Here is a 57240-nt window from a genome sequence, read left to right as displayed (position 1 = left end):
GCGCAGGAGTAGCTCTGGGGGTTCCAGCCATATCCGGCGTCCTTGTAGCGGCCCGGGTTCTGGACCATGAACCAGCGCAGGGCCGACTGGTCGGTGGCCGCCGCCGCCGCGCGGCCGGAATTGAGGGCCTGATACATCAGATCGACGCTGTCGTACTGGTCCACCTTGGCCTCGGGAAGGGCGGCATGGACCATGTCCTCGGCGTAGACATTCTGGAGAACGGCGACGGTCACGTCATCCCCGGCGGCCTTCAGTGCCTCGTAATCGGCATAGTCCCCATCGGCCATGAGCAGCAGGCCCACCCCTTCGCGGTAATAGGGGATCGTGAACTCCACCTGCTGGGCGCGCTCGGCGGTGACGGTCATGAACTGACAGGTCAGGTCCACCTTATTCGTCGCCAGATTGGGAATGCGCGCGTCGCCGGACTGTTGGACATATTCGATCTTGTCGGGGTCGCCGAACAGCGCTTTGGCGACCAGACGCCCCATGTCGACGTCGAATCCGGTCAGCTTGTTGTCCTTGTCAATGAAATGCCAGGGCGGATTGGTCGACCCGGTACCCAGGATCAGATGGCCGCGGTCCAGCACTTCCTGAAGCTTGTCGACCGGTTCGGCAAGGGCGGTGCCCGATACCGCCGTGCCGATCGCCATCGCGAGAAGGAAGGATTTGAGAGGGGTCATAAGGGTCTCCACTGTGTCAGGGCGTGACCTGGACGGCCATCGCGTGGTCGATGGGAACGCTCAAGAATCCGTTATAACGGACAATAATCCGTTGTTGCGGATTTAGGCTAGGCATCAAGGGGACGATGTGTCAATACTGTTTCATCGGCGGTGTGCCATGGGGCACCCTGCCCGGATCGGATTGCGTTCAACGAGGACCCCAGGAATGGAAACCCCCCGTCTTGTCGTCGACATGGATGTCGTGGATCGAAATATTGCCCGGTTTCAGGCACTTGCCGAAAAGGTCGGTGTGAAGACACGCCCCCACATCAAGACCCATAAGCTGCCATTTCTGGCGCATCGCCAGATCGCGGCCGGAGCCATCGGCATCACCTGCCAGAAAATCGGCGAGGCCGAGGTGATGGCCGACGCGGGGCTCGACGATATTCTCATCACCTACAACATCCTGGGACAGGAGAAGCTGGATCGGCTGGCGGCGCTGGCGCGTCGGATTCGCCTTTCGGTGACCTGCGACAACGCGCCCGTGGCCCAGGCGTTGTCGGAGCGCTTCTCCGGGGAAGACAAGCCGCTTCGCGTGCTCATCGAATGCGACACGGGGGCAGGGCGGTGCGGTGTCCAGTCCCCCGTCGAGGCCCACGACCTCGCCCGGACCATTGCCCATCTCCCGGGCCTGACCCTTGAGGGGCTGATGACCTATCCGCCCATGGCCGCCAGCGCCGACGCGGAGATCTGGCTTGCCCAGGCTCGCAGGCTCCTCACCGAGTCGGGGCTCTCCTGCCCTGTGGTTTCCAACGGCGGTACGCCCAATCTCGGGGATCTCGGCCTCTTCAAGACGGCAACGGAGCACCGGGCGGGAACCTACATCTACAACGACCGCTCGCTGGTCACGGGCGGGCATTGCACCGTCGCCGACTGCGCCGCCGTGGTCCATGCTACGGTCATCTCCCGCCCCACGGACCGGCGCGCCATCATCGACGCGGGGTCCAAGGCCCTAAGTTCCGATTTGTTGGGGCTGAAAGGCTTCGGCCTCATCCGCGAGGCCCCCGATGCCGACATCGTGGGCCTGTCGGAGGAGCACGGCACGATCGACCTGACGAACACGTCCTGGCGGCCCAGAGTCGGCGATATCATCACCATCATTCCCAACCACGTCTGCGTCGTCTCGAACCTTTTCGATGCGATCACCCTGCGTCACCCGGACGGTCGCCTGGAAGAGGTGAGGGTGTCCGCCAGGGGCAAGGTGGCCTGACTTGGACGGATATCAAGGGTGGGGTGAGGCGAGGCGAGCCCACCCCACCCCACCTTCCCACCCCACTTTGGCATAAAACGTGACGCCAGCTGGAAATCTCGATCCAAGAGATCCCCTTTCCACCCTATAGCCCCATCCAGGCCAGAAGGGCTGAGACCGTGGCCACGGATAACACTGTAGACAGCAGCGTGGCCGAGGATGAAGGCAAGATCCAGCGATCATGTTTCATGGCCAGGACGAACACATTGGCGCCCAGGGGCAGGGCCGTCATCAGTAGCAAAACCCGCGCCCAATCCGAATCCATCCCCGGGAAGAGGGGCAGAAGCAGGAAAGCCAGGGCGGGCAGGGCCAAGAGCTTCAGGGCCACGACGACACTGACCTCGCCCAGGGATGCGGTCAGGGGCTTCCCCACCAGGAACAACCCGATGGCGAACAGGGCGCAGGGTCCCGCCGCGCCACCGACGATTTCGCAGAAGGTGATGAGGGGGGCGGGGAGGGGAATGGCCAAGGCGCCGAAGATCAATCCGGCCGCCGGACCGATCACCAGCGGGTTCCGGGACAGGGATTTCAGCACATGCCCGGCGATGATCCACGGACCCTGTCCGCCCCGGGTGGCCCCCTCTACGAGGGCGGAGACACCGCCGACCACGAGGGCACTATTCATTACGGTGGCGATGATGGCGGGAAGGGCCATGTCTTCGCCGAAGGCGGTGATGGTCAGAGGAATGCCCATATAACCCGTATTGCCAAAAATGCTGCCCATCCCCGCAAGGGCTGCTTCGGCCGTCGTCCGTTTGAACAGCAGGCGGGACAGGAGGGCGGCGATCAGGAACAGGGTCAGCATGCTCAACCCGTAGACGGCGATGAAATCCCAGGCAAAGATCCGGTTCAAATCCGTCTGCGCCATGGCCAGGAACAGAAGAGGCGGTAGGGCGATATAGAAGACAAACAGGTTCAGGGCTTCTGCGGCATGCCCTCCCAGCAGCTTGGCTCGTCCGGCCAGATAGCCAGCCAAGATGATGCCGAAGACCGGTAGGGCCACGTTCAAAAGGGCCGTCATCGCCTTATTTCTCCCTCAGATTCCGTCCATCGGCGCTTCCCCGTCAAATCTGGCCCGTCAAATCTGGCCCGTCAAATCCGGTTTCCCGCCGGGCCGTGACGGGGTAGGGTTATTTCCGCTGGATCCGCCATCAGCCGAGGTTCGGTATGGCACGGTGGAGTCCAGTCGCCAAGGCCGCCATGGGACGGCTGTGTTTTCCCATCACCTTCCAACCACCTCCAAGAGGCTTCGATGATCAACCACCATGCCGCCTTGATTTACGCCATGGTCCTGACCTCCGCCGCGGACAAGGACATGTCCGATCATGAATTGCGGGTTATCGGGGACACCGTGCGAACCCTGCCCGTCTTCCGGGACTTTAATATCGAGGATCTGGCCACCGTGGCTGGGGCTTGCGTCGAACTGCTGGAGGACGGCGAGGATGGTCTGGATAAGGCGATCGCGCTGATCAACCAAAGCCTGCCACCCCAGCTCAAGGAAACGGCCTACGCCATTGCCTGCGACGTGGCGGCTGCGGACGGAACCCTTGGACAGGAAGAACTGCGACTGTTGGAGATGATGCGCCATGGTCTCAAGGTCGACCGTTTGACCGCCGCAGCCATCGAGCGCGGCACCCGCGCCCGGTTCGCCACCGCCTGACCGGCTCCCGGTCGTTCTAATGCTGACCGGCTCCCGGTCGTTCTAATGCTGACCGGCTCCCGGTCGGGCTGATGCTGACCGGCTCCCGGTCGGGCTGATGCTGACCGGGGTCCGGTCGGGTTGATATCAATTCATTCTCCGTCGCCCGGAGCAGGAGGTCCCCATGGCCAACCTTGAAACCACGTCTGCTGATCTCTCCAGTTGGACCATTGGGGTGATCGGCCTTGGGCTCATGGGCTTGCCTATGGCTCGGAATCTCATGGCCGCTGGGGCTCGTGTTGTGGTCCATAGTCGCTCCCCGGCGCCGGTGGAGGCCCTGGTGGCCGAGGGTGCGGAGCGGGCCGACGGGCCGGAGGATCTGGCGGCTCGGGTCGATCTGGTGATCCTGATGCTCACCGACACACCCGCAGTGGACTCCGTTGCCGGAGCCCTGATTGGTGCGGCCCGGTCGGGATTGACGGTTGTTGACATGGGGACAACAGCCTTGGCCGCGACTCAAGGCCTCGCGGCCCGGCTTGGGGAGAGGGGGGGGCACTGGGTGGATGCCCCCGTTTCCGGCGGGCAACTGGGCGCGCAGGAGGGGACCCTGTCCATTATGGTCGGAGCGAGCGAGGCGGATTTCGCTCGGCTGTCGCCGCTGTTTCAGGTGCTGGGCCGGAAGATCACCCATGTGGGGGACCTGGGGGCCGGGCAGGTGGCCAAGGCAGCCAATCAAGTGATCGTCGGTTTGACCATTGGCGCAGTGTCCGAGGCCCTGGCTCTGGCGAAGGCCGCAGGTGTCGATCCGGCCAAGGTCCGGGAGGCCCTGATGGGAGGGTTCGCCACCAGTCGAATCCTGGAGCTGCATGGTCAGCGTATGATCGACGGCGCCTTCACCCCTGGAGGGCGGGCAAGCGTCCAGCGCAAGGATCTACAACAAGCCCTGGATTTGGCGGAGCACCTGGGAGTGGATCTGCCCGCCACGGCCCTCAGTCGGGACCTGTACGATCGGATGATCGCTTTGGGATGGGGGGACTTGGACCATAGTGGCCTGTTCAAGGTTTATGAGAATGGCACTGCGGATCCGAAATGATTTGGTCCGGTTCCGGATTGGGCGTTACTCTGAGGTGAGTAAAATTCGTTTGTCGGGGATCGCCGCGGCTGTGGAAGATCCCTGGCTGTCCTTTCGGTGTTGGTCCCTGTTGCTCTCCTTCCCCCCTCCCAATGGATCACCCCATGTCTGAACAAACGACCGAATCCCCCGTGATCCGGGCGATTCCCGGAGTCTTCGTCCTGCTGTGGAGCACGGGGTTTATTGGTGCCCGGTTGGTCATGCCCCATTCCGAACCCTTTACATTTCTCGGCCTGCGGTTTGGAATGACGGTCGTTCTGCTGGTGCCGATCGCCTTGATTCTGAAAGCGAAATGGCCCCGGGATCTCCGCATGATCGGTCACATCGCCTTTGCCGGTGTGCTGGTCCATGCGGCCTATCTGGGGGGCGTCTTTTCCGCCATTAAACTGGGGATGCCTGCGGGGTTGACGGCGCTGATCGCCGGGTTGCAGCCGATTCTGACCGCTGCCCTGGCCATTCCCGTCTTGGGCGAGCGGGTCTCGCCCCGCCAATGGTTGGGGTTCGTTTTGGGCTTTGTGGGCGTGGTGACGGTGCTTGCTGACAAATTGGCTCCCCAGGCCGATACCCTGTTCCAGGGGTTTGGGTTGGGGGCCGTGGCCTGTGCGGGGGTCGCTGTTCTGGCCATCACTATTTCGACACTCTATCAAAAACGCTATTGCCAGGGGGTGGACCTCACCTCGGCTTCGGCCATTCAATTCGCGGCGGCGACTCTTGCCACTTTGCCCTTCGCCCTGGTTCTGGAAACCAGAGAGATCGAGTGGACGGGCGCCTTCATTACCGGGCTGCTCTGGTTGGTGGTGGTGCTGTCGGTGGGGGCGGTGACCCTGCTGATGATCCTGATTCGACGGGGCGCGGCAGGGCGGGTGGCGAGTCTGTTCTACCTTGTGCCTCCCGTGACAGCCCTGGTGGCCTGGTTGATGTTCGACGAGCGCCTTGGGCCCCTGGCTCTGCTGGGCATGGGCATTGCGGTCAGCGGCGTTGCCTTGGTGGTTCTGCCAAACCGGGCACGGTAAGGAAAAACCGCGTTTTTTTCGTTTCGCCCCCATTGCGGGGAGGCCTCGAACGGCGCTACTGTAAAAGGGACTTCCGGTTTCCCCCACTGGAGCATAGTCAGACTTACACTCCCAGTGTTTTGGCCCAGTGTTTCAGCCCATTTTCTCAGCCCAGTGTTTCAGGCAGGTGTGTGGACTGGATCAGGTCGCGAGCGGTTTCGCTTCCGGGCCGAATTGGGGTTCCTTCACGCCGGGTGGCTCGATCCGCCCGGTGTTCGCGATCCGACGACAGGAGGTCGCGGGTGAGCAAGACGCGGATGAACACGGCAATGACAAGGCGCGCCCTGTTGGCGCGTCTGAGCGGATGGAGTGCGGTCGCGCTCGCCGCAGGGGCGGCTTGGACGGGGGGGCAGGGATTCACTCCGGCCCGTGCCCAGGAGCTGAATTTCCTTCGTATCGGGACCGGACGCACCAGTGGAGCCTATTTCCCCGTTGGCGGCCTGATTGGGACGCTGGTGTCCAACCCACCGGGGTCGCGGCCCTGTGATCGGGGCGGATCTTGCGGCGTACCTGGCGTTATCGCCGTGGCCCAGTCCACGGGCGGGTCGGTGGACAATCTCGCTGGTCTCGGCTCCGGTCAGTTGGACTTGGCGATTTGTCAGGCGGACGTGGCCTATGGCGCCTATCGAGGCGTGGCCGAAGGGGAAGGGGTCGGTGTTCCCGCCTTCGACGGCCTGCGGGCGATTGGAACCCTCTATCGGGAATCCCTGCATTTGGTTGCGCGGGCGGATTCCGGGATTACCGGATTACAGAACATTGCGGGCAAGCGCGTGTCCTTGGGCGATGTCGGCTCGGGAACCCTGGTCAGTACCCGTTTGTTGCTCGAAACCATGGGTTTGGGGGAAGCGGGAGTCCAGGCCAATTATGATCAGCCGAACATTGCCGCCGACAAGGTTGCCAGGGGAGAGTTGGACGCTTTCTTCTTTTTTGGAGGAGCACCGGTCGCTTTGGTCTCCGAACTGCGCCAGCGGGTGGATGTGTCTGTTCTTCCCGTGGAGGGGGAGGGGGTGGAGCGCTTGGCGCAGTCTTCTCCTTACCTGACCATCGGCTTGATCGAGACTGGACTCTACGACAACCCGCTCCCCATTCCGACCCTGCAGGTCGGTGCGGTTCTGGTGACCACCCTGAAGATGGACGACGCCTTGGTGAAGGCTCTGACGGCGGCCCTTTGGGCTCCGCAGAACCGAATCCTGTTCGAACAGGGGCCGCCCCAGACCCGGCTTGCGAACGCCTTGGCCGCGACCCAGGGGCATGCGGTGCCCTTGCATCCGGGCGCCCTGAGGTATTATCGCTCCGTTGGGATCCTGGGTCGTTCCGGCCCCATGACGCCTTAGAGTCGCTATAATGAGAGTGAAACTGGGCCCGCTTGACTCAAGCTGATCCCGTCTCACTCTCGTATGGTATCCTGACGTGACGCCTTGAGTGGATTTTTCTGAGCCCTTCTCTCCCGCCCTGGCCTCTGGGGTTGGGGAGCTTCCTTTGTTCTTCCGGGAGCGATGTCTTTGACCGACCAGACTCAATTCGACCTTCCCCTGGTATCCCAAGCCATGGGCCAATCCAATGGGACGCCGATTCCCCTCCATGCCGTCACCAAACAAGGGAGTCTCGGTTGGCGAGGGGGGCTCGATCCTGCGGGGCGGCGCTGGCTGGATGCCCTGGGGTTTGACGGAAGTGCGGGCAAGGCGGTGGCCCTGCCCGGGCCTGACGGCACCGTCGCCCTGGCTGTGGTCGGTTTGGGCGATGGAGACGATCCCCTGTGCTTTGCCACTGCCGCCGAAAGCCTGCCCGTTGGGGAATACGCCCTGGTGCCCTCCGACCCGATTGAGGGGTGGGAGACGGATATCGCCCTGGCCTGGGCCCTGTCCGCCTATGCTTTTACCCGCTATCGCAAGGCGCCGGAATCGCCCAAGGCCAAGGCTTTGCTGATCTGGCCCGAGGGGGCGGACGAGGCCTATGTGCGCCGTCTGGTGGAGGCCACGTTCCTGATCCGCGATCTGGTGAATACCCCGGCTGAAGACATGGGACCGGCGGAGCTGGCCAATGTCGCCAACGGTCTTGCTCTGCGCCATGGGGCCGGGCTGGAGGTGATCGTGGGGGAAGGGTTGTTACGGGCCAATTATCCGCTCATTCATGCCGTGGGGCGGGCCAGCAATCGAGAACCTCGGCTGATTGACATGACCTGGGGGGATCCCCGCCACCCCATGGTGACCCTGGTCGGGAAGGGGGTTTGTTTCGATTCCGGCGGGTTGGATATCAAGCCCAGCGCGGGTATGCGTTTGATGAAAAAGGATATGGGCGGTGCAGCCCATGTCCTGGGGCTTGCCTCCATGGTCATGGATCAGGGCTTGCCGGTGCGGCTTCGGGTTCTGATTCCTGCGGTGGATAACGCGATCGATGGCTCCGCCTTCCGGCCGGGGGATGTGTTGCGCTCGCGGAAAGGGGTGAGCGTGGAAATCGGCAATACGGATGCGGAGGGGCGTCTGGTCCTGGCCGATGCCTTGACCGAGGCCTGTGCGGAGTCGCCCCAGTTGCTCATCGATTGTGCCACCTTGACCGGTGCGGCTCGGGTTGCCCTGGGTCCGGACATTCCGGCTCTCTTCACCGACGATGACGGCTTGGCCGACCGATTGGCCGCCCAGTCCAAGCGGACACGGGATCCCCTTTGGCGTTTGCCCCTTTGGCCCGCCTACCGGCGGATGATCGATAGCAAGGTTGCCGATATCAATAATGCGGGAGATAGCCCCTTCGCCGGATCCATCACCGCAGCCCTGTTTTTGAAAGATTTCATTTCGCCTGAGGTGTCTTGGGCGCATCTTGATCTGTATGCTTGGCGACCGAGCCCTCGACCCGGTCAAAGCGAAGGCGGGGCAGCCCAGACCCTGCGGGCGCTCCACGGGCTTCTTGTCGAGAAATTTGGAACGGATCGAGAATAAATGGGTGGTATTCGGCTAGGTCTTTTGTCCCTGGTGAGGGAGATAGACCAATTGGTGCGTTTTGCCTTGGCCTCGAGTCTGGGTCAAGCGTATAACCAGAACGGTCAATTCGCTTGCTCGTTCCGAAAAACCCCGTTATGCTCATTTCGTCATCAAAATAAAAAGACGGAACCCAACCCATGCCTGTGACTATGACACCCGTGGAAGCTCTCGACCTATGGCGGGGATCCATTGTTGAGAGTGTGCGCCGTGATGCCCCGGACTTGTCAGCGCGTCAGATGGCGTTGCTGCTCACTGTATATATGACCCAGCCACCCCATACGGTGCGCGGCCTTGCGGGTTTGCTCAACGTTTCCAAACCGGCGATCACTCGGGCGGTGGATCGGCTGAGCGAATATGGGTTGGTCAAACGCAAAACAGATGAAACCGACCGCCGCAGCGTGCTGATTCAGCGCACGGTGAAGGGGAGCGTTTTCCTTCGGGAATTCGGCGATATCATCGTCTCTTCTGGGCGCAACACCAAGGGCGACTAGATCGGGTTCATCCTTGCCGTGCACGCGAGATGGTGCGCTGGGGGCTTCGCCCCAGCCGTGGCCAACGCATAAAGACGCTCTCGTTTTTTGGGCGATTGCCCAAGCCCATTTGGGGGCCAATGCCCCCAAACCCCCATTTTTCTTTTATAAATAAGAGCCCGGGGTCTGGGCCTTTCGGTCCCCCTGTCGTGTGCTGTGTAAAGACGATGGCTGTAGATCCCCCTGGACCTATCTCCCTTTCAGGTTCCTTGTGGCCGATTGGGTGCCGCCTGCATATGTGGGCGCCCTATTCCGATAGCGGATCGGACTCCGGCTTCTTCTTCCCATTCAGAATTAAAAAATTCTCTCAAATATCTGATTCAGTGAAAGAAAATTCGTATTGAGTTTCCGGTCTGCCTCGGCCCAATTCTCGTGCCTTCTGTTCACGACATCGTCCCAACCGGGTAGGTCTGCGCCCGACTGGGCGCGGCGCGTTCGTCCACGCAAGGGGGTGTGAGGCCGACGTCATTGGCGATGGATCACCAATTGGGGAGCAGTGGAAAGCGCGGAGCCTTTGTGAATCGGTCCGGTCAATCCGTTTGGGCGGCCACGGAGCGGACCAATTCTGTCAAAGTCACGCCGATCTTGTCCCCATCGGTGATGATCACCTCACCCCGGGCGATAAGGATGTCGTTGGCGTAGATTTCCACGGGTTCGCTGATTTTCTGTTCCAACTCCACCACGGCGCCACGGCCCAGTTTGAGGAGCTGGTTGACCCGCAAGACGGCTTTTCCCAGCACCACGGAAATTTCCACCGGTACGGTATAGACGGCTTGTTTGGAGATGCGTTTTCCGTCCTGGTCGTCGGCCATAGGGCTTTCTTTCGGAGACTCGCGTTTGGGTGACTCTGGCGCTGTCCGGTCTTCCCATCGAACGACCAGACAAAGCCGTCATAGCATCAAGGTGTTAATTTTTCACCACACCAGTTTCGTCGGCCTTCAAATCAAGGGCGGCAGAGAGGAGCGCTTGGGTATAGGGCGCTTGGGGCGCGGTGAAGACCGCTTCCGCCGGGCCGCTTTCCACCACCTTGCCATTCTTCATGACCAGGATTTGGGTGGCCAATGCCCGCACCACCCGTAAGTCATGGCTGATGAAGAGATAGGCCAGTCCATGGCGAAGCTGTAAATCCCGCAGCAAGTCCACGATTTGCGCCTGGACCGTGACGTCCAGGGCACTGGTGGGTTCGTCGAGCACGATCACTTCGGGTTTTAGCACCAAGGCGCGGGCGATAGCCACCCTTTGGCGCTGCCCACCGGAGAACTCATGGGGATAGCGGTCCTGGGTTTCGGGATCCAGGCCCACCTCCTCCAGCGCCCGGGAGACCAGGGTGCGGCGTTCCGCCCGGTCTTTCGCGATACCATGGACCTCCAAACCCTCGCCGACGATCTCGCCGATGGACAGGCGGGGGGAAAGAGAGCCGTAGGGATCCTGGAACACCACCTGTATGCGGCGCCTCAGGGGGCGAGTCGCGGAGGATGGCAGGCCGTCGATGCGCTGGCCGTCAAACAGGATCGGTCCTTCCGACCCGGTCAGGCGTAGCAAGCCAAGGCCGAGGGTGGTCTTGCCACTGCCGCTTTCACCGACGACGCCAAGGGTTTCTCCGGCCCTGAGGGAAAGCGTCACCCCGTCGACGGCCTTCACATGGTCCACGGTGCGCTTGAACAGGCCCTTTTTGATGGGAAACCAGATCCGGATGTCTTCGCAGGACAGGATCTCCCGGGCATCGGCTGGAACCGGGGCCGCCCGTCCCCTCGGCTGACTGCCCAGCAGCTTTTTCGTATAGGCGTGCTGGGGATCGGTGAAGAGGGCGGCGGTTTCATTGGTCTCGACCACCAGGCCGTTTTGCATGACGGCAACCCGGTCTGCAATGCGGCGGACCACGGACAGGTCATGGGTGATGAACAGGACGGCCATGCCGAATCGCTTTTGCAGGTCGCCGAGCAGGGCCAGAATCTGGGCCTGAATGGTCACATCCAGGGCCGTCGTCGGTTCGTCGGCGATCAGCAGATCGGGTTCGTTGGCCAAGGCCATGGCGATCATGACCCGCTGGCGTTGGCCGCCGGATAGCTCGTGGGGGAGGGCCGCCAATCGTTTGTCCGGGTCGGGAAGACCGACCAGCGAGAGCAGCTCAACCACCCGTGCCCGGCGGGCCTTGCCGTCCAGGCCCTTGTGCAGGGTCAGGATCTCGCCCACCTGCCGCTCGATGGAATGGAGTGGGTTGAGGGAGGTCATGGGCTCCTGAAAGATCATGGCCACCCGGTCGCCCCTCACCTGCCGCAACCGCCGGGGGGGGGCGGTCAGCAGATTCTCTCCCTCCAGGCGGATGGCGCCGCTGGGATGGCTGGCCACGGTCTCGGGCAGCAGGCGGAGTATGGAGAGCGCGGTTACAGACTTGCCCGAGCCGCTCTCGCCCACCAGGGCCAGGGTTTCTCCCCGGTTGATGGTCAGGGAGACGCCGCGCACGGCGTCCACTGCGCCCGGTCCCGTGCCAAAGCGGACGGAGAGACGCTCGATGGAGAGCAGGGGGGCGTCGGAGGGTGTGTCTGTCATCGGGCGCCTCCCTTGCGCGGGTCGAAGGCGTCTCGCACGGCCTCGCCGATGAAGACCAGCAGGGTCAACATGGTGGCGAGCACCAGAAAGCCGGTGATCCCCAACCAGGGCGCCTGGAGGTTCTCCTTACCCAGACGCAGGAGTTCCCCGAGGGACGCGGTCCCCGGCGGCATGCCCAGGCCCAGGAAGTCAAGGGAGGTCAAGGCGGTGACCGAGCCGGACAGGATGAAGGGCGCGAAGGTCAGGGTGGCCACCATGGCGTTGGGCAGGACATGTTTGACCATGACCTTGGCGTCGGACATGCCCAGCGCTTTGGCTGCCCGGACATAGTCGAAGTTTCGGGCCCGCAGGAACTCGGCCCGCACCACGCCGACCAGGGAGGTCCAGGAAAAAAGCAACAGGATCAACAGCAGGGTCCAGAATCCGGGTTGGATGACGCTGGCAACGATGATCAGCACGAAAAGCTGGGGCAGGCCCCCCCAGATCTCGAGGAAGCGTTGGGCGAACAGGTCGAGCAACCCGCCGAAATAGCCTTGCACGGCTCCCGCAGCGACACCGACCACCGAGGAAAATACCGTCAGCATCAGCCCAAAAAGCACCGAAAGCCGGAAGCCGTAGAGGGTCCGGGCCAGGACGTCCCGCCCCTGGTCGTCGGTGCCCAAGGGGTTCACCCAGGTGGGGGCCGAGGGGGCCGGTTCTTCCAGGTTCTTGTTCACCGTGTCGTAGGAAAAGCGCACCGGCGGCCAGAGGATCCACCCCTTTTCTTCGATGGCCTCGGAGACGAAGGGATCCCGGTAGTCTGCGGCTGTGGGGAAGAATCCACCGAAGGTGGTTTCCGGATAATCCTTCACCACGGGAAAATAGAGGCCGCCGTCGTAGGAGACCAGAAGGGGGCGGTCGTTGCAGATCAACTCGGCCACCAGACTGAGCCCGAAGAGGACAAGGAAAATCCACAGGGACCAGAAGCCCCGTCGGTTGGCGCGGAATCCGGCCAGACGGCGTTGGTTCAGGGGAGACAGGGGAAAGCGGCGCGCCATGGGTTCAGGTCTCCCGCTTGTCGAAGTCGATCCGCGGATCGATCAACGTATAGGTGACGTCACTGATCAGCGTCAGCAACAGGCCGATCAGGCCGAAGACGTAGAGGGTGCCAAACATCATCGGATAATCCCGCCGCAGGGTGCTTTCGAAGCCGAGAAGACCCAGGCCGTCCAAGCTGAAAATCACCTCGATCAGCACGGAGCCGGTGAACAGCATGGAGACCAGTGCCGCAGGAAATCCGGCGACCACCAGCAGCATGGCATTGCGGAAGACATGGCCGTAGAGGACCCGGCCTTCCGTCAGGCCCTTGGCTCGTGCCGTGACCACATATTGCTTGTTGATCTCTTCAAGGAAGCTGTTCTTGGTCAGCATGGTCAGGCTGGCGAACCCGCCGATGACCAGGGTGGTGACCGGCAAGGTCATATGCCAGATGTAATCGAGGATCCGGTCAGGCCAGGACAGGCTTGACCAATTGGCCGAGACAATGCCCTGGAGGGGGAACCAATCCAGGTAACGTCCTCCGGCGAAAACGACGATCAACAGAATTGCGAAGAGAAATCCGGGCACGGCATAGCCGATGATGATCGCCCAACTGGTCGCGACGTCAAAGCGGGAGCCATCCCGCACCGCTTTGCCCACGCCCAATGGAATCGAGATCAGGTAGATGATCAAGGTACTCCAGACCCCAAGGGAAATGGAGACAGGCATTTTTTCCAGGATGACATCCACCACGGGACGGCCGCGGAAAAAGGACTCTCCCAGGTCAAAGGTCGCGTATTTCTTCATCATCAACCAGAAGCGCTCATAGGCGGGCTTGTCGAAGTTGAACTGCTTCTCCAGGCTGGCGATGTAGTCCGGGTCCAAGCCCCGGGCGCCCCGATAGGTGGACCCCGAGTCGGTCGGATTGGCGCGATTTCCCGCCCCCAAGGTCTCGCCTTGGCCACTCCCGGATATCCGGGAGGTGGCGGAGGATCCAATCCCTTGGAGATCGCCCAAGAGTTGCTCAATCGGTCCCCCCGGTGCGATCTGCACAATGATGAAATTCAGCAGAATTATGCCGAAGAGGGTGACGGGGATCAGCAGCAGTCGGCGGAGAATATAGGCGCCCATGGGGTCGGCTCCCTTTCCGGTGCGGCGGTCTTCAGAGCAGAATGAAGAAAACAGGGCACCGGTTTTCCGTCCTCATTCCGCTCTAACTATATGATCTAGATCACGTTTATGAAATCAGGTCGGACAGACCTGATTTCATCGTGATCTAGCGCGCCGACCGGCCCGTGAGGGACGCAGCTTTTTCCGGATCGATCCACCAGGTCATGAGCTGCACCCCCTTGCTCGGAGTGGGCGGGTGACCGAAAATGTCCCAGTGGGCGATGAAATCGGCACCGAAGTAGAATTGGGGGATCACAAGGAAAGACCACTGCAGGATCCGGTCCAGGGCATGGACCCGGGTGACAAGATCCTCGCGGCTGGGCGAGGCGATGAGTTGGTCGATCACCTTGTCCAGTGCCGGATTCTTGATGCCCGCCAGATTCCGGCTACCCGGGGTATCTGCGGCTGCGGAAGACCAGAAATCCCGCTGTTCATTGCCCGGACTTTCCGTTTGGCCCCAGCTTCCAACGATCATGTCGTAGTCGAATTGGGTCAGTCGGTTGATATATTGGGCGGTGTCCACGGTGCGGATCGATACGTCGATTCCCAGGCGTTCCAGATTCTTGGCCATGGGGAGGATGATTTTTTCAAATTCGGGCTGCACCAAGAGTATTTCGAAGGAAAAGGGTTTTCCCTCGCCATTGACGAGTTTGCCATCCTTGACGCTCCAGCCCGCTTCGCGGAGCAGGTCCAGGGCCTTTTTCAGGTTGGCCCGCAGCCCACCGGGGGGGGCGGTGGAGGGTGGATTGTACTCTTCGGTGAAAACCCGCTTCGGAATGTCGTCGCGCAAAGGCTCCAGAATTGCCAGTTCCGCCTCCGAAGGCAGGCCCGTCGCCGCGAGGTCCGAATTGTCGAAGTAACTGCGATGGTGTTTTAGTTCGCCGGACGAGAGGGTTTGATTGGTCCATTCGAAGTCAAAAGCGTTTGCCAGTGCCTCGCGCACCTTGGGGTCTGCGAAGAGCGGATTACGCATATTGTAGACAAATCCCTGCATGCCCTCGACACGGTGGTGGTCCAGGGTTTCCTTGATGACGCGTCCATCCTCGGCGGCGGGAAAGTCATATTTGGTTGCCCAGGCCTTGGCCGACATTTCCTGGCGGAAGTCGATGGCTCCGGCCTTGAAGGCTTCGAACATCACCGTGGAATCCCGGTAATAGTCATATCGAATGGTATCGAAATTGTTTTTGCCCCGGTTCACCGGCAGGTCCTTGGCCCAGTAGTCGTCCCGCCGTTCGAGGGTGATGTACCGTCCCGGCTCGAAATCCTTCACGGCATAGGGGCCACTGGTCACAGGGATGTCCAGGGTGACCGCCGTGAAATCCCGATCCTTCCAATAGTGTTTGGGCAGAATGGGGAGTTCGCTGACGATGAGCGGCAATTCCCGGTTTTCGCCCTCCTCGAAATCGAAACGAACGGTTCTCTCGTCCTCCACTTCCACGTTCGTTACGCTGGAGTAGTAGGCGTTGTAGAGAGGGAGCCCCTTGGTGCGCAGGGTCTCCATGCTGAAGGCCACGTCTTCTGCGGTGATGGGCTCACCGTCGCTCCATTTGGCTTCGGGGCGGAGGGTGAAGCGGACCCAGGATCGATCCTTGGGCACTTCCACGCTTTCCGCGATCAGACCATATTTGGTGAAAGCCTCATCCGCCGAGGACACCATGAGGGTGTCGTAGGTCAGGCCGAGCCCGGCGGCGCTGTCCCCTTTGATGACATAGGGGTTCAGGCTGTCGAAGCCGCCGATGGTTGCCAGCCGGATGTCTCCCCCTTTGGGGGCGTCTGGGTTCACATAGTCGAAATGGGTGAAGTCCGCCGGATATTTGGGCGTTCCGTACATGGCCAAGCCGTGGGCCGGAGCCGGAGTGTCCTCGGCCCGGCCAAGGTTCGGAAGGGCGAAGCTGGCGGACAGGACAGCGGCGGACAGAGCGGCGGCGGTCAGGGCGGCGACTGGTCGCATCGAAAGCTCCTGGACGGGTGCGGAAGGAACAGCACGGTGTGGAGGACCTGTGGGCTTGCTTTTGATCTATATGCGAAATGAGGCCGTCTCGCGGCGGGATCAAGGGGGTTTCGTGCCTAACCTTTGAGCAGGGCCAGGGCCTGGGCATGGGTTTCCGGATCGCCCGACGCCAAAACCCGGTCCCCGGAGGTGATGGAGAGGGGGGCGCCCTGCCAATCGGTCATGAGCCCACCGGCGGCGGTGACCACGGGGGCGAGGGCGGCATAATCGTAGATTTTCAGCCCTGCCTCGCAGACCACATCGGCGAAGCCCAGGGCCACCAGCCCATAGGCGTAACAGTCGCAGCCGTAGCGCCGCAGCTTGGCCTTGGCCCGCAGGCGTTCGAAGGCGGCGGCGTCCTCGGGCCGGGAGAAGAGTTCCACGGCTGTGGTGTAGAGCGCCGCCTTGTCCAGGGTGGGGCAGGGGCGGCAGTGGACGGACGCACCATTGAAGGTCGTCGGCAGACCCAGGCCACCAATCCAGCGCTCGTTGATTACCGGTTGATTGATGAGCCCCAGGATCGGCTTTCCCTTCCGGCACAGGCCGATCAGGGTGCCGAAGGAGGGTTTGCCGGTGATGAAGGCCCCCGTTCCGTCAATGGGATCGAGGACCCAGACATAGTCCGCGTCCTCATTCTCCCGTCCGTATTCCTCGCCAATGATGCCATGGTCGGGGAAGGTCCGGCCGATCAGGGCACGCATGGCGGCCTCGGCGCCCCGGTCGGCTTCCGTCACCGGCGAGGCATCGGCCTTGTCGTCCACGGCGATGGGCTTGCGGAACAGGGGGCGAATGACCGCAGCGGAGACCTCCGCCAAGTCGTGGGCCAATTGGATGAAGGCGGGATCCATGGGGGGCTCGGCGGACGCAAGGGACACGGGGAGGGCACTCCGGCGGTGACGAGGTGGGTTTGAACCTTTGGAAGGTACCCGTCTCTGGGGCGGGAGGAAAGGGCGCAAGAGAGGGGCTGCTTGCTCCGTCCCTCTGGATGTCCGCTTCTTGACCCCTTGCCGCGCCCGTGTTTGCTATTTGGTCTCTGGGTTTTCAGATAACTTGGCTTCAGGTCTTCCAGACAAGGAGAGTGGGTGATGGCAATCGGTTCCATGGGGTGGGCGGCGTGGGCTGCCCTCTCCGCTTTTTTCGCGGCCTTGACGGCCATTTTGGCCAAGGTGGGCGTGAACTCCATTGATCCGGATTTGGCAACTTTTCTTCGCACGGTGGTGATTCTGCTGCTGCTGGGCGGAATCCTGCTGGTGGGCGGCCAATGGCGCGAGGCGGCAGCGATCCCGGGGAAGAGCATGCTCTTCCTGGTGCTTTCCGGTTTGGCCACGGGGGCGTCCTGGCTTTGCTATTTTCGCGCGCTGAAACTCGGTGACGCCTCCCGCGTGGCGCCCGTCGACAAGATGAGCGTTGTTCTCGTGGCCGTCTTCGGGGTGGCCTTTCTGGGGGAAAAGCTGGCGCGGATTCATTGGCTCGGGTTGGGGTTCGTCGCTCTTGGTGTCGTTCTGCTGACACGAAAGGGCTGAAAGGCCGCCTCGGGAGGAGAGGCGGCCTTGGGTTAATATCCCAGGGCGTAGGCACCGTAGGCCATGGCCACTGCGGGGGCTGCGGAATAGGCCGTGGCCAGGGCGGCGGACCGGGGAGCCAGGGCGATGGCCGGGAAGAGCGCATCCCCATCATTGGACAGGGCATTGCCCAACAGCGCCGAGAAGGGCACCAATCCGTTCAGGTACAGGGCCGTGACGATGATCTGTGGTCCACAGCCCGGCAACAGGCCCACGGCCACCCCCACCAGGGGCATCACGGGGGCGGCGGTTTCGAACCAGGCGGCCAGATCCACGCCGGTCAAAGTCACGGTCATTTCGTAGGCCATGAAGCCGCCGATCACCCAGACGCTGACGAAGTTGGTATCCGCCATCACCGACGCCGTGGCGCTTCTGCACGGCGACTGGGAGGGGGAGGAGGCCGGTCCGGGGACGACGGCGGGACCTCCCCTGACGGACTTCAAAGACCACATGGCCAGGATGACCAGCGATCCGGTCACGCCCAGGGACTTGGTGACACTCAGGTTGGACAGCGGTCCCATGAACGAGTCCGGATTGATTTGAAACGCCAACAGCACCGAGAAGACGCCACCTGGAACCAAAAGGGCCAACCAGATCCGCTCGGTCCACAGGGTCCAGGACGGGCGGGAACCGGATTCGGAGATGGGGGCTTGAGGTTGGGCGGACGGGCTGCCGGTCCGCGACCCCGGAAGGGGGGAGGTGCGCGCCGAGAGGTCGGGGTGCAGGGTGTCAACCAGATATCCCATGGCCGTTCCCGACAGAAGACCCAAACCAATGACCAGCAGGGCGGTTGTGGGCTCGCGGGCCAGCAAAAGGAAGGCCGCGTCGCCCATGGTCGCGGTCAATGTGGCAACCAACGCGCCCAGACTCGACCGTCCCAGGGTGAACTGGGTGGTGACGATGATGGCACCCCCACATCCGGGGAAGGCGCCGAGAAGGGCCGCAATGGGGACCGCCCAGGCCCGGCGGCGGGTCATCAGCTCTCCCAGGTCGATGCCGAGCCCCCGTTCCATCCAATGGACCAGGAACAGCGTGCCTGCAACGAAGGTGGCGACGGACAAATAGGCGTCGGACAGGGCGGTGCGCGCCGCTTCTCCCGCTGGCGTGTCAGACAGGGCAAGGGCAACGACCAGCGCCAGAACGGCCGGACGCCAGGGGATTCGCACGGTTTTTGCGGCCGATTGCGCCGATTTCCAGGACTGAAGCACCAATGTTGTCATCGTCTCATCTCCTCTACCCGGTTGGATTGCATCCCCGGGCTCTTTGACAATATAATAATGCGACTTATTCGCAATCATGACGAGGAAATTGTTTTTGCTTAATCAATCGATTCAATCGATCGGTGTTCTGCGCCTGGACTTGCGCCTGGAATCGTTACGGTGTTCCGTGCATGATCCCTCAGCTCGTGATCCCGAGCTGCGTCCCCCGTGCCTGGAGTCCCTAACCGATGTCCTCCCCGATTGTTGTCATTCCCGCTCGCATGGCCTCCACCCGTTTGCCGGGCAAGCCCCTTGCCGATATTGGTGGCGTCCCCATGATTGTTCAGGTCTGGCGCCGCGCCATGGAAGCGGATGTCGGCCCGGTTCTTGTGGCTGTGGCCGAAGAGGAGATCGCCGCAGCGGTGCGGGACCATGGGGGGGAAGCGATTCTGACCAACCCGGATCTGCCGTCCGGCTCCGACCGGGTGATGCGGGCCGTTCGCGCCTATGATCCGAACCGCCGCTACGATGTGGTGGTGAATGTTCAAGGGGACCTGCCCACCCTGGATCCCAAGTTGATCCACGCGGCCTTGGAGTGCCTGGACAGTGATCCCTCTATCCACCTGTCCACCCTGATTTGCGAGATCACCCGGCCGGAGGAGAGGGAGAACCCGAATGTGGTCAAGGCCATTGTCGGTCTGGCGCCCGGTCAGACCATGGGCCGCGCCCTCTATTTCACCCGGGCCATGGCGCCGACGGGAGAGGGACCACTGTACCACCATATCGGTCTTTATGCCTTCCGCCGGACCGCGTTGAGGGCTTTCATCTCCCTGCCACCCGCCGTGTTGGAGCAGCGCGAGAAGCTGGAGCAGTTGCGCGCGTTGGAGAACCACATGCGGGTTGAGGCTGCCCTCGTTGACACCGTTCCGCTGGGTGTCGATACTCCCGCAGATCTTGAGCGGGCGCGGACCCTGTTGGCCTGACCGCACCCATCCGGGTCATTCCCGGATTGATCCTGATCCGGAATTGTCTTTCGCCTTCAGGCCTATTCATCTGGGGTATTCATGTCCGATCCGAAGAACACCGTGGCCTTCCAGGGCCTGCCCGGCGCCTATTCTCATATGGCCGCGACCAAGCTGTTCCCCTCAATGGAGGTGCTGCCCTGCGCGGCCTTTGAGGATGCTTTTGCTGCGGTGCGCGAGGGACACGCCCTCTATGCGGTGTTGCCCATCGAGAATTCCGTGGCGGGGCGGGTGGCCGATATTCACCACCTGATGCCCGATTCCGGCCTGCATATCATTGATGAATTCTTTCTGAAGGTCAGCCACCACTTCCTTGTGGCGCCAGGGACCAAGCTGGAGGATGTGAAGATCGTTCGCAGCCATGTCCATGCCCTGGGACAATGCCGGAAGTTCATCAAGGAGTACGGCCTCAAGGCGATCGTTCACGCCGACACGGCGGGGGCGGCATCGGAGCTGGCCGAGCACAAGAGCCCGACGGAGGCGGCCATCGCCAGCGAACTGGCCGGGAAGATCTATGGCCTCGACTCCCTGAAGGCCAATATCGAGGACGAAGACCACAACACCACCCGCTTCCTGGTCATGGCCCGGGAAGCCGTGGTGCCCAACCGGGCGGTGGAGACGGTCACGACCTTTGTCTTTCGGGTAAAGAATGTGCCCGCAGCCCTGTACAAGGCCCTGGGCGGCTTCGCCACCAACGGCGTAAACATGACCAAGCTGGAAAGCTATCAGGTGGCAGGTACCTTCGTGGCGGCGCGCTTCTACGCTGATGTGGAAGGCCGTCCAGAAGACGAAGCCCTTGGCCGGGCTTTGGATGAACTGGCTCATTTCACCCACGAACTGAAGATTATGGGAACCTATCCGGCCCATCCCTACCGCTTTGCGGCCCGGCGGGATTTGAAGCGGGATTAAATTAGATCGACCTTATGTGACCTTGTCACGGTGACGCGCTCTCAAGGGGCGTAGGCTCTTTCCATTCGAACGCATGTCCGGTGGCCTCGCTTGGCGAGGTCGGCGGGCGGAACCCTGACTGGAAAGAGAGAGCGTCATGAACAGGAACGTTGGAGGGATCGATCGGATCCTGCGCGCCGTCGTCGGTATTGCCCTGATCGCCCTGGCGGCGACCGGCACGGTGGGGATGTGGGGATACATTGGCGTGGTGCCGTTGGTGACGGCAGCCCTGGGCTGGTGCCCGGCCTATTTGCCCTTCGGCATCAAGACCTGCAAGACCTCCTGATCCCGCCTCAGGCGAGACGGACAAGCCCGGCCCGGAGATTATCCGTGGCCGGGCTTTTTTGTTGGAAAGCGGATCGGAGGGGGATCAATAGGTGGGAATCAAGCGCTTCAGATAGTCCCGTTCCGGCTGGATCCGGGCCGGATCATTGGCCCTGCGTCGCAGTTCGTCCAGAATCTCCCGGGCCCGCTGGGCTTCCGGACCACCGGGAAGCTTGACCCGACCGTTGTTCATGTTCCCCCGCCCCAAGGGGTCCTGGTTCGATTGGGGCTGGCTGCCGGATTGGTTGCCGGGCAGGGGGATCATCATGGGCATGCCCGCCCCCATGGACTGCATCATCGAGCGCATGGCAGATCGGTTGCCCTTGGACAACAGGTCCAGAGCCTGCCCCTGTGCGTTCAGTGCACCGGGAAGGTTCCCCTGTTGCAGCGCATTTCGGGCCTCATCCATGGCCAGGGCGGCGTCCCCCAGATCCTGGGGAATCTGGTTGGTTTTTTCTCCCAATTCCGCAAGCAGAGATTCAAGGCGTTTGGTCAACGCCTCTTGCTGGCGGCTCAGGGCTTCGCTTTCCCCCCCCACCATGGGGGGAGGGGCAGGCAGGGGCAGGCCCAAAAAGTTGGCTCCCTGGTCGCCGGGCATGGGGATGTTGCCCTGTTCGGCCCGGTGTTCCTGATCGCGCTTGAAGGTTTGGTCCATCAGGTCGGACTGATCCTGGCGCAGGGCGTTCAAGGCCTCAGAGAGGGCGCGCATCTCCTCCATGGCCTTGGCCATTTCCGGGGACATGTTCATGGACCGCAGGGAGCGCATCTGGTTCACCATCTGCTCCAACTGGGCGAGCATCTCCTTGACGGCGTCCTTGGCGCCCAGGCGATTCATCTGCTCCATGTCGCGCAGCAATTGGTCCATGGCTCCGGGGTCAAGGGAGGGGGGCATCTCGCCCATCATCGGGGGCATGGGGCCGGTCATCTGGGGAAGGGAGTTCGCCAGCGCCCGGAGCATGGCCGTCATGGCCTCTCGCGCATCGCGTAGCAGGCGGGCTACCTCCTCCTGGCTGGGGTCGCCGGAAAGGGCTTCCTTCAGGCGTTCGTTCAGGCGGTCCAGGTCGGCGGTGGCCCGGGACAGGGTCCCTTCCTCCAGTCGCAGGGCGGCGGACCAGAGCAGGGCGCGCACCCGCTCCACGTCGCTGTCCTCGCGGTATCGGGCCAGATGGAACCGGGCGGTGCGCAGGGCGAGGAAGACGGACAGATTGCCATCCAGGACCTCGGGGCGAATGGTCAGCCCGTCCAAAGCCCTCAGGACGCGCCAATAGGCGTTGGGGTGATCCGTGTAGAGCTTGCGTTGGGCGATGATGGCCTTTGCGATCGGATGGGTGAAGACTCGCTCGGGCAGGGTGAACACCTCCGGATCCCCCTGGGTGACGGTGCCCCGGACATCTTCGGCGAGGGGGAACAGCCCCACGGTCCGTCCGGCCCAGCGGTGGGCAGCCAGATCCGGAGTCACCCGGACGGTCAAAGGCCCCTTGGCTCCGGCCCGCACCGGCAGGTCGATGGTCAGGACTTGGTCCTGGTCATCGGGCAAGGGGTCGACGGGGCGGATTTCCACCTTGGCCGAGGCCAACCCATGGTCGTCGGACAGGGTGAGGGACAAGTGGGTCCGTCCCCGGTCATCGCCTCTGGGCGGCTCGGTAAAGGCAATGGTCGGGGGGGCATCGGGGATGATCTCCAGGGCGCGGTCGAGAAGGGTCTCGCCGTCCAGCGTCAGGGTCAGACGTCCGCTTTTGGTCAGCGTTCCTTCGGCCCGCAAGGTGCTGTCATCCAGGGGGGAAAGGGGGAGGCTCTCCGTGCCAAGGAGGATCCTGGCCGTGTTCGCGTCGTCCAGGTTCCGCCCATGAACCATGGCCAGGACGGTTGTCCCTTCCGGTAGGCGCAGGGGGCCCGGGGTATCGTGTCCAGCGGTGTCTCCAGCGCTGGTTTCTTCTGCCGGATCCTGGGCTCGATCCTGGGCTTGGTCCAAGGCTGTGTCGATGCGGGTCGGCGCCTGTCCCGTGTACTCAGGTGGCGTCAGCCAAAGGCGGGCTACGGGAGCGACCCGCTCCGGCAGGACATCGGGGGACAGGAAAGCCGCCAAACGCAGACCGGGATCCCGATATCCGGCGGCGAGACCGACCACCAGGAATAACAGGGGCAAGACCCGCAGACCGCAGGGGTCGCGTTCGGGGATGCGGGGGCGGGGCCAACGGGGCCGCAAGGACCGGGCAGAGCGGGCCATGGATCGGCGATGGGCGCGCCACAACAGGGCCCCGAAGGGGTCGCTGCCCCCAAGGGCAAGGCTGTCTGTGGCTGCGGTCAGGGGGCGATGGTGGGTGTCCTCTCCCGTTTCCAGGAGGTGCCAGGCTTCCTCCCGTCGGGGCCAGCGGAACTGGCGGAGGCCGAAGCCCAGGGCCGCGAGACTTGCCCCAAGGAACAGCAGCAGGAGGGCGAGGTGAACCCAGGGGGGAAGGGCTTCGGTCAACCCGGTGAGTCCGACAGCCAGGGCCGTGCCCAGGATGCAAACCAGACTCCAGAAGGCCCGCCAGAGCCGTTCCCAGACGAGCACAAGCCGACAGGCCGCCAGCCAGCCCCAAGAGACGGGCAGGGACAGAGCGGGGCGGGATGGATGTGCCTGGGTGTCGGCGCGCCCCGGGTGTGTCCCATTGGGGTGGCGCAGGCGGTGATCCCCGGTCTTCTGGGCCATGGGCCTCCCTTTTCTACTTCGCTAAAAAGATGGGGTAAGACACGGGGGGACGGCAAGTCCCAGGATGCCTTTTTCCCGTCCGGCGAGAGGGACTGTTTTTCCGACCTTTGGACAGCGGGGCGGGGCTTTCGTTGACAGGGGGGCTCCCCCGCTCTATCTCTTCGCCGAAGTCCGTCCGGCTCCGCGCCGGAGGTTTGTCCTGCCTGCACCCAACCACGAGCCTCGAGGTACATATGTTCGGCGCCATCGCCCGGCGGATTTTCGGAACCGCGAATGATCGAGTTGTTAAAGGCCTCATGAAGACCGTGGAGGCGATCAACGCGAAGGAGCCGGAGGTTGAAGGCCTGTCCGACGCCGATCTGGTTGCCCGAACGGATTGGTTAAAGGGGCGGCTGGCCAAGGGGGAAACCCTCGACGACATCCTGGTTGACGCCTTCACCACCGTGCGAGAGGCCGCCAAGAGGGCTCTGGGACAGCGCCATTACGATGTGCAGTTGATGGGCGGTTTGGTGCTGCATCAAGGGCGCATCTCCGAAATGCGCACCGGTGAGGGCAAGACCCTGGTGGCGACCCTGCCCGTCTACCTGAACGCCTTGTCGGGCAAGGGTGTGCATGTGGTGACGGTCAATGATTACCTCGCCAGTCGTGACGCCGAATGGATGGCCCAGGTCTACCGCTTCCTGGGTCTGACCGTGGGCGTCATTGTCCATGACCTGGACGATGCCGAGCGCCGCAAGGCCTACGCCTGCGACGTGACCTACGGCACGAACAACGAGCTGGGCTTCGACTATCTGCGCGATAACATGAAATACCGGCTGGAGGACATGGTCCAACGGCCCTTCAACTTTGCCATTGTCGACGAGGTGGACTCCATCCTGATCGACGAGGCGCGGACGCCGCTGATTATCTCCGGTCCCGCAGAAGATGGCTCTGCCATGTACCGGGCCGTTGACATGCTGATCCCCAAATTGGTGGAGTCCGATTACGAGAAGGACGAGAAGGCCCGCTCCGTCACCTTCACCGAGGAGGGCTCCGAGCATGTCGAGGAGTTGCTGCGTGAGGCGGGATTGCTGGAGGAGGGCAACCTCTATGACTCGCGCAACGTGACCGCCTTGCACCATGCCACCCAGGGACTGCGCGCCCACAAGCTGTTTGACCGGGATGTCCATTACATGGTCCGGGCGGGCAAGGTGGTGATCATCGACGAGTTCACCGGTCGGGCCATGGATGGACGCCGCTTCTCGGAAGGGTTGCATCAGGCCCTGGAGGCCAAGGAGGGGGTGGAGATCAAGCCGGAAAACCAGACTCTGGCGTCGATCACCTTCCAGAACTTCTTCCGCATGTATCCCAAGCTGGCGGGCATGACCGGTACGGCCCTGACCGAGGCAGGAGAATTCGCCGAGATCTACGGGCTGGAGGTCGTGGATATTCCGACCAACCGGAATTTGGCGCGCAAGGATTACGATGATGAGGTCTACCGCTCCGCCAAGGAAAAGTATGACGCCATCGTTGAGTTGATTGCCGAATGTCAGGCGCGGAAGCAGCCTGTTCTGGTGGGGACAACGTCCATCGAGAAGTCCGAATATCTCGCCGAATTGCTGCGTAAAGCCAAGAAGATCGAACCCCAGGTGCTGAACGCCCGGTACCACGAGCAGGAAGCCTTCATCGTTTCCCAGGCCGGTGTGCCTGGTGCCGTGACCATCGCCACCAACATGGCTGGTCGCGGCACGGATATCCAATTGGGCGGCAACTTGGATATGCGCCTGTTACACGAACTGCCCGAGGGAGCCTCCGAGGAGGAGCGCGCCGCCAAGATCGAGGACCTCACCAAGGATATCGCAGCCAAGAAGGCTCAGGCCCTGGAGGCCGGTGGCCTCTATGTGATCGGTACGGAACGCCATGAAAGCCGCCGCATTGACAACCAGTTGCGGGGCCGCTCCGGTCGCCAGGGGGATCCGGGGGCGTCCAAGTTCTTCCTGTCCTTGGAAGACGATCTGATGCGCATTTTCGGGTCAGACCGGATGGAAGGCATGCTGCGCAAACTGGGCCTGGAAGAGGGGGAGGCCATCGTCCACCCCTGGATCAACAAAGCCCTGGAAAAGGCCCAGCAGAAGGTCGAAGCCCGCAACTTCGACATTCGGAAAAACCTGCTGAAGTTCGACGACGTGATGAACGACCAGCGTAAGGTGGTCTACGAACAGCGGCGTGAACTGATGGACGCCAAGGATGTCCAGGAAACCGTGGCCGATATGCGCCATGAGATTGTTGAGAATAAGGTGACCGCCCACATGCCTCCGAAGGCCATGCCCGAGGAGTGGGACGCCAAGGGACTGCATGACGAATTGGGTCGTCTGCTGGGGTTGGATCTGCCCATCGTCGATTGGGCCGAGGAGGAAGGGATCGCCAACGAGGAAATCCTGGAGCGGGTGATTAAGGCCAGCGACGAGAAAATGGCGGCCAAAGCGGCCGAATACGGCCCAGAAGTCCTGCGTATGGTGGAAAAAAGCCTGCTTCTCCAGATCCTCGACTCCATGTGGAAGGAGCATCTTCTTCACCTGGAGCAGTTGCGGCAGAGCATCGGTCTGCGGTCCTATGCCCAACGGGATCCGTTGAACGAGTACAAATCCGAATCCTTTGAAATGTTCCAGACAATGCTGTCTGACCTGCGGGAGCGGGTGACAGGCGTTCTTTGCAACATTCAGCTTCGCATGGAAGAGCCCCCGCCCCCGCCCCCGCCGGAACCTCAGGGCCAGTTGGTGCATGAGGAGCCTGAGGCTCAGGTGGGGGGAGGTGGCGTTCCCGGTGTGGCCGCGCCGATGTCGGCCCGCGCCAATACATCGCCGGAAGATCGTGATCCCAACCGACCCGAAACATGGGGTAAGGTATCCCGGAACGAGGCCTGCCCCTGTGGGTCGGGCAAAAAGTACAAACATTGCCATGGACTGATCTAACCTGGGGCGGCTCTTGGCCATCTGATAGGCTGGTGAGGGACGCCGTGGTTGGACAAGGGAAGAGCGCGGATGACGGATCAGGGGGCCGATGATCAGGATGACGGAAGCCGTTTCTCTGCCTTGGTGGGGGAGCAGGTCAATTTCTGGGAAATCATCGACCTATCCGACAAGCATCATATCGATCGCGTTGTGGCTTTGGCGGTGTCTGCCTACCAGGGCAAATTGGTGGATGCGCGCCCGGGCATGTTGCTGGACTTCCTGACCCATGCGGTTCCGCTGGTCCGGAAGTCCTCGTCCCAGCTGATGCAGGATATTTTTGCCAGCTTTGCCGTCGGGGACCGCGCCCCTTTGACGTTCTTGGAATTCGGTGCGTCCGATGGCGTGTATATGTCAAATAGCCTGATGCTTGACCGGGACATGGGCTGGACTGGCGTGTTGTCTGAACCGAGCATCTACTGGCATGAGGCGTTGCGGGGCAATCGGCCCAAAGCGCGGATTCTCACGGAATGCGTTTGGCGGGCCACGGGAGAACAGCTGGAGTTCTTCGAGTCTGAATGCGCTCCCCTGTCTACCCTGGCTAACTATCGCTATTCCGACGCAGGATATTTACCGGGTAATTCAAAGGAACGGAACACGTCGGGCCGGAGTATCCAAGTGGAAAGCTTGTCCTTGAATGATCTCGTGGATCGCGAGTTCGGCGGGGAAGCCCCCAGCTATATCTCCCTTGATACCGAAGGGAGTGAATACGAAATTCTGAAGGCCTTCGATTTTGGTCGCTTTCGGCCTATTGTCCTGACCGTCGAGCATAATTTCACGGACGAACAGAGGTTAATCGACGGTTTAATGGAAGGGGCGGGATACCTGCGGGTATTCCGGAATCTGACGGCCTTTGATGCGTGGTACATGCGTGCAGACCTGAATGTCTGGGCGGAGGAGAAGTAAAGGGGGCCTCCAACATGGGGACGCGCCGGTTCATGATCATGGAAAGAGTCCTACCAGGTACTGGGAATTCTTGTGTCGTCCATGCCGACAGCGTTAGACTCCTGATACACCCGTGAACAAAGGGATCGGTCATGGAAGCCAGTACAGCGTCGACCTTACAAAGTGCTGCCGCCTTGATGCAGGCACAAAGCAGCATGTTGAAGCAGGGAATCGCGGCGGAGCAAAATGCAGTCGTCCTGCTTGACCGGGGTGTCGCAAACACTCAGGCCGTATCGGAAGGCGCAAGCCAACCACCAGCCGGTCCGGGCAAAGGGCAAGTGGTGGATATCAATGCCTGATGGCGGCATTCGCTCGGATGGTGTGGTTTTCTTATTTTGGACGTGATGGGATGTGATCGGGAATGGCGAAGGACCCAACGGGTATTGGTGGCGATTTTCGGCGCCCGTCCTCCGTTCCTGGCCCAGGCTCCCGAGCTGGACGCACACAAGGGACCGTGCGCCCAACCGATGCTGCCGGACGGACAAGGGCACGGTCACCCGTAGATGCGGTGGAGCCTCGCCGGATCACATCTGTTCCCGAAAAAACGATGCGCCCTCGGCCCAAGCGGCTTGATGGGGGCGATTTCGTCAGCCGTTTCGTGGTGGCCGATGGTGTGCGCTATGATCTTGATGCGCCGCGCGGAACCTATGTCAACGTCCTGATCTGACGGGGGAAGCCGTGAGTTCGTTCGTTTCCCCAGAAGAGGAAGATCAGACATTCAGCCTTCGCGTGCCCGACGGCGACGACAGGGAGCGCTTGGTTTGCGACACCTGCGGCTTCGTTCGCTACGACAATCCCAAGATCATCGTCGGTGCCGTTTGCACTTGGGAAGACCGCTTTTTGTTGGTGCGTCGGGCGATTGAACCCCGGGTCGGCTATTGGGCCATGCCTGCCGGGTATATGGAATTGGGTGAGACGACCCAGGACGGTGCCGCCCGGGAGGTCTGGGAGGAGGCAAAGGCTCGTATCCGTGTGGGGCCTCTGCTGGCGATCTATAATTTGGCCCGAATCAGTCAGGTCCAATTGATCTATCGGGCAGAGATGCTGTCCCCCGACCACGCCCCAGGGATCGAAAGTCAGGAGACAATTCTGGTGCCCTGGAACGATATTCCCTGGAACCATCTGGCCTATCCTACTGTGGATTGGGCCTTGCGGCAGTATCGGGACACGGCGCATTTGGACGCTTTCCCACCGATGGGGAACCTGGAAGCCCGGTAGGATCGATTTTCCGGTTTATGGAAATAAGGTTGATGTTCCGATTTCCGGAACAAGGGTGATTTCCACCCGTTCCTTCCCCCCGCCGATGTTTTTCCGCTTCAAGCGAATCCGCCCGATTTCTCCGGTTCGACGGAGGTGGGTACCGCCACAGGGGACCTGGGCGAATCCCTCTATGCTCCAAAAGCGGCGGAGGGCGGATTCGTCGGAAAAGGTGCTGGTGATGGGGGCATCGGCATCCACAAGGGCGTCGAACCGGGCAAGAATGTCTGGAAAAGTGGGGGCTATGCTTCCCTCGAACAGGAAATCAATGCGTGCCTTGGTTTCAGCGATATGGGCGCCGATCTTTTCCAAGCCTGGAAAGGCTTTATAATACAGTTCCAGAACGATTTCCGCTGCGAAATGGAGGCGCATCAGCGCGTAGCGTCGGGGCCAGTCGATGAGGGTGGTGACCAGATCACCTGCGGCAAAGGGAGGAGGTTCGGCGAGCGTATAGACGATGTCAGGCCCCAGGATTTCGGCATGGATCACGGGAAACCCATCGATGCTGCCCCGATCTGATTCCTGCCCTCCGGATTCGGCGAAAAGGATGGTGGCCTCCAGCATGACCTCTGATCCGGTGACGCTGACGACTCGACTGTCCAGCCGGGTTTGATAGGGATCCGTCCAAAACACGCGGTCCATGGATTTTCGCTCCTGTTATCGATCGACTGGCGGCATGGTTTTCAGGCTCCCAAGAACTGCGGTTTCGAAGGGATCGGGGTCGCGTTGCTCGCTGGCCTTGACGGTGGTGAGATAGGCGTTCACGTCTTTTTCCAGGATCGCCATGGTATTGCCTTTCTCCCACCCTTCGTTGGCCCAGGAGATCCGCTCATAATTGGTTCCGAACCATGTGCCGCCGCTGCTGGTTTCCATGACGGCACGCAGGGTGCGCCAGTCCATGCCCAAGCTGTCCGCCGCTGCGAAGGCTCGGCGGACGGCCACCACGGTGCTGGCGGCGACGAAGTTGTTCAACACCTTCACGGTCATACCCGCACCAAGCGGGCCGAGGTGATGGATTGCCTGAGCAAGCGGGGTGAATATGGGCATCAGGGTCTTCGTTGTGGCTTCTGGGCCCCCCATCATGACGGTCAGGGTCCCTTCTTGTGCCGCGATGGGGGCGCCGGAAATGGCGGCATCTATGGCGATCGCGTCCGGTGGGAGACCTGCGGCGATTTCAAGGACATCGACTGGTGCCAGGGTGGAGCAAATGATGAAGACTCGGGGATAGGGAGACGTCGTAAACAGTCCGCCTTCTCCGAAGCAAAGGGTTTCTGTTTCTGCCCGATCTCGCACGACGGATAGAATCACCGGACAGTGCGCGGCCATTTCCCGGGGGGAGGGGAGCATGCGGGATGCAAAATCACCGAATTGATCTAAGGGTTTAATGTCCAATCCCCAGACGTCGAGACCAGCGCTTGCCAAGCGGCAGGCCATGGGCAGGCCCATGGCGCCACATCCGGCGATACCGATACTGGCGGTTGGTATTTGATTCTCCAAAAGTCTACTCCTTGCATGGTATTCTTGGCGAGACAGTCGATCTTCTATTGGTTAACATGACACTTCTGGTGTTTGGAATGCCAGGATCGGACGGAATGGAACCGCAGGGACTGCACCCTGGGAAGTTCATGGGAATATAGTGGGGGCATGGGCGATTACGACGTCTTTCGCGAAAAGGTTCAGGGTCGGAATATAAACCCCGAAACACTACTTGCGACCGACTATCTCAATCATTTCAATGAAGTTATCATGCTCCTCGAAATGGTGCCGGATATGCCCGACATTCTCGAGGATTGTAAGGAATGGCGCCCGAAGTCCTACCAGGCCCATTTTCGCGACAGTAGCTTTTCCGACAAGGACTTGGCTATTGAGGGGTATGAACACGCCCCGGCCCAATACAAGATTCCCTTCGAAGAAACTCTTGAGCAGATGAATTTCATCGCCGTCCAATCCATTGCCCGCGTTGAGCAAGCTTTGGCGGAAGGCAATATGGACGTGGGCTCGGAACGGGCGCGGGCCGCCAGCCGCAACCTGCAGAAGCTCATGGATGTGGCGAGTTCCATCATCCACGGTGCCCAGAAGACGATGCATCAGTCTGAAATCGACGCTATGTTGGATTTGTAGCGTTCGATTGACGGGAAAGGGAGCCTTTCTCTCTCCGACTACCCTACCTCGGGTGGATTGGCGTCATCGCCTGTGAAGGAGGTGTAACTTGGCGAGTCAAAATCTCGATGTTTCTAAATTCTCATAGAACCTGATGCGAGCTGGCGGAGGCGTTATCGTTGGAGCACTCATTTGGTGGGTGTTTGCCGCAAATATGGCTGTGAGTGCCGATTCCAAGAACTGGGACTATAAAGCTTATACCAAGGTGCGGTGAGTTTGACTCACCGCACCTTGGTATAAGGCCTCTTCCTGGCTTCCCTCAAGGGCGCATGATGGCATCGGCGAGAAAGTCCGTGCTCTTTCTGGCGGCGGCTTTCACGGGATCATTCGCCAAATGGGCAACCCGAGCCGTGGTTTGGATCTGCGTGTGCCCCAAGAGTTTGCCGATCATCGGCAGTCCTTCGCCCAGCGCGAGAGCGCCGCTGGCGTAGGAGTGGCACAAGTCGTGGATCCGAACATCGGGGAGCCTGGCCTGCTCCCGAATGCGCAGCCACGGATGTTGGAGATCTGTCAGGCGCGCCCCGTCCTTTCGGTCCGTGATGATCCAGGGATTGCCGTTGACGACGAAGACCTTTCGCCCATTGGGATAGATTCGCAGGCCGAAACCTCGGAGTTCGTCGTCCCAGATGACCTTTGTGCGATCCGAGATCTCGGTGTGGTCGACGGTGCGCTTGGTGAGCTTTGCCATACTTTTCCGGGGGTGATCAGCTTCAAGCCGATTTCAACGCCTGGATGGGCAAGTACAATGAGGCTCGGCCTTACCGGGGGGCTGGTGTTTGGGGCCCTTCGCACAATAGTATACCAAGATCGACACAAGGGTTACCTTTCCTGCCAACGCTCCATCATCATCGTGTAAAAGCGCTCTGCTGATGGGGACAAAGTTGCCCCTACGCGTCGAACGACGCCAACCGTTCTGGTGACGACCGGATCCACCAACGGCCTGCTTGCAATTGTTGGGTGGTCTCCAGATGGCAGGGACATGCGTGGCAATGCTGCAATTCCAAGTCCGGCCTCGACCAGACCCAACGAAGTGGACAGGTGCTGGACCTCGTAGAACCATTTCGGCCTGAGACCGGCGCGGCCGAGGGCGAGGTCGATGATGAGGCGGTTTCCGCTCGAACGTCCGACCGTGATGAAGCGGTGATTGGCCAGGTCTCGCCAGGCGACTGACGGGCATATCGAAAGTTCATGGTCTTTCCGGCAGGCCAGCACGAAGGGTTCTTCCACCAAAGGCGCGAACATGACATCGGGGTCATCGGAGCCGAGCAAGGTGATGCCGAAATCGACCTCGCGGTTCAACACGGCCTGTAGCACTTCGTTGGCACCGTCGTCGACGATGCGAATGCGAATGGCCGGATAGGCCTCGTTAAAGGCCCGTACGACATCGGGTAGGAAGTAATATGCGGCTGTGGGGATGCAGGCAATGCTGACGAGCCCCGACCGCCGCTCGGCGATTTCCCGCACAGACAGAAGAGAGGACTCGAAGTCGTCCAACAGCCGCCGCGCTCGCCCAAGAAAATCGCGCCCGACAGCAGTAAGCTCAACCCGGCGGGTGGTTCGCTCGAGAAGTGTGACCCCAAGCGCGGCCTCCAGTTTCTGTATGCGGCGCGTCAGCGCCGGCTGCGAGAGGTGGATGCTCTCGGCCGCTACCCCGAAATTACGCATCTCTGCCGTTGCGACGAAGGCGCTAAGGTCTTCTAGATCAATGTTCATGTTCTAAACACATTAATGGGTGTGAAAAATGCATTTCACACAATAACGCCAGGATGGCAAGACCTTTCCTCACAGTTGGCACCCGGTCAACGGGAGGAGAAACACTCAATGACCAAGATCCCTTGCGTTCTGATGCGCGGCGGCACGTCTCGTGGCCCGTTCTTCCTTGCCACCGACCTTCCGGCCGACCCCGCCGCGCGCGACGCAATCCTGATTTCCGCACTCGGCTCCGGACATCCTCTGCAGGTTGACGGCATTGGTGGCGGCAATCCCCTGACCAGCAAGGTGGCGATCGTCGGCCCGGGCTCGGTGCAGGGTGCCGATGTCGATTATCTGTTTGCCCAGGTGAACGTGGAGCGGGCGTTGGTTGATACGGCGCCGAATTGCGGCAACATGCTCGCCGCCGTTGGTCCTTTTGCAATCGAGAGTGGCTTGATCGCCGCTGGTGATCCAAGGACATCGCTCGTCATCCACAATGTCAACACGGGCAAGCTGATCGAGGCCACGGTCGAGACCCCGAACGGACGGGTGAATTATGAGGGGGCAATAGCGATCGCCGGTGTGCCGGGCACCGCAGCCCCCATCCGGCTCGTCTTTCTCGATGCCGCCGGGTCTAAGACGGGAAAATTCCTACCCAGCGGCCAGACCCATGATGTGCTCGACGGCCAGCAGGTGAGCCTGATCGACATGGCGGTGGCCGCGATGCTGGCAGATGCGCGGAGCTTTGGGAAGACCGGTGGAGAAACACCGGCCGAACTCGACGCAGATCGAGACTTCATGGCGCGGCTTGAGCGGGTCAGACGCTTGGCTGGCGAGGTCATGGGTCTTGGCGATGTTTCGGACCTCGTGGTGCCCAAACCGATCCTGCTCTCTCCAGCGGAATATGGAGGAACGATCCGGGCACGATATTTCGTGCCGCATGCTTGCCACATGGCGGTCGCGGTGACCGGTGCCGTTTGCATCGCCGCAGCCTGTTGTACCCCCGGCACGGTCGCCTATGCCGTGGCCGATTTGCCTGCACCCGATGCGGCCGGCCGTCGGCTGCTTCAAATCGAACACCCCTCGGGCGCGACGCCCGTCGAGGTCGAACAGGACCCTGCAACCGGAGAGATTGTTCGGGTCTCGTTAATCCGTACTGCAAGGCGGATTTTTGAAGGTATCGTGCATGTGCGCGACGCCGCTGCCTGACTCAGGCTTACAGAGGAAAAGAAAAACCGTGAGTATCCAGGGAGGAAAAAAATCATGAAAATCCAGAAGAAATCAACACTTGGCGCCGCGCTTGCCTGCGTCGTCGCGTTCAGTACCTTAGCGGCGCCCGCATCGGCGCAGGACTTCAGCGGCAAGACGATCGAATGGACCATTCCGTTCGGTGTGGGAGGCGGAACCGACGTATGGGCGCGTTTCTTTGCGCCGCAGTTCAGCGACGCCCTTCCGGGCAAGCCCAATGTCGTGGTGCTGAACGTACCCGGCGGCGGCTCGATTACGGGTGCGAACCAGTTCGCGGCGCGAGCTGGATCCGATGGGCTGGAGATCCTTGGCACATCGGCATCGACCCAGTTTCCCGCGATCCTTGGCGATCCGCGCGTGCGCTACGATTATGCGAATTGGACGGCTGTCCTCGCCTCGCCAACCGGCGGTGTCGTTTATCTGTCACCTGAGTATGGCGTGAGCAGCGCGGCGGACATCGAGGCTTTAAGAAAACCCGAGATCCGGTTCGCGGCACAGAGCGCAACAGGGCTCGAGATGCCAGTTCTTCTTGCTTTTGAGATGTTGGACCTGAAGGTCCGACCGGTCTTCGGTATGAAGAGCCGCGGCGAGGGACGCCTCGCATTCGAACGGGGCGAAGCGGGAATCGGCTTCCAGACCACGGCAGCTTACCTTAACAGTGTGGTTCCGCTGGTAAAGGAGGGTAAGGCCGTGCCGCTCTTTTCCCTTGGTGTCGTCAACGCCGATGGCAGCGTTTCACGCGACCCGTCCTTCCCGGATTTGCCGACTTTCGTGGAATTCTTTGAGCAAGCGACCGGTAGCGCGCCGAAGGGGCCTGCCTATGAAGCATGGCGGTCGCTGATGTTGGCAGGTTTCTCGCTGCAGAAAATGGTGGTTCTGCCCAAGGACGCTCCGGCAGACGTGATTGCAAGCTACGGCGATGCCGCTCACGCTATCGTCAATGCACCGGATTTCAGTGCGCGGGCGGGTGAAGAAATTGGCATATACCAACAGCTCGCCGGTCCGAAAGCCGATGCCGCATTGAAGCAGGCCCTGAAAATTGACCCTGCCGTCCGGGACTACCTGATCACCTGGTTGAAAGACAAGTTCAACGTCGCACTCTGACAATTGCCCGGCAGGGCCTCAGGGAGCCCTGTCGGTATTCATAATAATTGCCCGGCGGGGCCTCAGGCGGCTCCGTCGGTACGAATAATAAATGCCCGGCAGGGCCTTGGATGGTCGCGCCGGTAAATAATTAGGGAGGAAAAAACATGCTTGACGCGGCAATTCTCGCGCTAGGCCACGTCTTCACAGGCGATCATATCGGGTTTCTTTTGATCGGCGTCCTTGTCGGCCTCGTTGTGGGGATCCTCCCCGGACTTGGCGGGATCGCCGGCATGTCGATCCTCTTGCCGTTTCTCTACGGCATGGATACGACCTCGGCGCTTGGAATGCTGATCGGCATGGTCGCGGTCATCCCGACGGGTGATACCTTCACCTCGGTCATGATGGGTATTCCCGGTTCGAGCGCAAGTCAGGCGACGGTGCTCGACGGATTTCCGCTGGCCAAGAAGGGAGAGGCCGCTCGGGCACTCTCCGCGGCTTTCGCAAGCTCCCTTTTTGGCGGGGTGATCGGTGCGCTGATGCTGACCGTTGCCATCGTCATAGCGCGACCCCTTGTCCTCTCGTTTTCCTCGGCCGAGCTTTTTATGCTGACGCTCTTCGGCCTGTCCATGGTCGCGGTGCTGTCGGGCCGCAGTCTTGCGAAAGGTGTCGCTGCCGCTGGGCTCGGTCTGATCATCGGTATCATCGGAACCGCGCCAGCAACAGGGGAGCCGCGCCTGACATTCGGCATCGACTATCTCTATGACGGCATTCCTCTCGTTGCCGTGGCAATGGGGCTTTTCGCCATTCCCGAGATTATCGACCTTTTGAAGCGCGGCACGGCCATTTCCGAGAACACCGGCCTTGGTGGCGGCTGGGGAAAGGGGCTGCGCGACGTGCTGCGGCACCCTTGGCTCGTCGGTCGCTGCGCGTCTCTTGGTTGTATTATCGGTGCATTGCCGGGTTTGGGTGGGGCTGTGGTCGACTGGATTGCCTATAGCCACGTCGTTCAGACGAGCCGTGATAAAACCCAGTTCGGACGGGGGGACATTCGCGGCGTGATCGCGCCTGAATCGGCGAACAACGCCTGCCAAGGCGGAGCGCTGATCCCAACGCTGCTGTTCGGTGTGCCTGGGTCCGGCTCCATGGCTGTTTTCCTCGGCGGGATGGTCCTTCTCGGCATCCAGCCTGGCATCACAATGGTCGAAACGCGTCTCGACCTCACTTACTCTATCATCTGGTCTCTGGCGCTTGCCAACGTCTTCGGCGCGGGTCTCTGCGTGCTGCTGGCACGTTATGTCGCCCGGTTGACACAGGTGCCCTTCGTCTATCTCGCGCCCCTTATGATCATGATCACCATGTTTGCAGCCTATCAGGCGACGCGGTCGATTGCCGATCTGGTTGCGCTGATTGTGATGGGAGGCGTCGGTCTCTATATGCGTCGCTTTGGCTGGCCGCGTCCAGCTTTGCTGATCGGCTTTGTTCTGGCGCCCGGGGCGGAAGGATATCTCTACCAGGCGGTTCAGTTCTATGATTGGGCCTGGGTCTGGCGGCCGGGCGTTCTGATCATCGGTGCCATCACCATTGTTTCGGTCGTGCTCGGACTGCGCTATGGCTCAGCGGTTTCGAGCGAAGGCGAGACCGACCCGACCGCCACGGAAACCCGTCCCCGCCAGTTCGCCTTCGCGGCGTTGTTTTTGGTGGCAGCTTGCGTATGTATCGCCATGTCGCGCGACCTTAGCTTTCTTGGCAAGATCTTTCCGCTCGCTGTCGGGTTCCTGGCGGCGGGGGGCGCGCTCTGGGTGCTGACCCATCTTTACGGATCCCATGCCTCCGCCTTGCATGACGACGATGCGGGGTTCGCCCTCCGAGGGCGTTGGTCCGGACGGGAACTTTACCTCGGCGTCTGCGTCGTCGTGGTCTTGGGAATCTGGCTGATCGGCTTTCTCGGCGCGATGGCACTGTTTCTGCCAGCCTTCCTGATCGTTGCCGGAAACGCCCGGCCGCTCCGCGCGGGGCTCATTACCGCCTCGGCGTTGGCATTCATTTACGTCGTCACGACTGCCATGTCCCTCCGCCTGCCCGAGGGTCTGATCCAGACCACCTTGGGCTGGACCGCTTGAAGGAAAGGAGTCTCAAACAGCGAGAACGGGCCCCAGATTTCGGACAGGTGTTAAGTTGTCCAACTAAAAGGGGGCAACGTCTCATGTTTTCGTAAACAAAATAGGCCCGCTAAGCCAGAAATTTAAAGTGAAATGGGATCAACTTGAGTCAAGTTGATCCCATTTCACTTTCATTCCACAAGTCTTAGAGTGTCTTCGCGACCGAATTTGGCCTCGAAGATACTCTAGCGGGATTTTTCGTGTTTGGCTCAAGCAGACCTAAATCCCGGGAAAATCACGTCGCTTTTTCGGAGGGTCCATCGGCTCGATTTTCCTCTCTCACTTCTGGTTTTTCGGAGCGGTGTTTCTGGCCCGGAAGGGGAGGCTTACGGCAGGGTCCACGACAGGAGCTGTTTTCCCGTCACGGGGCTTTACCCCGTCCCCCACTGGGGCCGAAAGGCCCCAGACCCCGGGCTAAAAAAAGGGGGGGGTGGGGGCAAGTCCGGATTACGTCTACCGGGGGGGCTGGATGGAATTGGCGACCTCGATGATCGCCAGGGCGTATTCGGCGCGGACCCGTTCCTCGCTCATCTTCAGGCTGGAGGTGGAGCATTGAACGGCGGCAACAGGTCGACCGCTGCGGTCGTAGATGGGCGCCGCGACAGCGATTTCATTCATCAGATTCTGGCTTTCAGTGATGGCATATCCATCTCCGGCGGCCCGTTCCAGTGCTTCGGCCAGGACCGTCCGATCCGTAATGGTGCGCGAGGTGGCGCAGACGATGGGCCATGTCTCTGCAGCGATGCGTCGTTCTTCCAGCGGTAATGCAGAGACAATGGCGCGTCCGCTGGCCGTGTTCAAAGCCGGAAGGCGTCGCCCCAAGACCGTCGCACCGAAATTGGTCATCTGCGTGGGAATGCGCGTGATGTAAACGATGTCCTCGCCCACCAGTCGCGCGCAATTGACCCGCTCGCCCAACTCGTGACTCAGTTCGATGAGTTTGGGGAGCGCCAATTGGACTAAGGGATCTGCCCACAGGTAGGCCGACCCCAGTTCCAGATAGCGGATGGTCGGCCTGTAGCGCCGAGTCTCCGGATCCTTGCTGAGGTAGCCCAGCTTGTGGAGTGTATTGGCAAAGCGTTGGCAGGCGCTTTTATCGAGGCCCGACAGAGTCGCGATCTCATGGAGCCCCAGTTCCGTGTGATCCTCGCCAAAGACAGCCATGACCCGCAATCCCTTTTCCAGGGAGGCGACGAACAGGGTGTCCTGCTTTTCCTTCTTTTTCATGACCATAAAGTGGGCGTCCTTCGCAGGTGCACAAAAAGTAATCGGATCGCTTGACAGGCGCGACATCGAAACAATAAGCTAAAGAATAATACGGTATCAAGTATCATAATGTAATTCAACGGCATGACGCGAAGGAACACTGACCCATGGTCCATCTCCCCGTATCCTCGAAGTCCCGTTTCCTCGGCGCCGTCGGTTTGGCCGCCCTGATGGGTGCGACTACCCTGGCCTCGACCGCTGCCCTGGCTGGAAAAGCCGATGACACCTTGAACGTGGCCTTTACCAAAGAACTGGAATCCATCGACGCCTATTTTAATAACGCCCGAGAGGGTGTGATCATGTCCCAACAAGTATGGGACGGATTGGTCTACCTTGACCCGGAGACCAATACCTATAAAGGAAACCTTGCCACCGATTGGACCTGGGTCGACGACAAGACCTTGGATCTGACCCTGCGCGAAGGGGTCACCTTCCACAACGGCGAACCGTTCGACGCCGATGACGTGGTCTATACCGTTAATTTTGTGGCCAATCCGGACAATGGCGCGGTGACCCAGCGGAACGTGAACTGGATGGAAAGCGCCGAAAAACTGGGTCCCTACAAGGTCCGGATCCATCTGAAGGCGCCTTTCCCGGCGGCCTTGGCCTTCCTGTCCAACTCCGTGCCCATGTATCCCAACGAGTACTACGCCAAGGTCGGCCCCCAGGGCATGGCTCTCAAGCCCGTCGGGACGGGGCCCTATGCCGTGGAAAGCGTGGAGCCGGGCAAGCACTTCCTTCTAAAGGCCAACAAGAGCTATTTCGACGGACCGAAGGGCGCGGCGAAGATTGGGACGGTTGATATCCGCACCATTCCAGACATCAACACCCAGATGGCCGAACTGTTCTCCGGCGGTTTGGATTTCATCTGGGGCGTCCCCGCAGATCAGGCGGAAAAGCTTGCGGCGATGGACAAGCTCACTGTTGTCAATGGCGCGACCATGCGCATCGGCTACCTGGAAATGGACGCCGCAGGGCGCAGTGGTGATACCCCGTTCAAGGATGTTCGGGTTCGGAAGGCTATCGCCCATGCCATCGACCGGAAGGCCATCGTGGACAACCTGCTGAAGGGGGCGTCGGAAGTGGTGGACTCCGCCTGCTATCCCAGCCAGTTCGGATGCGAGCAGGACGTCGAAAAATATGACTACGACCCGGAAAAGGCCAAAGCCCTTTTGGCCGAAGCGGGCTATCCCGACGGTTTCGAGATCGACTTGAACGCCTATCGGGATAAGACCTATGCCGAAGCCATCATGTCCTACCTGTCTGCGGTGGGGATCAAGGCCAATCTGAAGATGATGCAGTATTCGGCCCTTCGGGATCTGCGGGACAAGGGGGAATCCTCCATTTCCTTCCAGACCTGGGGATCCTATTCGATCAACGATGTCACCGCTATCACCAGCCAGTTCTTCAAGTTCGGAACCCTGGATTATGCCCGCGACGAAGAGGTGCGCGACTGGCTGGAGGTTGCCGATACCACTGTCGACGAAGCGGCTCGCAAGGAGAACTATTCCAAGGCGCTCAAGAAGATCGCCGCCGAAGTCTATTGGCTGCCGTTGTTCTCCTATAACGCCAATTACGTCTTCAATAAGGACGCCGACTTCACGCCGACCCCCGACGCGTTGGTGCGCTTCTACGACATCTCCTGGAAGTAGGCGCGTGGAGTCCGGAGGGGCCGGGGTTCGGTCCCTCCCATTCCGTTGCGGTCCCCCCGTCGGGGTTCGTCCTTCGGGGTGACTGTGATCCCCGTCCACAACCAATCGGAAGAGAGCGGCCATGTTTGCGTTCACGCTCAAGCGCCTGGGGTTGGCGATCCTCGTGGGTCTCACCGTCTCCGCCCTCAGTTTCAGTCTGCTTTACCTCTCCGGCGATCCGGCTGCGGCCATCGCCGGAGAAAGCGCCAGTGCCGAGGATATCGCTACAGTGCGGGAGCACTACGGATTCGACCGGCCGATGATCGTACAGTATGCCGATTGGTTAGGCGGGGCGTTGCAGGGAGATCTGGGGGACAGCTATTACTTCAAGATGCCCGTGTCGGAGCTGATCGGCGATCGCCTGTCGGTGACCATGACCTTGGGTGTCTGTGCCATTCTCTTTGCCCTGGTCGTCGCCATTCCCTTGGGGGTTGCAGCGGCCTTGCGGCCCAATTCCCTGGTGGATCGACTGGCCCTGTTCCTGTCGGTGATGGGGCAGGCCATGCCGAGCTTCTGGTTTGGCCTGCTGCTGGTCGTCCTGTTCTCCATCAAACTGGGATGGTTGCCCCCATCCGGCTCCGAGCATTGGCAGAATTTCGTCATGCCCACCATCGTTCTTGGGTATTACGCCATGCCCGCGATCATGCGCCTGACCCGGGCGGGCATGCTGGATGTGATGGGGGCAGACTACATCCGGACGGCCCGGGCCAAGGGGGCCTCTCCTGGTCGGGTGGTGTTCAAACATGCCCTGCGCAATGCCGTGGTGCCGGTTGTCAGCCTGTCCGCCGTGCAGATGGGGTTCATGCTGGGGGGCTCCGTCGTGGTGGAGTCCATTTTCGCCCTCCACGGCGCGGGCTATCTGGCCTGGGAATCCATCGGTCGCAATGATCTGCCGACGGTACAGGCCTTGATCCTGATTTTCTCCGGCTTTTACGTCGTCTTCACGTTCCTTTCGGATTTGGTCAATTGCTGGCTGGATCCGCGCATGCGGGTGGGGTGAAACCATGAGCACAACCGAATATATACAGGAGTTACCCCGGGAGACCCGTCTCGCGCAATTCTTCCGTCGGGCTTTGCCCCATCGCGGATTCCTGTTTGGCGCCGGGACCCTTCTGGTGATCGTGGTTTTGGCCATTTTCGCCCCGGTGTTGACCTCACATGATCCCTATACCCAGGATCTGTTTGCCCGGATGAAACCACCCTTTTGGATGGAGGGGACAGATCCCTCCCATTTACTGGGGACCGATCACCTGGGGCGCGATTATCTGGCCCGTCTGCTGTACGGGGCACGGATTTCCCTGATGATCGGTCTGGCTGCGGCGGTTATTTCCGGCCTGATCGGGACGACCTTGGGTGTGGCAGCAGGCTATTTCGGTGGCCGGGTGGACATGGTCGTGTCCTTCCTGATCAACGTGCGCCTGGCCATGCCGGTGGTGCTGGTGGCGCTGGCCGTGGTGGCCCTGCTGGGCGGATCGCTGAATGTCGTCATCGGCGTGTTGGGTCTGCTGCTCTGGGACCGCTTCGCGGTGGTCATGCGAAGTTCCGTCATGCAGGTGCGTGATCTCGAATATGTCAACGCCGCCAAGGCCGTGGGCTGTTCGACCCTGCGCGTTCTGCTATCGGAGATCATGCCCAATGTGGTCAACAATCTGATCGTCGTCCTGACCCTGGAGATGGCCCATGCGATCCTGCTGGAGGCCGCACTGTCCTTCCTGGGGTTGGGTGTGCAACCCCCCACGCCTTCTTGGGGTCTGATGATTTCCGAGGGCAAGAACATGCTGCTGTTCGAACCCTGGTTGATCGCCATTCCTGGGGTCTGCCTGTTCGTTCTGGTCCTGGCGATCAACTTGATGGGTGACGGTCTGCGGGACGTCACAGCACCCGAAAACCGGGGATAGGAGGTGATCATGGACAACCAAGAACCCATCCTGCGCGTCGAGGGGCTGACCATCGACATCCCCATGGCCAAGGGGACGCTGCACGCGGTGCGGGGCATCGACTTCTCCCTGCGGCGCGGAGAGACGCTTTGTATCGTGGGCGAGTCTGGAAGCGGCAAATCCCTCACCTCGCTGGCGGTCATGGGCCTGCTGGGGAAGACCCTGAAGCGCTCGGCCAAGACCCTGTCCTTCGCAGGCATCGACCTGATGGCCCAATCGGAACGGGACATGCGCCACCTGCGCGGCGACCGCATGGCGATGATCTTCCAGGAGCCCATGACCTCCCTGAATCCCGCCTACACCATCGGTGACCAGTTGATCGAGGCGCTCACGCTCCATCGACCGGTGTCGCAGGGGGAGGCGCGGGCGCGAGCCGTCGACCTGCTGGGCAAAGTGGGTATCACCGCTGCGGAAAGCCGCCTGTCCCAATACCCGCACCAACTGTCCGGCGGCCTGCGCCAGCGGGTGATGATCGCCATGGCCCTGATGTGCGAACCCGAGCTGATCATCGCCGATGAGCCGACAACGGCCCTGGACGTGACCATCCAAGCCCAGATTCTGCGCCTGTTGAAGGACCTGCAGCGGGAAATGAACATGGCCCTGATCCTGGTCACCCATGACTTGGGCGTGGTGGCGCGCATTGCTGACCATGTTGCGGTGATGTACGCGGGCGAAGTGGTGGAATGGGGTCCGGCCCGCGCCGTCTTCGACGCACCCAATCACCCCTATACCCGGGGCTTGCTCTCCTGCATCCCCGTGCCGGGTAAGACCCGGCCTGGGGATCACCTGGGCTCCATTCCCGGTATCGTGCCCTCCCTGGTGGGGAAAGTTGAGGGTTGCGCCTTCCGGGGGCGCTGTGCGGAGGCGCAGGAGGCCTGCGCCGGGCCCATTCCCATCCATGATCAGGATGGCCATCACCATAGCTGCGTCCACGCCCAGGCCCAAACCCAAGGCAGGGAGATCCCGGCATGAGCAGGTCCAAATCCGCAGTCCAGCCCATCGTTTTGGAATTGACCGACATCACCAAGACCTATCAGGTCCGTCCGGGCCTGTTCGCCAAACCCAAACCCTTGCATGCTTTGGGGGGGGTGAACCTGCGGGTCCGCAAGAAGGATGTGTTGGGACTGGTGGGCGAGTCCGGATGTGGCAAGTCCACCCTGGCCAAGATTCTGCTGGGCTTGGAAGCACCGACAAGCGGTGCTGTCCTCATTGATGGCAAGGAGGTCGCTCCCGGTGACCGGCGCCAGTTCAGTCGCCGGATCCAACCCATTTTCCAGGACCCCTATTCCTCCCTCAATCCCCGGAAAACGGTGGAGGAAATCGTGTCCCTGCCTCTCGTGGTCCACAAGATTGGGGATCATGCCGAGCGGGCCCGCAAGGTGTCCGAGATGCTCGATCTGGTGGGCCTGCCGGAGCGGGCGCGGCGCAATACGCCGAACCAGATGTCCGGTGGCCAACGTCAGCGGGTGGCCATCGCCCGAGCCCTGGTGATGAAGCCTGAAATCCTGATCTGTGACGAGCCCACCTCCGCGCTGGATGTCTCGGTGCAGAGCCAAATCCTGAACCTGCTGACGGACCTGCGGTCCGAACTGGATCTGACCTACCTGTTCATCAGTCATAACCTGGCCGTGGTGGAGCATCTGGCCACCACCGTGGCGGTCATGTACCTGGGCAAGATCGTCGAGGAGGCGCCTGCGGCCGACCTGTTTGCCGGACCGCGTCACCCCTATACCAAGGCCTTGCTGGAGTCCGTCTTGACGCCGGATCCGTCGATGGGCGTGCCGGACACCCATCTGGGGGCGGCCTATCCCAATCCCATCGATCCGCCCAAGGGGTGCCATTTCCATCCCCGCTGCGCCGAAGTCCGGGACATCTGTTCCAGCGCATGGCCGCCTCGCATCGCCGACCACAAATCCCGTGTCCGCTGCCACCTGTATGGCGACCGGGACATGCCCCTTTATCCGCCAGAGGGAGCGCCTGATCGGGCCATGGTGACTCATGCATAATTTCTCCTCCTCCCAACAGGTCCGTAAGGTGGTCGTCCCTGCGCGTGGAGGGGTGGTTGCCGCCCAGCACCGCCGCGCTGCGGAGGTGGGGGCAGAGGTCCTCGCCGCCGGGGGCGACGCCATTGATGCCGCAGTGGCCACTTCTTTTGCCATTGGGGTTGTGGAACCCTGGATGAGCGGTCCCGCCGGGGGCGGTGCCATGGTCATCTGGCGCGCGGCCGAGCGCCGGGCGGAGACCGTCTTCTTCGGCATGCGCTCCCCCCGAAGCCTCGATCCCGCTGCCTTCCCGCTGGAGGGCTCGGGCCGGGCCTCGGATTTGTTCCCCTGGGCCAGCGTGGTCGAGGATCGCAATGTCTCCGGTCCCCTGTCCATCGCTGTTCCCGGAACCGTCGCGGGCATGGGGCTGGCCCATGGCCGCCATGGCCGACTCCCCTGGGCGGAGCTGTTGGCGCCGGCGGTTTCCCTGGCCCGCGAGGGCCTGCTGGTGGACTGGTACGCCTCCCTTATGATGGCTTCGGCCACCCGGGAGCTGGCGCGGGATCCGGACGCTGCGGCCCTGTTTTTGGAAGACGGATGCTGGCCGACGATTGCCGGATGGACGGCCCTGTCCGCCAAACGCCTGGACCAGTCCCGCCTGGCCGACACCCTGGATCGCTTGGCCCTGGCGGGCCCCGGCGACTTCCAGACCGGCGAGATCGCCCGGGCCATGGTGGCCGATGTCCGAGACAAGGGGGGAGTCCTGTCCCTCGACGACATGGCGGCCTACCGGGCCGAAGTCCTGCCCACCCGCACCGCGTCCTATCGGGGGGGCGTGGTCCATGCGGCGGGCGGGCTGACCGCCGGGCTGGAACTGGTCGACTGCCTGACCATGCTGGAGGGCGCCTTTACCCCTGGTCCGAAACCGGATCCAACCTCCCACGCCGCCCTCGCGCGCGCGCTGAAGGCGGTCTACGCGGCGCGTCTGACAGAGCGCGGCCACGGCGAGGCACCCCATGCCCCGGCCTGCACCACCCATTTCAGCGTGGTGGATCGGCACGGCAATATGGTCGCCGTGACCCAGACCTTGTTGTCTGTCTTCGGGTCCAAGGTGCTTTCGCCCCGCACGGGTCTGCTGATGAACAACGGCGTCATGTGGTTCGATCCGGAGCCGGGCAAGCCCAATTCCCTTGCGCCGGACAAGGGCTGCCTGATGAACGTCTGTCCGGCCATCGGCGAAAAGGACGGGCGGCGCTTTGCCCTGGGCGCCTCGGGGGGGAGGAAGATCCTGCCTGCGGTGCTGCATCTGACGTCCTTCCTCATGGACCATGGCCTGTCCTTGGAAGAGGCCTTCCACCAGCCCCGCGTCGATGTCAGCGGCGGGGAGACCCTGATCGCCGATGAGGCCCTGGAGCCAAAGGTGCTGGATGCCCTGGCTGAGGTGGCCCCCACCGTCACCACAAAGCGGACCGTTTTCCCCTATGCCTTCGCCTGTCCGGCGGGCGTGCTGCGGCAGGGCGGCCTGAACATGGGGTGTACGGAAATCATGTCTCCCTGGGGGGACGCGGTGGCTGAACCTGAGCCCGCCCTGGATTAGGCAGAACAAAAACAAGAAAGGATCGTTTACCCATGACCACCCGAGAGACGGCCCTTGCGGCCATTGATACATACTTCCAGTCCGGCGGTTTCGTTGCCGATCTGTCCCGCCGTGTGGCATTCCAGACCGAAAGCCAGGAGATCGGCCAGCGCGGGGAACTGGTCCGCTACCTGACCGAGGAGATGATCCCGGTTCTGAAGGACCTGGGGTTTACCACGCGCATCCTGCCCAACCCGGTCATGGAGGGGGTCCCCTTCTTGCAGGCGGAACGGATCGAGGATCCGGCCTTGGAAACCGTGTTGATCTACGGTCATGGGGACGTGATCCGGGCCCAGACCGGCAAATGGCGGGAGGGGTTGGCTCCCTTCACCGGGGTTGTCGAAGGAGATCGCTTCTATGGTCGGGGCGTGGCCGATAATAAGGGGCAGCACACCATCAATATCGCTGCCCTCGACAAGGTCATCACCACCCGGGGACGGCTGGGCTTCAACGTTAAGATCATCCTGGAAATGGGTGAGGAAGCGGGATCCCCTGGCCTGTCGGAGCTGTTCGCCGCCCATTCCGAGCTGTTCGCCGCCGATGTGCTGATTGCCTCGGACGGCCCCCGACTGACCCCGGAGCGGCCGACGCTGTTCATGGGCTCTCGGGGGGCGGTGAACTTTACCCTGCGGGTGGACCTGCGCGACGGCGCGCACCATTCGGGCAACTGGGGCGGACTGCTCAAGGATCCGGGCGTGGTTCTCTCCCATGCCATCGCCCGGATCGTTGACCGGCGGGGGCAGATCCAAATCCCCGAATGGCGGCCCACCAGCTTGACCCCCGAGGTCAAGGAGGCCATTGCCGATTGCCCGGTGGAAGGGCGGGGAGGGCCAGCCATCGATACTGATTGGGGGGAGGAAAGTCTGACCCCGGCAGAACGGGTCTTCGGCTGGAACAATTTCGCCGTTTTGGCCCAGACCAGCGGTGTCCCGGAAGCGCCGGTCAATGCCATCGCCCCCAATGCCGTGGCCCATTGCCAGCTCCGCTACGTGGTGGGCACGGATCGGGATGATATTCTCCCCGCCCTGCGCCGCCATTTGGACCGGGAAGGTTTTCCGGAGGTCACCGTGGTTCCCTCCGAACAGGCGGATTTCATTGCCACCCGCCTGGATCCCACCCATCCTTGGGTGGGACGGGTTGCGGCCTCGATCGAGAAGACCACGGGCAAGCGTCCCGCCCTTCTGCCGAACTTGGCAGGATCGATCCCCAATCAGGCGTTCTCTGAGATCCTGGGCATGCCGACGGTCTGGGTCCCCCATTCCTATCCGGGTTGCTCCCAGCATGCCCCGAACGAGCACATCCTGTTGTCCCAGTCCCGGGAAGCCTTGGCCATGATGACCGGTGTGTTCTGGGATATTGGCGCCTCGGTTGCTTGATGTCGCCTCCCACCCCGTCCTGTCCTAAGAGGATCTGGCCTGATTTGTGACATCACGGTATACGACTCCCGTCACGGGGCTTTGCCCCGTTCCCCCCCCTCTTTGGCGAGACTGGGTCCGAACGGCCCCAGACCCCAGGCTCTTACTTTGTAGAAGAAAAATGGGGGTTTGGGGGCATTTGCCCCCAAATGGGTTTGGGCAATCGCCCAAAAACGACGTGACACTGTTGTGTACCGTGCTGTGACAGAGGTCAGATACTCTAGGACCTCGTTTTATCGCATTTTTATGCGCAAAGCTGGTTCCCGGTTTTGCGCGAAATGCTCTCTAAACTTCACGAGACCCGCTGATGACAGACCGGACCGATCCCCTCTCCCTCTCCGCCATGGAGGCCCGACGTTTGATTGGGCGCCGGGCCCTCTCTCCCGTCGAATTGGCCGAGGCGGCCATTGCCCGGGTGGAAGCCGTCAATCCGGCGGTCAACGCCCTGGTGGCCCATGATTTCGACCGGGTGATGACGGACGCCCGGAAGGCCGAGGAGCAGGTGATGGCGGGGGAGCCCTTGGGGCCTTTGCATGGCCTACCCTTGGGGGTGAAGGACATGGTGGATGTGGCCGGTCTGCCGACCACTTACGGATCGGAGCTGTTCGCCGACAATTGGGTGACCCGGGATGATCCCATGGTTGCGGCCTTGAAACAGGCGGGGGCCGTGGTCCTGGGCAAGACCAACAATCCGGAATGGAGCGCCGGAGGCAATACCCGGAACCGGGTCTATGGTGCGACGGCCAATCCCCACGACCTGACCAAGACCTGTGCGGGATCCTCCGGTGGGTCGGCGGTGACCCTGGCGACGGGGATGACCATGCTGTCCACCGGATCGGATACCGGCGGCAGTCTGCGCAATCCGGCGGCTTTCTGCGGGGTGGTCGGCTTCCGCCCCTCGCCGGGTGTGGTGCCGGGCGATGGCCGGGGCGTCGCCTTGATCCCCCTGCCGACCAACGGGCCGATGGCGCGCACCGTGGCCGATACCGCGCTGATGCTATCGGTTCAGATGCGCGCCGATCCCCTGGACCCCTGGACCTCCCTGGTGGAGGGAAGACTCCATGGGGATCCGAAGGATTTCAAGCGGTTGCCCCGGGTGGATCTGTCATCCCTGCGGGTCGCGGTGACGGAGGATCTCGGCTTCGCCCCGACAGAGCGGGTGATTCGGGACAGCTTCCAGGACAAGCTGGCGCTGTTCAGCTCTGCTTTTGGGGAGGTGGCGCAGGATCATCCCGATTGCGACGAGGCAGACCGGGCCTTTTCAGTCCTGCGGGCGGTGAGTTTCCTGTCCCAGCACCATCGGCGGGTCCTGGACCATCCGGACAAGGTCGGCCCGAATGTGCGCGACAATGTGGAGGAGGGTTTGGGCTATTCGGCCTTGGACGTGACCGAGGCTCTGCTGATCCAGGGGCGTCTGTACCGGAACTGGCAAGGGTTCTTCGCGGCCCATGATGTCGTCCTGGCGCCAGCCGTGACCCTTAGTCCCCGGGATTGGCATGAACTCTATCCTGCGGACATAGACGGTGTGCCGACGAAGAGTTATTACCATTGGCTGGCCATGGCCTATGCTGCCACCCTGGCCGGGCATCCCTCCGTTACCATCCCCGCCGGGCGGGACCGGCTGGGGCTGCCTTTTGGCTTGCAGATCATTGGTCCCAAGGGGGGGGACCTGAAGACCCTTGCGGTGGCCGCAGAGCTGGAAGCCCTGTTCTCCGGTGTGGAGGCCCTTCAACCGCCCCGGGTGGACCTGGAGATGCTCCGCTCCGCTCCCCCTCTGCGCGAGGCCCCCGGTTTCATGGGGTTTGCCTGATCTTCGGGCATTTGCACCTCTCTCTCCACCTGCTCAAAGAGCCCAAGCCCCCATTTTTTTATGGCTTGGGGTCTGGGGCCTTTCGGCCCCAGTGGGGGACGGGGCAAAGCCCCGTAACGGAAAAACGCCCCTTTCGTGTACCGTGTTTAAAGTCAACTCGTTCAAATCCGGTATTGACCAAATATAACCGTTTGGACATGCAAAGACCACCAACTGAGGTTTTAGGGACCGCTTGGGTGTCACATGCAAAGAAATCGCGGGCCTTCTTTCCTAAGTCGGATATATTTCCAAAATATGATCACAGCGGGCGCTCCATGCCGAGAGAACGGAATAGCCCGGTCGCCAAAGGGCCAGTCGCCAAAGGGCCAGTCGCCAAAAGGTATGCGCCATGAAGGGTCGAGTGACCGGTCAACATTCGATGCGGAACGGCGAGCCCTATGATGTGGCGGTGATCTCGACCGCGGCCTTGCCGTGGCGGACGGGGCCTTCGTATTTTTCCCTTTGGCACGCAGCCGGCCTTAAGGCGATGGGCCTCAGCGTCATCTATGTTGTCCCTTGGGTGGAACCAGCCTGCCAGCGCCTGTGGGGAGAGCCAATTTATCGGACCTTCGCCGAACAGGCCGAAGCGATGCACCTTGAGGCGGACCGGATCGGTTGCCCGCCGCTTCCTGATATCGTCTCATATAAGGCGCGCGTGTGGTGGCTCGCGCGCTCCATCGTGCCGATGGTTGACGTCTTCCGGGTGACGCCTCCGGCCCGGGCCTTGGTGCTGCACGAGCCGGAACATCTGGCTTGGCTGCCATGGACAACACCGCGTCGACGTCTTTCTGCGAACCGGGTCCTCGGCATTGTCATGACCAATTACGAGGATTACGTGCGGTCCGCTCATGCCAATCGTGGCGTTCCGCAGTGGCTTGCGCGGGGAGCGTCTCGGCTGGTGACGCGCTATCACAGAAGTCGGATCCTGCGGCATACGGATATCGCCGTGCCGCTGTCTGGCGCGGTCAGAGAGGTCGTCGATATCGGCGATCATATGCGCGAAGCGCGTGTGACCGGTGTTACCGCTCCTTGGGTCGCCGTTCCGCCCGTTGGCGAGGATACGAAAGCGGTGTATTTTCTCGGCCGCCTGATTTGGGAGAAGGGGCTTGCTGATGTCATCGAGGTTTCGAAGCGCTCGGGTCTGGCCATAGACGTGATTGGCGATGGTGCGGACAAGGATGCGGTCCATGAGAAGGCCCGGGCAGAGGGGGCACCGCTCACCTTTTTAGGACCTTCAGCAGAGCCTTGGACGCTGATCGCGCCGTATCGCGTTTTCTTTAATCCCTCGCGCAGCGAAGTCCTGTGTACGACCACGGCGGAAGCGCTGGTGGCGGGGCGGCATGTCGTCATCCCGGAATGTCCTGCGAACGTCCCCTTTCGGGCCTACCCCAATACCCATTTCTTTACGGATACCGAGAGTGCGATCACAGCTCTTCACGCGGCGCTGGCGGAGCCTCCCGCGCCGCCCGATGCCGTTCGGCGTGACTTCGATTGGCGGCAGGCCTGCCGAACCGTCGCCGCTTTGTGCGAACTGGAAATTCCCCATGACACCTTGAGAAAATCCCGGGTAATCCCGAACAGATTGTAGCGATCATTTTCTTCTCGGTCTAAAAGTCAATATTGATAAAATCAAGAAAGGCCTGTTTTCATGTCGTCGCAGAACATTCTTGTAACCGGGGGGGCTGGATATGTTGGAAGCCATGTCTGTAAGGCCCTTGCTGAAGAGGGGTGGACGCCCATTACCTATGATAATCTTTCCAATGGGCATGAATGGGCGGTGCAATGGGGGCCCCTGGAAATTGGCGATATCCGAGATCGAGAACGCCTGAAATCGATTGTTCAGACGTACAATCCTGCGGGGGCCCTGCATTTTGCGGGACGGATTGAGGTCGGTGAGTCCATTCGTCAGCCGATCCTTTTTTACGACATCAATGTGAATGGAACACTCGTCTTGGTTGACGTTTTGGTTGAGGCCGGAGTCGAAGCCTTGATCTTTTCCAGCACGGCGGCAACTTATGGCCTGTTGAACCATTGGCCCGTGTCTGAAGAGCACCCCTGCGCCCCTTTCACCCCCTATGGTCGTTCGAAATTTATGGCCGAACAGGTGATATCCGATAGTGGGACCTCCCATGGGTTGAAGTGGACGACCCTTCGGTATTTTAACGCGGCTGGGGCGGCTCCTTCTGGAGAGCTGGGCGAGGCGCATAGAAACGAAATCCATTTGATTCCGTTGGTGATCCAGGCCGCCATGGGCAAGCGGCAGGCTTTCTCGATCTATGGGACTGATTACGCCACGCCGGACGGAACATGCATTCGCGATTTTATTCACGTTACCGATTTGGCTGCAGCCCATGTCTCCGCTCTCAAGCGATTGCTGGGGGGGGGAGAGTCCGTCCTTCTCAACCTTGGAACAGGGGTGGGAGTTTCGGTTTTGGAGGTGGTTAAAGCCCTGGAAGAGGTGGCGGGCGTGCCTGTCCCGACGGAAATTCAGGATCGTCGCGTCGGAGACCCTCCCATCTTAGTGGGGGACCCACGCCGGGCGCAGACCGTTCTGCCCTGGATGCCCCAGCGCAGTGATTTGATCTCTATCCTTGCAGATGCCTGGGCCTGGCATACCAGCGATTTTTGCGCGCAGCTCGAACTCTAATGTCTTCATTCTTAACCACATAGAGCGATTGAAGTGACCAAAGCGTCACGCATATCGCTCTATGTGGTTTTCGTCCGGAAGGTGTTGGCTGTGGGTCTTGATTGGTCGAGTCGAGGGGATGTTTCCGCCGACGAAGGCCTCTCGGACTTAACTGTCGACCTCGATCCATCACCGGCTTTAAAAAAAATCTTGTGAGCGGCGCTCTTTTCATAAATTTTTCTAACTCTTTGTTGCAAAGCAGTTTTTTGACTTTATTGATCAAGAATAGGACCACGTTTGGATCATAAAATGACTCAAGGAATTGAGTAGAATCACAAATATGGAAAGTTTTCCGGAAATTGATTTCACCTAATCCTCGAAATGCCCTATAACCGCAGCCGTCATTCAAAGGTTAGAAGATTTGGTTGAGCGTGGATAATTCTCGCCAAGCCCAAGATTTTCCTTCCAAGAAATCGGCAATATCCGCGCCTCGCCAATGCGATGCGCATGACCTCTATCGATGAAAGGGTTTCCCAAATGGCTACGGGAACCGTCAAATGGTTTAACGCTCAGAAGGGCTTCGGCTTCATCAGTCCCGATGAAGGTGGCAGCGATGCCTTCGTTCACATCAGCGCCGTCGAGCGGGCTGGCATGAGCGATCTGCGCGAAGGCCAAAAGCTGGGCTTCGACGTTATCTCCGATCCCAAAACCCACAAGTTGTCTGCCGCGAACCTCAAGGATCTTGGCTGATAACGGCGGATGAGGTGCTTCCTTCCGTTCGGACGATGTCGCGGCTGATTTAAGCAGACGCCAAGTTCGGACGCGTTGGGATGACGCCTTGTTGGATCGCTAAAACAAACACCCTGTCCGGGGCATTCCCTGGACAGGGTGTTTGTCTGTTTGGAAGATGGCGCCGATTTATTGGCGCATAATCCGGGCCGCAAAAAAAGGGGGGACGCTCGGATCAGGAACGTCCCCCCTTTGTCTTATTCGGCGATGACCTGGGGGACCTGTTTTTTCAGAAGGCGCAACAGGACGGTGGTTACCGCGATACCGACCAGCAAGGCCACCACATAGCCGCCGACGTTGGTGACGGCATTGGGGATGGGCAGGATGAAGATGCCGCCGTGGGGAACCTTCTGCCCCACTCCCAGGGCCATGGTAATGGCACCGGTCACGGCCGAGCCGACCATCAGGGAGGGGATGACGCGCAGGGGGTCGCGGGCGGCAAAGGGGATGGCGCCTTCGGTGATGAAGGCAATACCAAGGACAGCCGCCGCACCACCCGCCTCGCGCTCTTCGGGCAGGAAGCGATCCGGGAACACCTTGGTGGCCAGCGCCAGCGCCAGCGGGGGCACCATGCCCGCAGCCATGGCCGCAGCCATCGGCGCATAGATCTCGCTGGCGATCATCCCGGTCGAGAACGCATAGGCCGCCTTGTTGACCGGGCCGCCCATGTCAAAGGCCATCATGGCGCCGATGATCAGGCCCAACAAGATGGCGCTACCGCCCTGTAGACTTTTCAACCATTCGGTCAAGGCAGCCATGATCTCGGCCACGGGGGTGCCGATCACATAGATCATCAGCAGGCCCGTCACCAGGGTCCCCAGAAGCGGCAGGATCAGCACCGGCTTCAGGCCTTCAAGGTTGCGGTGCAGGGTGATATGGCGATTCAGGAAGGAGGTGGCATAGCCGGCGATGAAGCCCGCGACGATGCCGCCGAGGAAACCGGCGTTCAGGGAACTCGCCATCATGCCGCCGATCATGCCCGGCGCGATGCCCGGACGGTCGGCGATGGAATAGGCGATATAGCCAGCCAAGACCGGCACCATCAGCGCAAAGCCACCCTTGGCGCCGATCTGGAAGAGGGCCTGACCGAGGGTGCCCGCGTGGGCGTCGTCGTAGACGTAGATACCCCCCATGGCAAAGGCGATGGCGATGAGCAGGCCGCCCGCGACGACGAAGGGCAGCATGAAGGACACACCGGTCATCAGGTGCTTGTACGGGCCGCTCCGTTTGGCTGCGGCTGCGGCCTTCTCGGCCTTCACCCGCTCACTCAAGGGGGCGGTTCCCGGCGTGCCCGGCTCGTTGCCCTGGAGTGTGGCCTCGGACAGGGCGCGGCGCACCAGATCCTGGCCAGCGCCGATGGCGGCCTTGGTGTCGCTTTGGAAGACGCGCTTGCCCTCGAAGCGGTCGAGGTTCACCTGGGTGTCGGCGGCGATCAGCACGATGTCTGCGGCGGCGATTTCTTCGGCGGTCAATTCGTCTCGGGCGCCGACGGATCCCTGGGTCTCGACCCGGATCTCATGGCCCAGGGCCTTGGCCGCCTGCTCGATGCCTTCGGCGGCCATGAAGGTATGGGCGATACCGGTTGGGCAGGAGGTGATGGCCACAATCCGCTTCCGCCCCTCGGAGGTCGACTGATCCGCAGGGGAACCGGTGGTCACTTTGGCCAGGGCGGCACCCGCGTTGTCGAGCAGCTCTGCCAACGGGAGGGGAATGGTGCGTAGGCCCGAGAACCGATCTGCGCCGTGGTCACCGTTTCCAATCAGAAGGACGGTGGAGGCGTCCTGAGGCAGGGGAGAGGGGAGCGTTCCCTGGGTTCCAAGGGCGGTGCGGATCTCAATGGTCACACTCTGGCCAAGGGTTACCGCAGCCTTCCGGAGCGCTTCCGCCGCGAGGGTGGCCTGCGTGCTTTGATCGCCCGCCGCGATGACAGCGAGTACCTGTGACATAGTTGAATCCTCCTGTATTTTTTCTATTTGTAATCGATTACAGAGACGGACCTGCTTAAGGGTCTTGTCAGGCCAAAGGGGCAAGCGAGGTGATCTGGGCCAGTTGGGCCAGGGTGTGCACGGCTCCGGGGTCGGGCAGATGGGGACCGACGGTCTCCAGCTTCGCCGCAGCAAAGGCTAGGCCAAGGCGAGCGGTGTCCTCTAACGTGCTTTCGGAGCCGTGGGCGGCGACCAGTCCGGCGACCATGGCATCTCCGGCACCCACTGTACTGAGGGCCTTGCGCGGCGGTAACTGTCCCCTCAGCGCTTGATCCTTCGTGACGAAGAGGGCTCCTTCCGCGCCAAGCGAGACGACCACAAGCGCGATACCCTGGTCGATCAGGGCCCGGGCGGCAGAGAGGAGGGCGCTATCATCCGGAAGGGGATGTCCGGCCCAGGTCTCCAGCTCCTGCCGGTTTGGCTTGATGCAATGGGGAAGGGATCCGGTTCCGGCCGCCAGGGCCGCAGCCAGGGGGGCGTCGCTGCTATCCAGGGTAACCCGGGCTCCCTGGTCGCGGAAGCGGGTGACCATGGGAACGAGGCTGTCGTCGGGAAGCCCGGCGGGTAGGCTGCCGGCGAGCACGATTTGCGTTCCGGGGGTGATAAGATCGTCGAGGTCGTCCAGCAACTGGGAGAGGATTGCGTCCTCTACCGGAGGGCCGGGCAGGTTCACATCCGTGGTCTCGTTCCGCTCGGGGTCGGCGATCTTGATGTTTGTCCGGGTCTCGCCCGGCACCCGTTGGAAGCGGTCGATGATGCCCTTTGCGGCAAAGAACTCGATGAAAGGCGCCTGATTGTCTGCGCCCAACAGGCCGGTGGCGATCACCGGAACACCCCAATCGGCGAGGCATCCGGCCACGTTCACGCCCTTTCCCCCGGCGTTGCTCCGGGCCGAGCGGGCACGGTGGACGTCGCCGATCCGCAGGTTGGGGACGACCACGGTCAGGTCGATGGCCGGGTTCAGGGTCACCGTGACGACGGGGGGGGTCATTGGTCTGCTCCCCGGTCCAGGGCCCGCACATCTTCGGCGGTTTCGCAGGCGAGCGCCTCTTCGGCCAGGGCTTGGAGGGCCACCAGGGTGGTGCCCCGGATCCGTGCCTTGACGGCGGGAATGTCGCGGGGCGTCATCGACAATTCGTTCACGCCCAACCCGGTGAGCAAGGCCGCGCCAAAGGGATCGCCGGCGATGCCACCGCAGACACCGACCCAACGGCTCTGTTTGGCAGCACCCTCCACCGTGGCCCGGATCAGGCGCAACACGGCGGGATGCAGGCTGTCGGCTTCTTTCGCCAGTTCCGGATGCTGGCGGTCGATGGCCAGGGTGTATTGTGTCAGGTCATTGGTGCCAATGGAAAAGAAGTCCACATGGCGGGCCAGACTGTCAGCACTCACAGCCGCCGCAGGAACTTCCACCATGGCCCCCAGGGGCAGCACTGGGGCGTCCAGGTCGGCCCGGACCCGCTCTGCCACGGCGCGCAGGCGGATCATTTCCCCCGCAGAGGTGATCATCGGGAACATGATCGACAGGGGGCGTCCGCCTTTCGCGGCCCGATAGAGGGCGCGCAATTGGGTGACCAGCAGGTCGGGGCGCCGCAGAAGCAGGCGGGCGCCGCGGACCCCAAGGAAGGGGTTTTCTTCGCGGGGGAGGTCCAGGTGCGGGACCTGTTTGTCCCCGCCGATGTCCAGGGCTCGGACGATCAGGGGGCGACCATCCAGGGCGTCGAGCATGCCCAGATAGGTCTCGTATTGCTCATCTTCCGTGGGCGAGGTGCTGCGTTCCAGGAAAAGGAACTCCGTCCGCATCAGGCCGATGCCCTCGGCCCCATGGGAGAGGGCCAGCTCCACCTGGTCGGGTCGATTGACATTGCCGGAGATTTCCATCGTATGGCCATCTCCGGTTGTTGCGGGCAGGCCCAACTCGGCCTTTTCCCGCTCGGCCCGCTTGGCGCGGGTGTCGAGCCAAGTGCGGGCAGAGGCCTGGGCCTCTTCCGTCGGGGAGAGGTACAGCCGACCAGCCATACCGTCGAGGATGGCCAAGGTGCCCGACGGCGTGCTCAGCAGGTCGGCGTGGGATCCGACGACCGCGGGCAGACCCAGGGTTCGGGCGAGAATCGCCGAATGGGAGGTTGGTCCCCCCTGAACAGTGGCGAATCCGAGGACGCGATCCGGATCCAGGCCCGCAGTGTCCGAGGGCGCGAGGTCTTCCGCCAGGAGGATGCAGGGGGTGTCGGGAAGGTTCTCGAGGGTCCCAGAGGCCAGGTCGGGCAGCAGGGTGGTCAGGACCCGCAATCCAACGTCGCGCAGGTCCGCCGCCCGGGCCGCCAGCAGGGCATTGCTACCGGATTCCAGGCGCTTGGCCATCTCCTCGACGGCCCCATTCCAGGCCTTGGCCACGCCCTGGCCCTCGACCATGTACTGACAGGCCAGGGTGATGAGGTCGATGTCGTTGAGCAATTCGGCCTGGGCAATGAAGATCCGGCCTTCGGACTCGCCAAGGCGGCGAACCGTGTCGTCGGCCAGCACTTCCAGGCGCTTGCGCGTGACCGTCAGGGCATCGTGCAATTGGTTCCCCCCTTCGCCGAGGGGAACGGGCAGGTCGGGGACCTCCAAATCCTTGGTCGACAGGACGTGGACCGGACCGATGGTCAGGCCGGGGCTGGCGCCCAGGCCGTCGATCACAGTCGCCGCAGCGTCTGCGGGAGGGGTCCAGGCGTCGATGGGCACCCGGGCTTGTCCGGCGGCCTTTTCGGCGTCGGCTTT

The 57240-nt window shown here is 61.6% G+C and carries 48 protein-coding genes (2 of these 48 cut by a window edge); 30 read left to right on the top strand and 18 right to left on the bottom strand.

Features of this window, described 5'->3' with window-relative positions:
- Positions 1-680, bottom strand: partial view of a transporter substrate-binding domain-containing protein gene (locus ACLIRY_RS05130; RefSeq protein WP_413204287.1) — the 5' portion only. 160 nt of this gene lie to the left of the window's left edge; 680 of the gene's 840 nt are visible here — the first part of the coding sequence; its start codon is at positions 678-680; its stop codon lies off the left edge, out of view.
- A gap of 205 nt (positions 681-885) precedes the next feature.
- On the opposite strand from ACLIRY_RS05130, the gene ACLIRY_RS05125 reads away from it, so the two are divergent.
- Positions 886-1929, top strand: coding sequence for a D-TA family PLP-dependent enzyme (locus ACLIRY_RS05125; protein ID WP_413204286.1), 1044 nt, complete (start codon positions 886-888; stop codon positions 1927-1929).
- A 124-nt stretch (positions 1930-2053) separates the two neighbouring features.
- Here the strand turns inward: ACLIRY_RS05125 and ACLIRY_RS05120 are convergent, their stop codons facing one another.
- Positions 2054-2989 carry an AEC family transporter gene (locus tag ACLIRY_RS05120; RefSeq protein ID WP_413204285.1) on the bottom strand — a complete coding sequence of 312 codons (936 nt, stop codon included), beginning with the start codon at positions 2987-2989 and terminating at the stop codon, positions 2054-2056.
- Positions 2990-3220: 231 nt separating this feature from the next.
- On the opposite strand from ACLIRY_RS05120, the gene ACLIRY_RS05115 reads away from it, so the two are divergent.
- The 6 genes from ACLIRY_RS05115 (at position 3221) to ACLIRY_RS05090 (ending at position 9257) form a co-directional block, all read left to right on the top strand.
- On the top strand, positions 3221-3628 hold the full coding sequence (locus ACLIRY_RS05115) for a tellurite resistance TerB family protein (protein WP_413204284.1): 408 nt from the start codon (positions 3221-3223) through the stop codon (positions 3626-3628).
- Between the two features lie 163 nt (positions 3629-3791).
- Positions 3792-4700, top strand: a complete 909-nt coding sequence (locus ACLIRY_RS05110; RefSeq protein WP_413204283.1) for an NAD(P)-dependent oxidoreductase — start codon at positions 3792-3794, stop codon at positions 4698-4700.
- A 143-nt stretch (positions 4701-4843) separates the two neighbouring features.
- A complete protein-coding gene (locus ACLIRY_RS05105) occupies positions 4844-5752 on the top strand; it encodes a DMT family transporter (RefSeq protein ID WP_413204282.1) in 909 nt (302 codons plus the stop codon).
- Between the two features lie 281 nt (positions 5753-6033).
- Entirely contained in the window at positions 6034-7125 is a 1092-nt protein-coding gene (locus tag ACLIRY_RS05100) for a TAXI family TRAP transporter solute-binding subunit (RefSeq protein ID WP_413204281.1), read from the top strand.
- Between the two features lie 168 nt (positions 7126-7293).
- Positions 7294-8724, top strand: a complete 1431-nt coding sequence (locus ACLIRY_RS05095; protein ID WP_413204280.1) for a leucyl aminopeptidase family protein — start codon at positions 7294-7296, stop codon at positions 8722-8724.
- Between the two features lie 179 nt (positions 8725-8903).
- Entirely contained in the window at positions 8904-9257 is a 354-nt protein-coding gene (locus tag ACLIRY_RS05090; RefSeq protein WP_413204279.1) for a MarR family transcriptional regulator, read from the top strand.
- A gap of 569 nt (positions 9258-9826) precedes the next feature.
- Here the strand turns inward: ACLIRY_RS05090 and ACLIRY_RS05085 are convergent.
- From ACLIRY_RS05085 to hisN, 6 genes are all read right to left on the bottom strand, one after another.
- The gene (locus tag ACLIRY_RS05085) at positions 9827-10108 is read right to left on the bottom strand and encodes a FliM/FliN family flagellar motor switch protein (RefSeq protein WP_413204278.1); all 282 of its coding nucleotides are present in this window, start codon (positions 10106-10108) and stop codon (positions 9827-9829) included.
- 94 nt (positions 10109-10202) lie between these two features.
- A complete protein-coding gene (locus ACLIRY_RS05080; RefSeq protein WP_413204277.1) occupies positions 10203-11846 on the bottom strand; it encodes an ABC transporter ATP-binding protein in 1644 nt (547 codons plus the stop codon).
- Positions 11843-12883 (bottom strand): ABC transporter permease, encoded by a 1041-nt coding sequence (locus ACLIRY_RS05075; RefSeq protein ID WP_413204276.1) that lies wholly within the window; start codon positions 12881-12883, stop codon positions 11843-11845. The genes ACLIRY_RS05080 and ACLIRY_RS05075 overlap by 4 nt, the downstream gene beginning before the upstream one ends.
- A gap of 4 nt (positions 12884-12887) precedes the next feature.
- Positions 12888-13994, bottom strand: a complete 1107-nt coding sequence (locus ACLIRY_RS05070) for a microcin C ABC transporter permease YejB (RefSeq protein WP_413204275.1) — start codon at positions 13992-13994, stop codon at positions 12888-12890.
- Between the two features lie 145 nt (positions 13995-14139).
- Entirely contained in the window at positions 14140-15984 is a 1845-nt protein-coding gene (locus tag ACLIRY_RS05065) for an extracellular solute-binding protein (protein WP_413204274.1), read from the bottom strand.
- Between the two features lie 116 nt (positions 15985-16100).
- Positions 16101-16871 (bottom strand): histidinol-phosphatase, encoded by a 771-nt coding sequence (hisN, locus tag ACLIRY_RS05060; protein WP_413204774.1) that lies wholly within the window; start codon positions 16869-16871, stop codon positions 16101-16103.
- A 243-nt stretch (positions 16872-17114) separates the two neighbouring features.
- Between hisN and ACLIRY_RS05055 the strand changes: the two genes are divergently transcribed.
- Positions 17115-17546 carry an EamA family transporter gene (locus tag ACLIRY_RS05055; RefSeq protein ID WP_413204773.1) on the top strand — a complete coding sequence of 144 codons (432 nt, stop codon included), beginning with the start codon at positions 17115-17117 and terminating at the stop codon, positions 17544-17546.
- Positions 17547-17578: 32 nt separating this feature from the next.
- Here ACLIRY_RS05055 and ACLIRY_RS05050 read toward each other — a convergent pair whose 3' ends face one another.
- Entirely contained in the window at positions 17579-18805 is a 1227-nt protein-coding gene (locus ACLIRY_RS05050) for a putative manganese transporter (protein WP_413204273.1), read from the bottom strand.
- 227 nt (positions 18806-19032) lie between these two features.
- Here ACLIRY_RS05050 and ACLIRY_RS05045 point away from each other — a divergent pair, with 227 nt between their 5' ends.
- The 3 genes from ACLIRY_RS05045 (at position 19033) to ACLIRY_RS05035 (ending at position 21040) form a co-directional block, all read left to right on the top strand.
- Positions 19033-19767: a 3-deoxy-manno-octulosonate cytidylyltransferase gene (locus tag ACLIRY_RS05045; RefSeq protein WP_413204272.1), complete on the top strand. Its 735-nt coding sequence runs from the start codon at positions 19033-19035 to the stop codon at positions 19765-19767.
- 81 nt (positions 19768-19848) lie between these two features.
- Positions 19849-20715, top strand: coding sequence for a prephenate dehydratase (locus tag ACLIRY_RS05040; protein ID WP_413204271.1), 867 nt, complete (start codon positions 19849-19851; stop codon positions 20713-20715).
- A gap of 136 nt (positions 20716-20851) precedes the next feature.
- On the top strand, positions 20852-21040 hold the full coding sequence (locus tag ACLIRY_RS05035) for a DUF2892 domain-containing protein (RefSeq protein WP_413204270.1): 189 nt from the start codon (positions 20852-20854) through the stop codon (positions 21038-21040).
- An 84-nt stretch (positions 21041-21124) separates the two neighbouring features.
- On the opposite strand, the gene ACLIRY_RS05030 is transcribed toward ACLIRY_RS05035, so the two are convergent.
- Positions 21125-23770 carry a TIGR02302 family protein gene (locus tag ACLIRY_RS05030; RefSeq protein WP_413204269.1) on the bottom strand — a complete coding sequence of 882 codons (2646 nt, stop codon included), beginning with the start codon at positions 23768-23770 and terminating at the stop codon, positions 21125-21127.
- Positions 23771-24003: 233 nt separating this feature from the next.
- Here ACLIRY_RS05030 and secA point away from each other — a divergent pair, with 233 nt between their 5' ends.
- From secA to ACLIRY_RS05010, 4 genes are all read left to right on the top strand, one after another.
- The gene (gene secA / locus ACLIRY_RS05025) at positions 24004-26721 is read left to right on the top strand and encodes a preprotein translocase subunit SecA (RefSeq protein ID WP_413204268.1); all 2718 of its coding nucleotides are present in this window, start codon (positions 24004-24006) and stop codon (positions 26719-26721) included.
- 69 nt (positions 26722-26790) lie between these two features.
- Positions 26791-27663, top strand: coding sequence for an FkbM family methyltransferase (locus ACLIRY_RS05020; RefSeq protein ID WP_413204267.1), 873 nt, complete (start codon positions 26791-26793; stop codon positions 27661-27663).
- 131 nt (positions 27664-27794) lie between these two features.
- Positions 27795-28001 (top strand): hypothetical protein, encoded by a 207-nt coding sequence (locus ACLIRY_RS05015; RefSeq protein ID WP_413204266.1) that lies wholly within the window; start codon positions 27795-27797, stop codon positions 27999-28001.
- Between the two features lie 379 nt (positions 28002-28380).
- A complete protein-coding gene (locus tag ACLIRY_RS05010) occupies positions 28381-28920 on the top strand; it encodes an NUDIX hydrolase (RefSeq protein WP_413204265.1) in 540 nt (179 codons plus the stop codon).
- Between the two features lie 15 nt (positions 28921-28935).
- Here ACLIRY_RS05010 and ACLIRY_RS05005 read toward each other — a convergent pair whose 3' ends face one another.
- Both ACLIRY_RS05005 and ACLIRY_RS05000 read right to left on the bottom strand, forming a co-directional pair.
- Positions 28936-29601 (bottom strand): alanyl-tRNA editing protein, encoded by a 666-nt coding sequence (locus ACLIRY_RS05005; protein ID WP_413204264.1) that lies wholly within the window; start codon positions 29599-29601, stop codon positions 28936-28938.
- Between the two features lie 15 nt (positions 29602-29616).
- Entirely contained in the window at positions 29617-30456 is an 840-nt protein-coding gene (locus ACLIRY_RS05000; protein ID WP_413204263.1) for an NAD(P)-dependent oxidoreductase, read from the bottom strand.
- A gap of 147 nt (positions 30457-30603) precedes the next feature.
- On the opposite strand from ACLIRY_RS05000, the gene ACLIRY_RS04995 reads away from it, so the two are divergent.
- The gene (locus tag ACLIRY_RS04995) at positions 30604-31080 is read left to right on the top strand and encodes a hypothetical protein (RefSeq protein WP_413204262.1); all 477 of its coding nucleotides are present in this window, start codon (positions 30604-30606) and stop codon (positions 31078-31080) included.
- 298 nt (positions 31081-31378) lie between these two features.
- Here the strand turns inward: ACLIRY_RS04995 and ACLIRY_RS04990 are convergent, their stop codons facing one another.
- A complete protein-coding gene (locus ACLIRY_RS04990; RefSeq protein ID WP_413204261.1) occupies positions 31379-31807 on the bottom strand; it encodes a hypothetical protein in 429 nt (142 codons plus the stop codon).
- A 131-nt stretch (positions 31808-31938) separates the two neighbouring features.
- Complete coding sequence (locus ACLIRY_RS04985) at positions 31939-32832, bottom strand: LysR substrate-binding domain-containing protein (RefSeq protein WP_413204260.1); 894 nt, start codon at positions 32830-32832, stop codon at positions 31939-31941.
- A gap of 108 nt (positions 32833-32940) precedes the next feature.
- Between ACLIRY_RS04985 and ACLIRY_RS04980 the strand changes: the two genes are divergently transcribed.
- The 3 genes from ACLIRY_RS04980 (at position 32941) to ACLIRY_RS04970 (ending at position 37265) form a co-directional block, all read left to right on the top strand.
- Entirely contained in the window at positions 32941-34020 is a 1080-nt protein-coding gene (locus tag ACLIRY_RS04980; protein WP_413204259.1) for a 4-oxalomesaconate tautomerase, read from the top strand.
- Between the two features lie 54 nt (positions 34021-34074).
- The gene (locus ACLIRY_RS04975) at positions 34075-35163 is read left to right on the top strand and encodes a Bug family tripartite tricarboxylate transporter substrate binding protein (protein WP_413204258.1); all 1089 of its coding nucleotides are present in this window, start codon (positions 34075-34077) and stop codon (positions 35161-35163) included.
- A gap of 146 nt (positions 35164-35309) precedes the next feature.
- A complete protein-coding gene (locus ACLIRY_RS04970; protein ID WP_413204257.1) occupies positions 35310-37265 on the top strand; it encodes a tripartite tricarboxylate transporter permease in 1956 nt (651 codons plus the stop codon).
- Positions 37266-37757: 492 nt separating this feature from the next.
- On the opposite strand, the gene ACLIRY_RS04965 is transcribed toward ACLIRY_RS04970, so the two are convergent.
- Positions 37758-38537, bottom strand: coding sequence for an IclR family transcriptional regulator (locus tag ACLIRY_RS04965; protein ID WP_413204256.1), 780 nt, complete (start codon positions 38535-38537; stop codon positions 37758-37760).
- A gap of 140 nt (positions 38538-38677) precedes the next feature.
- Here ACLIRY_RS04965 and ACLIRY_RS04960 point away from each other — a divergent pair, with 140 nt between their 5' ends.
- From ACLIRY_RS04960 to ACLIRY_RS04910, 11 genes are all read left to right on the top strand, one after another.
- Entirely contained in the window at positions 38678-40222 is a 1545-nt protein-coding gene (locus ACLIRY_RS04960; protein WP_413204255.1) for an ABC transporter substrate-binding protein, read from the top strand.
- A gap of 121 nt (positions 40223-40343) precedes the next feature.
- Positions 40344-41261 carry an ABC transporter permease gene (locus ACLIRY_RS04955; RefSeq protein ID WP_413204254.1) on the top strand — a complete coding sequence of 306 codons (918 nt, stop codon included), beginning with the start codon at positions 40344-40346 and terminating at the stop codon, positions 41259-41261.
- Between the two features lie 4 nt (positions 41262-41265).
- Entirely contained in the window at positions 41266-42159 is an 894-nt protein-coding gene (locus tag ACLIRY_RS04950) for an ABC transporter permease (RefSeq protein ID WP_413204253.1), read from the top strand.
- A gap of 9 nt (positions 42160-42168) precedes the next feature.
- On the top strand, positions 42169-43170 hold the full coding sequence (locus ACLIRY_RS04945) for an ABC transporter ATP-binding protein (RefSeq protein ID WP_413204252.1): 1002 nt from the start codon (positions 42169-42171) through the stop codon (positions 43168-43170).
- On the top strand, positions 43167-44204 hold the full coding sequence (locus ACLIRY_RS04940; RefSeq protein ID WP_413204251.1) for an ABC transporter ATP-binding protein: 1038 nt from the start codon (positions 43167-43169) through the stop codon (positions 44202-44204). The genes ACLIRY_RS04945 and ACLIRY_RS04940 overlap by 4 nt, the downstream gene beginning before the upstream one ends.
- Positions 44197-45777 (top strand): gamma-glutamyltransferase, encoded by a 1581-nt coding sequence (locus ACLIRY_RS04935; protein ID WP_413204250.1) that lies wholly within the window; start codon positions 44197-44199, stop codon positions 45775-45777. The genes ACLIRY_RS04940 and ACLIRY_RS04935 overlap by 8 nt, the downstream gene beginning before the upstream one ends.
- 32 nt (positions 45778-45809) lie before the next feature.
- Positions 45810-47192: a M20 family metallopeptidase gene (locus ACLIRY_RS04930; protein ID WP_413204249.1), complete on the top strand. Its 1383-nt coding sequence runs from the start codon at positions 45810-45812 to the stop codon at positions 47190-47192.
- A 346-nt stretch (positions 47193-47538) separates the two neighbouring features.
- Entirely contained in the window at positions 47539-49041 is a 1503-nt protein-coding gene (locus ACLIRY_RS04925; RefSeq protein ID WP_413204248.1) for an amidase, read from the top strand.
- A 388-nt stretch (positions 49042-49429) separates the two neighbouring features.
- Positions 49430-50668 (top strand): glycosyltransferase, encoded by a 1239-nt coding sequence (locus ACLIRY_RS04920; RefSeq protein WP_413204247.1) that lies wholly within the window; start codon positions 49430-49432, stop codon positions 50666-50668.
- Positions 50669-50728: 60 nt separating this feature from the next.
- Complete coding sequence (galE, locus tag ACLIRY_RS04915) at positions 50729-51727, top strand: UDP-glucose 4-epimerase GalE (protein ID WP_413204246.1); 999 nt, start codon at positions 50729-50731, stop codon at positions 51725-51727.
- A gap of 516 nt (positions 51728-52243) precedes the next feature.
- A complete protein-coding gene (locus tag ACLIRY_RS04910) occupies positions 52244-52456 on the top strand; it encodes a cold-shock protein (RefSeq protein ID WP_413204772.1) in 213 nt (70 codons plus the stop codon).
- Between the two features lie 236 nt (positions 52457-52692).
- Here ACLIRY_RS04910 and ACLIRY_RS04905 read toward each other — a convergent pair whose 3' ends face one another.
- From ACLIRY_RS04905 to ptsP, 3 genes are all read right to left on the bottom strand, one after another.
- Positions 52693-54441, bottom strand: a complete 1749-nt coding sequence (locus tag ACLIRY_RS04905) for a PTS fructose transporter subunit IIC (protein WP_413204245.1) — start codon at positions 54439-54441, stop codon at positions 52693-52695.
- Between the two features lie 67 nt (positions 54442-54508).
- Complete coding sequence (pfkB, locus tag ACLIRY_RS04900) at positions 54509-55471, bottom strand: 1-phosphofructokinase (protein ID WP_413204244.1); 963 nt, start codon at positions 55469-55471, stop codon at positions 54509-54511.
- Positions 55468-57240 carry the 3' portion of a phosphoenolpyruvate--protein phosphotransferase gene (ptsP, locus tag ACLIRY_RS04895; protein ID WP_413204243.1) on the bottom strand. The gene runs 765 nt beyond the window's last position, so only the last 1773 of its 2538 coding nucleotides appear in the window; its start codon lies off the right edge, out of view; it ends in the stop codon at positions 55468-55470. Before ptsP ends, pfkB begins: the two co-directional genes overlap by 4 nt.

Origin of the sequence: Rhodospirillum sp. A1_3_36, assembly GCF_047263945.1 — a bacterium.
Lineage (GTDB): Bacteria > Pseudomonadota > Alphaproteobacteria > Rhodospirillales > Rhodospirillaceae > Rhodospirillum.
The sequence above is the reverse complement of the archived record's forward strand: the minus strand, read 5'-3'. Positions and strand labels throughout refer to the sequence as shown.

Excerpts from the sequence above, each read along its gene's own strand:
- ACLIRY_RS05125 (WP_413204286.1), top strand. The coding sequence starts at position 886 with ATGGAAACCCCCCGTCTTGTCGTCGACATGGATGTCGTGGATCGAAAT.
- ACLIRY_RS05120 (WP_413204285.1), bottom strand. The coding sequence starts at position 2,989 with ATGACGGCCCTTTTGAACGTGGCCCTACCGGTCTTCGGCATCATCTTG.
- ACLIRY_RS05115 (WP_413204284.1), top strand. The coding sequence starts at position 3,221 with ATGATCAACCACCATGCCGCCTTGATTTACGCCATGGTCCTGACCTCC.
- ACLIRY_RS05110 (WP_413204283.1), top strand. The coding sequence starts at position 3,792 with ATGGCCAACCTTGAAACCACGTCTGCTGATCTCTCCAGTTGGACCATT.
- ACLIRY_RS05105 (WP_413204282.1), top strand. The coding sequence starts at position 4,844 with ATGTCTGAACAAACGACCGAATCCCCCGTGATCCGGGCGATTCCCGGA.
- ACLIRY_RS05090 (WP_413204279.1), top strand. The coding sequence starts at position 8,904 with ATGCCTGTGACTATGACACCCGTGGAAGCTCTCGACCTATGGCGGGGA.
- ACLIRY_RS05085 (WP_413204278.1), bottom strand. The coding sequence starts at position 10,108 with ATGGCCGACGACCAGGACGGAAAACGCATCTCCAAACAAGCCGTCTAT.
- ACLIRY_RS05080 (WP_413204277.1), bottom strand. The coding sequence starts at position 11,846 with ATGACAGACACACCCTCCGACGCCCCCCTGCTCTCCATCGAGCGTCTC.
- ACLIRY_RS05075 (WP_413204276.1), bottom strand. The coding sequence starts at position 12,883 with ATGGCGCGCCGCTTTCCCCTGTCTCCCCTGAACCAACGCCGTCTGGCC.
- ACLIRY_RS05070 (WP_413204275.1), bottom strand. The coding sequence starts at position 13,994 with ATGGGCGCCTATATTCTCCGCCGACTGCTGCTGATCCCCGTCACCCTC.
- ACLIRY_RS05065 (WP_413204274.1), bottom strand. The coding sequence starts at position 15,984 with ATGCGACCAGTCGCCGCCCTGACCGCCGCCGCTCTGTCCGCCGCTGTC.
- hisN (WP_413204774.1), bottom strand. The coding sequence starts at position 16,871 with ATGGATCCCGCCTTCATCCAATTGGCCCACGACTTGGCGGAGGTCTCC.
- ACLIRY_RS05050 (WP_413204273.1), bottom strand. The coding sequence starts at position 18,805 with ATGACAACATTGGTGCTTCAGTCCTGGAAATCGGCGCAATCGGCCGCA.
- ACLIRY_RS05045 (WP_413204272.1), top strand. The coding sequence starts at position 19,033 with ATGTCCTCCCCGATTGTTGTCATTCCCGCTCGCATGGCCTCCACCCGT.
- ACLIRY_RS05040 (WP_413204271.1), top strand. The coding sequence starts at position 19,849 with ATGTCCGATCCGAAGAACACCGTGGCCTTCCAGGGCCTGCCCGGCGCC.
- ACLIRY_RS05035 (WP_413204270.1), top strand. The coding sequence starts at position 20,852 with ATGAACAGGAACGTTGGAGGGATCGATCGGATCCTGCGCGCCGTCGTC.
- ACLIRY_RS05030 (WP_413204269.1), bottom strand. The coding sequence starts at position 23,770 with ATGGCCCAGAAGACCGGGGATCACCGCCTGCGCCACCCCAATGGGACA.
- secA (WP_413204268.1), top strand. The coding sequence starts at position 24,004 with ATGTTCGGCGCCATCGCCCGGCGGATTTTCGGAACCGCGAATGATCGA.
- ACLIRY_RS05020 (WP_413204267.1), top strand. The coding sequence starts at position 26,791 with ATGACGGATCAGGGGGCCGATGATCAGGATGACGGAAGCCGTTTCTCT.
- ACLIRY_RS05015 (WP_413204266.1), top strand. The coding sequence starts at position 27,795 with ATGGAAGCCAGTACAGCGTCGACCTTACAAAGTGCTGCCGCCTTGATG.
- ACLIRY_RS05005 (WP_413204264.1), bottom strand. The coding sequence starts at position 29,601 with ATGGACCGCGTGTTTTGGACGGATCCCTATCAAACCCGGCTGGACAGT.
- ACLIRY_RS04995 (WP_413204262.1), top strand. The coding sequence starts at position 30,604 with ATGGGCGATTACGACGTCTTTCGCGAAAAGGTTCAGGGTCGGAATATA.
- ACLIRY_RS04990 (WP_413204261.1), bottom strand. The coding sequence starts at position 31,807 with ATGGCAAAGCTCACCAAGCGCACCGTCGACCACACCGAGATCTCGGAT.
- ACLIRY_RS04985 (WP_413204260.1), bottom strand. The coding sequence starts at position 32,832 with ATGAACATTGATCTAGAAGACCTTAGCGCCTTCGTCGCAACGGCAGAG.
- ACLIRY_RS04980 (WP_413204259.1), top strand. The coding sequence starts at position 32,941 with ATGACCAAGATCCCTTGCGTTCTGATGCGCGGCGGCACGTCTCGTGGC.
- ACLIRY_RS04975 (WP_413204258.1), top strand. The coding sequence starts at position 34,075 with ATGAAAATCCAGAAGAAATCAACACTTGGCGCCGCGCTTGCCTGCGTC.
- ACLIRY_RS04970 (WP_413204257.1), top strand. The coding sequence starts at position 35,310 with ATGCTTGACGCGGCAATTCTCGCGCTAGGCCACGTCTTCACAGGCGAT.
- ACLIRY_RS04965 (WP_413204256.1), bottom strand. The coding sequence starts at position 38,537 with ATGGTCATGAAAAAGAAGGAAAAGCAGGACACCCTGTTCGTCGCCTCC.
- ACLIRY_RS04960 (WP_413204255.1), top strand. The coding sequence starts at position 38,678 with ATGGTCCATCTCCCCGTATCCTCGAAGTCCCGTTTCCTCGGCGCCGTC.
- ACLIRY_RS04955 (WP_413204254.1), top strand. The coding sequence starts at position 40,344 with ATGTTTGCGTTCACGCTCAAGCGCCTGGGGTTGGCGATCCTCGTGGGT.
- ACLIRY_RS04950 (WP_413204253.1), top strand. The coding sequence starts at position 41,266 with ATGAGCACAACCGAATATATACAGGAGTTACCCCGGGAGACCCGTCTC.
- ACLIRY_RS04945 (WP_413204252.1), top strand. The coding sequence starts at position 42,169 with ATGGACAACCAAGAACCCATCCTGCGCGTCGAGGGGCTGACCATCGAC.
- ACLIRY_RS04940 (WP_413204251.1), top strand. The coding sequence starts at position 43,167 with ATGAGCAGGTCCAAATCCGCAGTCCAGCCCATCGTTTTGGAATTGACC.
- ACLIRY_RS04935 (WP_413204250.1), top strand. The coding sequence starts at position 44,197 with ATGCATAATTTCTCCTCCTCCCAACAGGTCCGTAAGGTGGTCGTCCCT.
- ACLIRY_RS04930 (WP_413204249.1), top strand. The coding sequence starts at position 45,810 with ATGACCACCCGAGAGACGGCCCTTGCGGCCATTGATACATACTTCCAG.
- ACLIRY_RS04925 (WP_413204248.1), top strand. The coding sequence starts at position 47,539 with ATGACAGACCGGACCGATCCCCTCTCCCTCTCCGCCATGGAGGCCCGA.
- ACLIRY_RS04920 (WP_413204247.1), top strand. The coding sequence starts at position 49,430 with ATGAAGGGTCGAGTGACCGGTCAACATTCGATGCGGAACGGCGAGCCC.
- galE (WP_413204246.1), top strand. The coding sequence starts at position 50,729 with ATGTCGTCGCAGAACATTCTTGTAACCGGGGGGGCTGGATATGTTGGA.
- ACLIRY_RS04910 (WP_413204772.1), top strand. The coding sequence starts at position 52,244 with ATGGCTACGGGAACCGTCAAATGGTTTAACGCTCAGAAGGGCTTCGGC.
- ACLIRY_RS04905 (WP_413204245.1), bottom strand. The coding sequence starts at position 54,441 with ATGTCACAGGTACTCGCTGTCATCGCGGCGGGCGATCAAAGCACGCAG.
- pfkB (WP_413204244.1), bottom strand. The coding sequence starts at position 55,471 with ATGACCCCCCCCGTCGTCACGGTGACCCTGAACCCGGCCATCGACCTG.